The 57,671-nt window shown below is 33.7% G+C and carries 47 protein-coding genes and 1 tRNA gene (1 of these 48 running past the window's edge); 21 read left to right on the top strand and 27 right to left on the bottom strand.

Annotated features, from left to right (window positions below; genetic code table 11):
* Positions 1–1,798, top strand: partial view of an ABC-F family ATP-binding cassette domain-containing protein gene (locus CLV33_RS12105; protein ID WP_105474135.1) — the 3' portion only. It extends 65 nt beyond the left edge of the window; only the last 1,798 of its 1,863 coding nucleotides appear in the window; the start codon falls outside the window, past its left edge; it ends in the stop codon at positions 1,796–1,798.
* A 63-nt stretch (positions 1,799–1,861) separates the two neighbouring features.
* The gene (locus CLV33_RS12100) at positions 1,862–2,635 is read left to right on the top strand and encodes an O-methyltransferase (protein WP_042244271.1); all 774 of its coding nucleotides are present in this window, start codon (positions 1,862–1,864) and stop codon (positions 2,633–2,635) included.
* A gap of 37 nt (positions 2,636–2,672) precedes the next feature.
* Here CLV33_RS12100 and CLV33_RS12095 read toward each other — a convergent pair whose 3' ends face one another.
* Together CLV33_RS12095 and CLV33_RS12090 are read right to left on the bottom strand one after the other, a co-directional pair.
* On the bottom strand, positions 2,673–3,536 hold the full coding sequence (locus CLV33_RS12095; protein WP_105474134.1) for a CPBP family intramembrane glutamic endopeptidase: 864 nt from the start codon (positions 3,534–3,536) through the stop codon (positions 2,673–2,675).
* A gap of 28 nt (positions 3,537–3,564) precedes the next feature.
* The gene (locus CLV33_RS12090) at positions 3,565–5,532 is read right to left on the bottom strand and encodes a DUF5723 family protein (protein WP_105474133.1); all 1,968 of its coding nucleotides are present in this window, start codon (positions 5,530–5,532) and stop codon (positions 3,565–3,567) included.
* Positions 5,533–5,982: 450 nt separating this feature from the next.
* On the opposite strand from CLV33_RS12090, the gene CLV33_RS12085 reads away from it, so the two are divergent.
* The 4 genes from CLV33_RS12085 (at position 5,983) to CLV33_RS12070 (ending at position 12,447) form a co-directional block, all read left to right on the top strand.
* Positions 5,983–6,555 carry a cob(I)yrinic acid a,c-diamide adenosyltransferase gene (locus CLV33_RS12085; RefSeq protein WP_042244274.1) on the top strand — a complete coding sequence of 191 codons (573 nt, stop codon included), beginning with the start codon at positions 5,983–5,985 and terminating at the stop codon, positions 6,553–6,555.
* A gap of 534 nt (positions 6,556–7,089) precedes the next feature.
* Positions 7,090–7,311 carry a DUF2795 domain-containing protein gene (locus tag CLV33_RS12080; RefSeq protein WP_019387375.1) on the top strand — a complete coding sequence of 74 codons (222 nt, stop codon included), beginning with the start codon at positions 7,090–7,092 and terminating at the stop codon, positions 7,309–7,311.
* 226 nt (positions 7,312–7,537) lie between these two features.
* Positions 7,538–10,891 carry a preprotein translocase subunit SecA gene (gene secA / locus CLV33_RS12075; protein ID WP_105474132.1) on the top strand — a complete coding sequence of 1,118 codons (3,354 nt, stop codon included), beginning with the start codon at positions 7,538–7,540 and terminating at the stop codon, positions 10,889–10,891.
* A gap of 50 nt (positions 10,892–10,941) precedes the next feature.
* Complete coding sequence (locus tag CLV33_RS12070) at positions 10,942–12,447, top strand: phytoene desaturase family protein (protein ID WP_105474131.1); 1,506 nt, start codon at positions 10,942–10,944, stop codon at positions 12,445–12,447.
* Here CLV33_RS12070 and CLV33_RS12065 read toward each other — a convergent pair whose 3' ends face one another.
* Together CLV33_RS12065 and CLV33_RS12060 are read right to left on the bottom strand one after the other, a co-directional pair.
* Entirely contained in the window at positions 12,448–13,305 is an 858-nt protein-coding gene (locus CLV33_RS12065) for a prenyltransferase (RefSeq protein ID WP_105474130.1), read from the bottom strand. It abuts the gene before it with no gap.
* Between the two features lie 225 nt (positions 13,306–13,530).
* Positions 13,531–14,196 (bottom strand): M15 family metallopeptidase, encoded by a 666-nt coding sequence (locus tag CLV33_RS12060; protein WP_105474129.1) that lies wholly within the window; start codon positions 14,194–14,196, stop codon positions 13,531–13,533.
* A gap of 38 nt (positions 14,197–14,234) precedes the next feature.
* On the opposite strand from CLV33_RS12060, the gene CLV33_RS12055 reads away from it, so the two are divergent.
* Together CLV33_RS12055 and msrA are read left to right on the top strand one after the other, a co-directional pair.
* Positions 14,235–14,864 (top strand): alpha-ketoglutarate-dependent dioxygenase AlkB family protein, encoded by a 630-nt coding sequence (locus tag CLV33_RS12055; protein WP_105474128.1) that lies wholly within the window; start codon positions 14,235–14,237, stop codon positions 14,862–14,864.
* 392 nt (positions 14,865–15,256) lie between these two features.
* Positions 15,257–15,916 carry a peptide-methionine (S)-S-oxide reductase MsrA gene (msrA, locus tag CLV33_RS12050; RefSeq protein WP_105474127.1) on the top strand — a complete coding sequence of 220 codons (660 nt, stop codon included), beginning with the start codon at positions 15,257–15,259 and terminating at the stop codon, positions 15,914–15,916.
* A 49-nt stretch (positions 15,917–15,965) separates the two neighbouring features.
* Here msrA and CLV33_RS12045 read toward each other — a convergent pair whose 3' ends face one another.
* The 3 genes from CLV33_RS12045 to CLV33_RS12035 all read right to left on the bottom strand — a co-directional run bounded on the left by CLV33_RS12045 (position 15,966) and on the right by CLV33_RS12035 (position 17,478).
* Positions 15,966–16,478: a hypothetical protein gene (locus CLV33_RS12045; protein WP_105474126.1), complete on the bottom strand. Its 513-nt coding sequence runs from the start codon at positions 16,476–16,478 to the stop codon at positions 15,966–15,968.
* Positions 16,479–16,484: 6 nt separating this feature from the next.
* Positions 16,485–17,186, bottom strand: coding sequence for a lipoyl(octanoyl) transferase LipB (gene lipB, locus CLV33_RS12040; RefSeq protein ID WP_105474125.1), 702 nt, complete (start codon positions 17,184–17,186; stop codon positions 16,485–16,487).
* 133 nt (positions 17,187–17,319) lie between these two features.
* The gene (locus CLV33_RS12035; protein ID WP_105474124.1) at positions 17,320–17,478 is read right to left on the bottom strand and encodes a YqaE/Pmp3 family membrane protein; all 159 of its coding nucleotides are present in this window, start codon (positions 17,476–17,478) and stop codon (positions 17,320–17,322) included.
* A 117-nt stretch (positions 17,479–17,595) separates the two neighbouring features.
* Between CLV33_RS12035 and CLV33_RS17600 the strand changes: the two genes are divergently transcribed.
* The 7 genes from CLV33_RS17600 (at position 17,596) to CLV33_RS12000 (ending at position 26,649) form a co-directional block, all read left to right on the top strand.
* Positions 17,596–18,660, top strand: a complete 1,065-nt coding sequence (locus CLV33_RS17600) for a helix-turn-helix domain-containing protein (RefSeq protein ID WP_244906430.1) — start codon at positions 17,596–17,598, stop codon at positions 18,658–18,660.
* A gap of 104 nt (positions 18,661–18,764) precedes the next feature.
* Positions 18,765–19,208 carry a DUF1573 domain-containing protein gene (locus CLV33_RS12025; protein ID WP_105474286.1) on the top strand — a complete coding sequence of 148 codons (444 nt, stop codon included), beginning with the start codon at positions 18,765–18,767 and terminating at the stop codon, positions 19,206–19,208.
* A gap of 8 nt (positions 19,209–19,216) precedes the next feature.
* A complete protein-coding gene (locus tag CLV33_RS12020; RefSeq protein ID WP_105474123.1) occupies positions 19,217–20,110 on the top strand; it encodes a thioredoxin family protein in 894 nt (297 codons plus the stop codon).
* 97 nt (positions 20,111–20,207) lie between these two features.
* Positions 20,208–21,899: a lysine--tRNA ligase gene (gene lysS / locus CLV33_RS12015; protein WP_105474122.1), complete on the top strand. Its 1,692-nt coding sequence runs from the start codon at positions 20,208–20,210 to the stop codon at positions 21,897–21,899.
* 306 nt (positions 21,900–22,205) lie between these two features.
* Positions 22,206–23,426: a hypothetical protein gene (locus CLV33_RS12010; protein ID WP_105474121.1), complete on the top strand. Its 1,221-nt coding sequence runs from the start codon at positions 22,206–22,208 to the stop codon at positions 23,424–23,426.
* Positions 23,427–23,604: 178 nt separating this feature from the next.
* Complete coding sequence (locus CLV33_RS12005) at positions 23,605–26,064, top strand: zinc-dependent metalloprotease (protein WP_105474285.1); 2,460 nt, start codon at positions 23,605–23,607, stop codon at positions 26,062–26,064.
* Positions 26,065–26,202: 138 nt separating this feature from the next.
* The gene (locus CLV33_RS12000; protein WP_105474120.1) at positions 26,203–26,649 is read left to right on the top strand and encodes a DUF4890 domain-containing protein; all 447 of its coding nucleotides are present in this window, start codon (positions 26,203–26,205) and stop codon (positions 26,647–26,649) included.
* A gap of 77 nt (positions 26,650–26,726) precedes the next feature.
* Here CLV33_RS12000 and hemL read toward each other — a convergent pair whose 3' ends face one another.
* The 3 genes from hemL to CLV33_RS11985 are packed head-to-tail and all read right to left on the bottom strand — an operon-like array spanning position 26,727 to position 29,730.
* A complete protein-coding gene (gene hemL, locus CLV33_RS11995) occupies positions 26,727–28,013 on the bottom strand; it encodes a glutamate-1-semialdehyde 2,1-aminomutase (RefSeq protein ID WP_105474119.1) in 1,287 nt (428 codons plus the stop codon).
* 11 nt (positions 28,014–28,024) lie between these two features.
* Positions 28,025–28,816: a glucosaminidase domain-containing protein gene (locus CLV33_RS11990; protein WP_105474118.1), complete on the bottom strand. Its 792-nt coding sequence runs from the start codon at positions 28,814–28,816 to the stop codon at positions 28,025–28,027.
* A complete protein-coding gene (locus CLV33_RS11985; RefSeq protein WP_105474117.1) occupies positions 28,816–29,730 on the bottom strand; it encodes a 1-aminocyclopropane-1-carboxylate deaminase/D-cysteine desulfhydrase in 915 nt (304 codons plus the stop codon). The genes CLV33_RS11990 and CLV33_RS11985 overlap by 1 nt, the downstream gene beginning before the upstream one ends.
* A 396-nt stretch (positions 29,731–30,126) precedes the next feature.
* On the opposite strand from CLV33_RS11985, the gene CLV33_RS17550 reads away from it, so the two are divergent.
* The 3 genes from CLV33_RS17550 to CLV33_RS11970 all read left to right on the top strand — a co-directional run bounded on the left by CLV33_RS17550 (position 30,127) and on the right by CLV33_RS11970 (position 33,001).
* Entirely contained in the window at positions 30,127–30,291 is a 165-nt protein-coding gene (locus tag CLV33_RS17550) for a DUF5522 domain-containing protein (protein WP_161785303.1), read from the top strand.
* A 97-nt stretch (positions 30,292–30,388) separates the two neighbouring features.
* Positions 30,389–30,961, top strand: coding sequence for a DUF4136 domain-containing protein (locus CLV33_RS11975; protein WP_105474115.1), 573 nt, complete (start codon positions 30,389–30,391; stop codon positions 30,959–30,961).
* 279 nt (positions 30,962–31,240) lie between these two features.
* Complete coding sequence (locus CLV33_RS11970) at positions 31,241–33,001, top strand: aromatic amino acid hydroxylase (RefSeq protein WP_105474284.1); 1,761 nt, start codon at positions 31,241–31,243, stop codon at positions 32,999–33,001.
* Between the two features lie 64 nt (positions 33,002–33,065).
* On the opposite strand, the gene CLV33_RS11965 is transcribed toward CLV33_RS11970, so the two are convergent.
* The 8 genes from CLV33_RS11965 to porU form a co-directional block, all read right to left on the bottom strand.
* Entirely contained in the window at positions 33,066–33,701 is a 636-nt protein-coding gene (locus CLV33_RS11965) for an HAD family hydrolase (RefSeq protein ID WP_105474114.1), read from the bottom strand.
* Positions 33,702–33,704: 3 nt separating this feature from the next.
* Positions 33,705–34,388: an SDR family NAD(P)-dependent oxidoreductase gene (locus tag CLV33_RS11960; RefSeq protein WP_105474113.1), complete on the bottom strand. Its 684-nt coding sequence runs from the start codon at positions 34,386–34,388 to the stop codon at positions 33,705–33,707.
* The gene (locus CLV33_RS11955) at positions 34,381–35,328 is read right to left on the bottom strand and encodes a M20/M25/M40 family metallo-hydrolase (RefSeq protein WP_105474112.1); all 948 of its coding nucleotides are present in this window, start codon (positions 35,326–35,328) and stop codon (positions 34,381–34,383) included. The genes CLV33_RS11960 and CLV33_RS11955 overlap by 8 nt, the downstream gene beginning before the upstream one ends.
* Before the next feature lie 104 nt (positions 35,329–35,432).
* Entirely contained in the window at positions 35,433–37,088 is a 1,656-nt protein-coding gene (locus CLV33_RS11950) for a pyruvate dehydrogenase complex dihydrolipoamide acetyltransferase (protein WP_105474111.1), read from the bottom strand.
* A gap of 3 nt (positions 37,089–37,091) precedes the next feature.
* Complete coding sequence (pdhA, locus tag CLV33_RS11945) at positions 37,092–38,090, bottom strand: pyruvate dehydrogenase (acetyl-transferring) E1 component subunit alpha (RefSeq protein WP_105474110.1); 999 nt, start codon at positions 38,088–38,090, stop codon at positions 37,092–37,094.
* 175 nt (positions 38,091–38,265) lie between these two features.
* On the bottom strand, positions 38,266–38,748 hold the full coding sequence (cdd, locus tag CLV33_RS11940) for a cytidine deaminase (protein WP_042246687.1): 483 nt from the start codon (positions 38,746–38,748) through the stop codon (positions 38,266–38,268).
* Between the two features lie 100 nt (positions 38,749–38,848).
* Entirely contained in the window at positions 38,849–40,090 is a 1,242-nt protein-coding gene (gene porV / locus CLV33_RS11935; RefSeq protein WP_105474109.1) for a type IX secretion system outer membrane channel protein PorV, read from the bottom strand.
* 34 nt (positions 40,091–40,124) lie between these two features.
* Positions 40,125–44,012: a type IX secretion system sortase PorU gene (porU, locus tag CLV33_RS11930; RefSeq protein WP_105474108.1), complete on the bottom strand. Its 3,888-nt coding sequence runs from the start codon at positions 44,010–44,012 to the stop codon at positions 40,125–40,127.
* A gap of 266 nt (positions 44,013–44,278) precedes the next feature.
* Here porU and gldJ point away from each other — a divergent pair, with 266 nt between their 5' ends.
* Both gldJ and CLV33_RS11920 read left to right on the top strand, forming a co-directional pair.
* On the top strand, positions 44,279–45,955 hold the full coding sequence (gene gldJ, locus CLV33_RS11925) for a gliding motility lipoprotein GldJ (RefSeq protein WP_105474283.1): 1,677 nt from the start codon (positions 44,279–44,281) through the stop codon (positions 45,953–45,955).
* Positions 45,956–46,024: 69 nt separating this feature from the next.
* Positions 46,025–47,299, top strand: a complete 1,275-nt coding sequence (locus CLV33_RS11920) for a UDP-N-acetylmuramoyl-tripeptide--D-alanyl-D-alanine ligase (RefSeq protein ID WP_105474107.1) — start codon at positions 46,025–46,027, stop codon at positions 47,297–47,299.
* Between the two features lie 328 nt (positions 47,300–47,627).
* Here CLV33_RS11920 and CLV33_RS11915 read toward each other — a convergent pair whose 3' ends face one another.
* The 9 genes from CLV33_RS11915 to CLV33_RS11875 form a co-directional block, all read right to left on the bottom strand.
* The gene (locus CLV33_RS11915) at positions 47,628–48,398 is read right to left on the bottom strand and encodes a LuxR C-terminal-related transcriptional regulator (protein WP_105474106.1); all 771 of its coding nucleotides are present in this window, start codon (positions 48,396–48,398) and stop codon (positions 47,628–47,630) included.
* 268 nt (positions 48,399–48,666) lie between these two features.
* A tRNA-Val gene (locus tag CLV33_RS11910) sits at positions 48,667–48,741 on the bottom strand.
* A gap of 63 nt (positions 48,742–48,804) precedes the next feature.
* The gene (locus CLV33_RS11905; protein WP_105474105.1) at positions 48,805–50,022 is read right to left on the bottom strand and encodes a bifunctional folylpolyglutamate synthase/dihydrofolate synthase; all 1,218 of its coding nucleotides are present in this window, start codon (positions 50,020–50,022) and stop codon (positions 48,805–48,807) included.
* Between the two features lie 3 nt (positions 50,023–50,025).
* Entirely contained in the window at positions 50,026–50,874 is an 849-nt protein-coding gene (locus CLV33_RS11900) for an energy transducer TonB (RefSeq protein WP_105474104.1), read from the bottom strand.
* 38 nt (positions 50,875–50,912) lie between these two features.
* Positions 50,913–51,308, bottom strand: a complete 396-nt coding sequence (locus CLV33_RS11895; protein ID WP_042246667.1) for an ExbD/TolR family protein — start codon at positions 51,306–51,308, stop codon at positions 50,913–50,915.
* 1 nt (position 51,309) lies between these two features.
* Positions 51,310–52,008, bottom strand: a complete 699-nt coding sequence (locus tag CLV33_RS11890; protein WP_042246663.1) for a MotA/TolQ/ExbB proton channel family protein — start codon at positions 52,006–52,008, stop codon at positions 51,310–51,312.
* Positions 52,009–52,161: 153 nt separating this feature from the next.
* Positions 52,162–53,553, bottom strand: a complete 1,392-nt coding sequence (gene nhaD / locus CLV33_RS11885) for a sodium:proton antiporter NhaD (RefSeq protein ID WP_045371987.1) — start codon at positions 53,551–53,553, stop codon at positions 52,162–52,164.
* 10 nt (positions 53,554–53,563) lie between these two features.
* Positions 53,564–54,790, bottom strand: a complete 1,227-nt coding sequence (locus tag CLV33_RS11880) for a Glu/Leu/Phe/Val dehydrogenase dimerization domain-containing protein (RefSeq protein WP_105474282.1) — start codon at positions 54,788–54,790, stop codon at positions 53,564–53,566.
* Positions 54,791–54,944: 154 nt separating this feature from the next.
* Complete coding sequence (locus CLV33_RS11875; protein WP_105474103.1) at positions 54,945–56,012, bottom strand: anhydro-N-acetylmuramic acid kinase; 1,068 nt, start codon at positions 56,010–56,012, stop codon at positions 54,945–54,947.
* A 94-nt stretch (positions 56,013–56,106) separates the two neighbouring features.
* Between CLV33_RS11875 and CLV33_RS11870 the strand changes: the two genes are divergently transcribed.
* Positions 56,107–57,249, top strand: coding sequence for an acyl-CoA dehydrogenase (locus CLV33_RS11870; RefSeq protein ID WP_105474102.1), 1,143 nt, complete (start codon positions 56,107–56,109; stop codon positions 57,247–57,249).
* Positions 57,250–57,671: the final 422 nt, after the last annotated feature.

The following is a 57,671-nucleotide window of genomic DNA, read 5'->3' as shown; positions in this document are numbered from 1 at the left end:
TTCATTTAGTGTCCATAAAGATCAAAAAATAGCATTTATAGCTAAAAATGGAACGGGAAAAACCTCCATTTTAAATATTCTGTCTGGTAGTGATGTGGCCGATTCAGGAAACATTATTTATCGCAAAGACATTAAAGTGTCTTTTTTATCGCAAGATCCAAAATTTGATGCTACTTTAACCGTTGAAGACACCATACTTGCCAGCGACAACCCTATTCTTAAAGTAATTTCCAATTACGAAAAAGCACTACTAAACCCCGAGGACACCGATACCTACCAAGCTAGCTTTGAAGCTATGGAGCGTCATCAAGCTTGGGATTTTGAAACACTTTACAAACAAATTTTATTCAAATTAAAACTTGAGCATCTAGAACAAAAGGTAAGCACCCTTTCTGGCGGACAAAAAAAACGTTTGGCTCTAGCCAATGCATTAATTAACAAACCCGACTTACTAATTTTAGACGAGCCTACCAACCATCTAGATTTAGAAATGATTGAGTGGTTAGAAGATTTTTTCGCCAAAGAGAACATTACCCTATTTATGGTAACACACGACCGTTATTTCTTAGAGCGTGTTTGTAATGAAATTATAGAACTAGATGAAGGCGAACTATATAGCTACAAAGGCAACTACTCTTACTACCTAGAAAAACGCGAAGCAAGAATTGAGCAAGAAGCTGTAGAAACCGGAAAAGCAAAACAACTATTTAAAAAAGAACTGGATTGGATACGACGCCAACCCAAAGCCAGAACTACAAAATCTAAATCTAGAATAGACGATTTTGCCGATATAAAACACAGAGCAAACCAACGCAGAAAAGACCACCAAATACAATTGGAGTTAAACATGGAACGTCTAGGAAGTAAAATTTTAGAGTTCCATAAAGTTTCTAAAGCATTTAAGGATAAAACTATTTTAAACGGTTTTGATTACACGTTTAAAAAAGGAGAACGTGTTGGAATTATTGGAAAAAATGGCACAGGCAAAACTACATTTTTAAATATATTAACCCAATCTGCAGTGCCAGATTCTGGTAAAGTGGTAAAAGGCGAAACGGTAAAATTTGGATATTACACACAAAGTGGCATCACCATAAAACCAGAACAAAAAGTAATTGATGTTATTCGGGAATTTGGCGACTATATTCCACTAAAAAAAGGGCGACAAATTAGTGCGCAGCAATTACTAGAGCGCTTTCTCTTTAGCCGAAAAAAACAATACGATTTTGTTGAAAAATTAAGTGGTGGCGAACGTAAGCGCCTATATTTGTGTACTGTATTAATTCAGAACCCAAACTTTTTAATTTTAGATGAGCCCACTAACGATCTAGATATTGTTACGCTAAATGTACTAGAGAGTTTTTTATTAGATTTCCCAGGATGTATTATTGTAGTATCGCACGACCGCTATTTTATGGATAAAGTTGTAGATCATTTATTTGTATTTAAGGGCGATGGCGTAATTGAGGATTTCCCAGGAAATTACAGTGATTACAGAATATATGAAGACAGCCTGCCTATAGAAACAAAAACTACAGAAGACAAAAAAGATAAACAGTCTTGGAAACAAAATGAAGCTTCTAAACTATCCTTTAACGAAGAAAAAGAGCTACGAAATATTGAAAGCAAGTTAAATGCCTTAGCTTTTGATAAAAAAGATTTGGAAAGTAAATTTAACAACCCAGATTTAACCCAAGAACAGATAAATGATCTTTCTCAGCAATTACAGAGTATTATTCAAATAATAGAATCTAAAGAAGAGCGTTGGTTTGAATTATCGGCTAAACTGGAAGGTTAGATTGTCTCGCAAACCATCTCCTAAGTGGCTGGAACTAAAAAACATTGAACTCTGAACTCAAACATGTTTTACCAAATAAAACAATACATAAAATTTCTAATAACATCCTCTAACCAACACGGTGTACATTCGCCTTTTGTATATAATTTGGTAACAAAATGTTTCTACGACACCAATAAATATAGTGATTATAATAGCATTAACGATTTTAGAAAACGCTTAAAGCAGGCAAATGGCAACATTCAAGTTACCGATTTTGGGGTAGGAAGCAAGAAACTAAAATCTAAAAACAGAAAAATATCAGATATTGCTACCCATGTTTCCATTTCAAAAAAAAACGCTAAGCTTTTATTTAGAATCTCAAAATACTTTAATCCTAAATCGGTTCTAGAACTTGGCACATCTTTAGGTTTAGCAACACAGGCACTCGCCTTAGGAAATCCAAAATCGAAAATAACAACAATTGAGGGGTGTCCTGAAATTTCCAGATACACAAAAACGCAGTTTAATCTTCAGCAACTTCATAATATTGAAGTACTAACAGGTAATTTTTTAGAGGTTATCCCTAAAATTGAACACCGTGAATTTGACCTAATATTCTTTGATGGCAATCACCAAAAAGAAGCTACACTTAAATATTTTGAGCTGCTCTTACCAAAGTCGCACAACGATTCCATATTTATTTTTGATGATATTTACTGGTCTAAAAGCATGACCGAAGCTTGGGAAACCATAAAAAAACACCCACAAGTAACCGTAACTATTGATACATTTTATTGGGGAATTGTATTTTTTAGAAAAGCGCAAGCTAAGGAACATTTTACAATTAGAACTTAATATAAACTGGTTTAAGTAATATCCGAAAAAAATTAATTTATTTATTTTTTATAAACGGCAACATTAATTTCTTTTGGTAATAAAGTTCTATGGTTACAATTAAAACAACCGCAAATACAATAGCAAAAACAGAGCCTTCAAATCCAAAATCCCCACCGTTTATCATATTTTTCTCTGTCATAGAAAATTCCACAACCGAATATACATCTTGTCCGCTAACATTAAAACCTATTAGAGTTTGAAATAAATTCCAGCTCAAGTGCAAAGCTATAGGGAACCATAAGTTTTTTGTATGAATGTAGGAAACGCCAAGTGTTAATCCAGCTAAAAAAAGGTTAACCAACGCTATAGTATTTATATTAGGATTGGCACCATGCATGAACGAAAATAATATTGAAGAAACAAACAGCGCAATATATTTATTGAACGACAACATTAAATTTCTTAAAATATATCCCCTAAACAACGCCTCCTCTACAACAGCTACAATTACAAAAGTTATAATTGAGATAACCACTTCTTTAACATCTAAAATAATTTTTGAAAATTTAATTTCACCCAATACCAACAACAGCATATATGCAGTAGTCATTACCATCCCACCAATTAAAAACCCTACTACAATATCTTTGGTCCTATTTTTAATTTGAAAACCCAATTCCACAAATCTTTTCTTATCAAAAGCTTGCATAAACATCCAAATAACAAGAAAAGTGCCTAAAAGAGAAGCAAAAACCACAACCATATGCTGAACGGAATCTTTATACACATTCTCTTTACCTAAATCTTCGAATTTAATACCTGAAAGCAACCCTCCAATAAGCTGAAAAACTCCAACAATTATAAAATAAGGAATGATTAATAACAAAATTCTCTGCCATCCAGCATTTTTGTTCTTCATATCAAATTGAAAAAATCAGTTTTAAAGTTTAATCTATCAAATTAATCTCTACACGTCTATTTCTAGCCCTTCCATAGTTAGTTATATTGCTAAATATTGGCTTACTTTCTCCGTAACCAACGGTTAGCAACCTATTGGCATCTATACCGTTTTTAACTAAAAAGTCTTTCACCGAGTTTGCTCTAGCTTCCGATAGTTCCCTATTTAAATCCTCTCCTCCTGTACTATCCGTATGCCCCTCTATTGTAAATCCTGCACTTGGGTAAGTCTTTAAAATTTGTACAATTTCCATTAAAATAGTATTAGATTCTGGCTTAATCATTGCTGTACCAGAATCGAACAAAATGGTTCTTGCAAACGCATTTAAATTGTTTTGAATCTCTTCTGTAACTTCTCCCTCAGGGCAGCCATTGTTGGGTATAGTGCCTGCTTCTTCAACACAATTATCGTCTTTATCAAGAACACCATCGCCATCGGTATCTTTCCAAGGGCAACCTTTATTTTCAATTGGGCCTGCGTCTTCAGGACAAGCATCTTCATTATCTAATATACCATCTTCATCAATATCACCCCAAGGGCAACCGCCATTATCTTTTGGTCCAAATATTTCGGGGCAATTATCTAACTTATCAACTATACCGTCTTCGTCTTTATCTTTTGGTACATTTTTATAAATGGGAACTTTTACCCCTGCATAAACATCGGCCTGCTGGTTGTTATTGCTTGCAAAAGCAGAGATTAAAGATCCAGACCCTGCGTATATTGGGCCTGCCCTAAATCCAGCACCCATTCTAAACCCATTACGCTGTACAACACTTAATGGCAAATAAAAGCTAAACCATTTACTTTCGTATCTTGGTGTTAAAGATACTATATTAGCAATGCGATTTGCCGTAATTCTATCGGTAGATATTAATGGCATATCGACATTAAAATTTAAAAAAAGGTTTTTTCTAAAATTCCAATCTAAATTAAAATTAAGAGCAGAAGGCAAATCAATTTTATACCCTGTTCTGCCATCTAATCTAGTGTAAAAATTATTCAAAAATTCGTTAATACTTTCAGAGTTCTCGTAATCTTCTTCACTTACGTTGGTATTGGTAATATTGTATACCTCTCTTACTCCATTTTTATAGTTTATAAAACCTATATCTGTTACAGATAAGCCAAGTTTAAATTTATAAGTATTGGTATTTAAATCATCAGGATGCCATTGGTAACTAACACCAATATCTAGCGCAAAACCGCTTGCATTGTTGGGCGATTTATAATCATAATTATCGGCGTCAAACTCATCAAATCGTGCTAAATTTAAAGTTCCAGAAGAGGTAAAACTTCCTGTAGTTTGTCCGCCACCAAGATCTGTTCCATCTGCATCATAATTAAAGGTTACATCTTCCCCAAAAGCATAAGCACTGGCTAAACCTTTTAAATATTTCAACGAAATCCCACCTTTTAGCTTACGGTTGTTTTTGTTTAAAATGGTTGTAGCGTAAGCCACCCCAAATTCGGCCCAGGCGTGTCCTACGCCATTAAAATCATCTTCATCTACAGTAAAATCGTTCGTAGTATCGTCATCAATAGAGGCTATTGTTTCACCATTAATTTCATTTGCATTTATAAAAAACCTAGCTCTTGTAAACAATGCCAGCGTGCTGTTTTGGCTAAGGCTAAACATAAACGAAGGCCCTAACACATCCACATTACCTGTTGCTCTATTATCGTTTAATGGAGATCTGGTAGCTTCTAAATTAAAATCGTATCCGTCTTTTAGAGCTTTAAAGACATTAACACCAAAATAATCGTTACTTGCAAATGCACTTACACCGCCAAGATTAATATCTAACTTATAAGGAGAACTATTAATATTTGCAGGGTTGCTTATTACCGCATTAACGCCGCTGTAATTGTCTGAGAGAAAACCTATATAAGATTGCGATTGTAAATACCCAAAAATGCCCAACAACCAAAAGACGAGTAACGTATTTTTCTTCATAAGGTTTGTATTGTTACGATGACAAATGTAGATTTTTTCACTTAAAATACTTTAAAATTCTTAACTTTATATCAAACGTTTAACATACTGTTTGTATTAATTATGGGGTTTATAACCATAATTGTTTTTATAGACAACCCAATAAAACAAAGACGATGTTTTAAGGATGGCTTTATTAAAAAGAAACATAAAAACAAATTTCAATGATTGACATTCTCATCCTCTTAATCATTTTTATTTTGATTAAAATCATCTCTAATATGCTTAGTAAAAGAAGAGAAGCAAAACATAGAAATTCTATGTTCGAGAAAACCGTTCAAAGAAAAAACACTTCAAAAACAACAAAAAAATAGACCTCACACAAAAGCTTTATGCCAAATTAGTGCGTTATAAAGATTCTCCTTAAATTTGAAAAAAACTTAGCGCTTTGGCGCTTTTGCAAGAAAAAGAATGAAAATTTACACAAAAACAGGAGACAATGGTACTACCGCACTTTTTGGCGGTACACGCGTACCAAAACACCATATTAGAATTGAAAGTTACGGAACTGTAGACGAGCTAAACTCGCACTTGGGTTTAATTCGCGACCAAGAAATTAACGCGCATTACAAAGCATTGTTAATGAACGTACAAGACAAACTTTTTACAATAGGCGCCATTTTAGCTACAGATCCTGAAAAAGCTATCTTAAAAAATGGAAAAGAACGTTTGAATATAGAAAAAATTAAGGCTGAAGATATAGAACTACTAGAGCAAGAAATGGATGCAATGAATGAAGCTTTACCACCTATGACGCATTTTGTGCTTCCAGGCGGACATCAAACGGTGTCATTCTGTCATATTGCACGTTGTGTTTGCAGGCGAGCAGAACGATTAGCATCTGCTTTAAACGACCTTGAACCTTTTGAACCTAACGCGCTAATGTATCTAAACCGCCTTTCTGACTATCTTTTTGTATTGGCACGAAAGTTGTCTCAAGACTTACAAGCTAATGAAATTAAATGGATTCCTGAGAAACATTGATAGTATTTGGAATTTGCTTTTTTGCCACAAATGGTAATCTTAAGATAAAGTAATGAGATTACTGCAAAGCTAAAAAAGCGCATTGTAATAATAATTAACATATAGCATCTAAATGTTACAGCTAACTATGGTAATTTTCTTTTGCTTAAGGGATTAAATCCCTCATGCGTGAAGTTTGGAGCCCCTCTGTAGAGAGCGAATAGTAAAAGCCTACTACCAGAGACACCCAAACAAATTACTTGAAAAGCTGTTGAGATGCGACATAAGTGACAAAGCAAAAAAATTTCATAACGTTTAAAATACAAAAACACACGTTCTTTTAATTAATGTTAACATAGTTTAAAATAGCTTTTAAATATTTTGAGACCCATTTAAAATGTTATTTTAAACCAATGCAAAGCGGTTGATATTCAGTAAAATCATTTTATTATTACCATAAAAAAATTAAATGATTAATTGAATGTGAAATAATTCACTTTTTTCTTGCTTGTTTAAACTAAAAAATTATTTTTGCAAAAAATTAAATAGAAAGAAATGTATTGGACTTTAGAATTAGCATCGTATTTAAGTGATGCACCATGGCCAGCCACAAAAGACGAATTGATAGATTACGCTATTAGAACAGGAGCGCCTCTGGAAGTTGTAGAAAACTTACAGTCTATTGAAGACGAAGGAGACTCTTATGATTCGATTGAGGAAATATGGTCTGATTATCCAACCGACGAGGATTACCTCTGGAATGAAGATGAATATTAAATATAAAAGCATCTAACATAGATTAAAAAAGTCTCAATTTGAGGCTTTTTTTTTGTCCTTTTCGGCAAAAAAAAGTATTACAAAATGTATCTTTGAAGGCGTCTATTAAAGACGCATTACAAAGTAATTGAAATAGAATTTTGTCATTGCAAAAGCCATAAAGCATCTTTTTTAAGATATTTAACTGCGCTATACATGACAAACAAAACATATAAAACACACACATATGGGTTTATTAGATTCGGTCTTAAAAGTATTTGTTGGAGACAAATCCAAACAAGATGTAAAGGCCATAACACCGTTAGTTGATAAAATTAAAACATTTGAAAGTGCCTTAGAAGCCCTATCTCACGACGAGCTTAGAGGAAAAACTACAGAATTTAAAGCTAAAATTGCCGAGGCAAATGCTGCTATAAACGAGCAAATTACCAATCTTTTAGAGGACGCCGAAAACACAGAGGACATCGATGTTAGAGAAGACATTTACGAGCAAATAGATAAGCTTAAAGACGATGCCTATAAAGTTACCGAAGATGTTTTAAACGAAATTTTACCCGAAGCCTTTGCGGTTGTTAAAGAAACAGCAAAACGTTTTGTTAATAATACCGAAATTACCGTTACCGCAAATGAGTTTGACAGAACACTATCTGGTGAAAAAACATACGTAACACTTGATGGTGAAAGTGCTATTTGGGCAAATTCTTGGGATGCAGCAGGAAAACCTATTACCTGGGATATGGTACATTACGATGTACAACTTATAGGCGGTATTGCGTTACACCAAGGCAAAATTGCAGAAATGCAAACAGGTGAAGGTAAAACCCTAGTCGCAACCTTACCTGTGTATTTAAACGCACTAGCAGGAAAAGGTGTGCACTTAGTAACTGTTAACGATTATCTTGCAAAACGTGATAGCGCGTGGATGGCGCCTATCTTTGAGTTCCATGGTATGAGTGTAGACTGTATAGACTATCACCAACCTAACTCTGCAGCTCGAAAAAAAGCCTACAATGCCGATATTACTTACGGTACAAATAACGAGTTTGGTTTCGATTATTTACGCGATAATATGTCGCACTCACCAGACGATTTAGTGCAACGTCCGCACCACTACGCCATTGTAGATGAAGTAGATTCTGTGTTGGTAGATGATGCACGTACACCGTTAATTATCTCTGGCCCTATTCCTAAAGGAGATCGCCACGAGTTTAATGAGTTAAAACCCAAAGTTGACGATATCGTTGCGGTGCAACGCAAATATTTAACTGGTGTTTTAGCCGAAGCTAAAAAATTAATTAAAGAAGGCGACGATAAGGAAGGCGGTTTCCAATTATTGCGTGTTTATCGCGGTATGCCAAAAAACAAAGCCTTAATTAAATTTTTATCTGAAGAAGGTGTAAAACAATTATTGCAGAAAACCGAAAACTTTTACATGCAAGACAATAACCGCGAAATGCCTAAGGTAGATGCAGAATTGTATTATGTAATTGAAGAAAAAAATAATCAGATTGAGTTAACCGATAAGGGTATTGATTATATTTCAGGTAAAGATGATCCAGACTTTTTTGTACTTCCAGAAATAGGCATTGAAATTGCTAAAATCGAAAACCAGAATCTCGATAAAGAAAAAGAAGCAGAACTTAAGGAAGAACTTTTTAAGGAATTTGGTGTAAAATCTGAACGTATTCATACTTTAAACCAATTATTAAAAGCCTACGCTTTATTCGAAAAAGACACGCAATACGTGGTAATGGACAATAAAGTAATGATAGTTGATGAGCAAACGGGACGTATTATGGACGGTCGCCGTTATTCCGATGGATTACACCAAGCTATTGAAGCCAAGGAAAATGTAAAGATTGAAGATGCTACACAAACTTTTGCCACGGTTACACTTCAGAATTATTTTAGAATGTATAGAAAACTCTCTGGTATGACGGGTACTGCGGTAACTGAAGCTGGAGAATTTTGGGAAATCTACAAATTAGATGTGGTTGAAATTCCAACAAACCGTCCTATTGCCAGAGAAGATAAGGAAGATTTAGTATATAAAACCAAGCGAGAAAAGTACAATGCAGTTATAGACGAAGTTACCAAATTGTCGCTAGCTGGTCGCCCGGTATTAATTGGTACAACTTCGGTTGAAATTTCTGAATTATTAGGTAAAATGTTGAGTATTCGCAAAATACCACACAATGTACTTAACGCAAAACAACATAAAAAAGAGGCAGAAATTGTTGATGAAGCAGGTAGAAAAGGGCAAGTAACCATCGCAACAAACATGGCAGGCCGTGGTACCGATATTAAGTTGACCGATGAAGTAAAAGCTGCAGGAGGTTTAGCTATTGTTGGTACAGAACGCCATGATTCGCGTCGTGTAGACAGACAGTTACGTGGTAGAGCTGGTAGACAGGGAGACCCAGGAAGCTCTCAATTTTATGTGTCTTTAGAAGACAATTTAATGCGATTATTTGGCAGTGAACGAATTGCAAAAATGATGGACCGCATGGGATTAAAAGAAGGTGAAGTAATTCAACATTCCATGATTTCTAAATCTATAGAACGTGCACAGAAAAAAGTAGAAGAAAATAACTTTGGTGTTCGTAAACGTTTACTAGAGTACGATGATGTAATGAATGCGCAACGAGAAGTAGTTTACAAACGCAGAAAACATGCTTTACATGGTGAGCGCCTTCGTGTAGATTTAGCAAATATGATTTTTGATACTTCTGAAGGCATTGCCCAAACAAACAAAGATGCTAACGATTTCAAAAACTTTGAGTTTGAATTAATTCGTTATTTCTCAATGAGTTCACCAATTTCTAAAGAGGAATTTGGAAAACTATCTGCTCAGGAAATCACTTCTACCATATACAAAGCAGCGTTTGAAAGTTACAGAGCAAAAATGGAACGTAATGCAGAAATTGCTTTTCCTGTAATTAAAAATGTTTATGAAAATCAACGCGATAAATTCAAACGTATCGTAGTACCTTTTACTGATGGCGTGAAGAGCTTAAACGTTGTTACCGATTTAGAAAAAGCTTACGAAACTAATGGTAAACAACTTATTACCGATTTTGAAAAGAATATTACACTTGCCATTATTGATGATGCGTGGAAAACACATCTGCGTAAAATGGACGAGCTAAAACAATCGGTACAATTAGCAGTGCATGAGCAAAAAGACCCGCTACTGATATACAAGTTTGAAGCGTTTGAATTGTTTAAAGCAATGATTGACGATGTAAATAAAGATGTAATTTCATTCTTATTTAAAGGTGAATTACCCCAAGAAACACAAGACACTATACAAGAAGCCAGAACGCGCAAACAGGAAAAACTAAACACACAAAAAGAAGAAATTCCTAATTTAGATGAACGTTCTGCACAAAACAGAGCTGCTGGAAATACGCAACGCCAACAGCAAATTGTAGAAACCATTGTGAGAGATAAACCTAAAATTGGGCGTAACGATCGTGTAACGATTAAGCACGTTCTTAACGGTGAAAACAAAACCTTAAAATATAAACAAGCCGAACCTTTAATTGCTAAGGGCGATTGGGTATTAATTGAAGATTAATAGTACCTTAAATAGTTTAGAACCTAATAATTTTCATTATTTTTATAACAGTGAAAAAGAAAGTAATTATTATAGGTTCTGGCATAGGAGGTCTTGGTTCTGCAGCACTCTTATCCAAATCGGGTTACGATGTAACTGTCGTTGAAAAAAACACTAATATTGGAGGTCGTGCCAATATATTTGAAGCCGAAGGCTACACTTTTGATATGGGACCGTCGTGGTATCTCATGCCAGATGTTTTTGAGCACTACTTCCAACTATTAGGTGAAAATATTTCAGATTATCTAGATTTAGTAAAGCTCTCACCCTCTTACCGTGTTTTCTTTTCAAATGATAAAGAATTACCTATTGTTGATATTCACTCCGACCTTGAGAAAGATTTACCGCTATTTGAAAAGCTCGAACCCGGCGTAACACCAAAAATACGAGAATATCTGGAGCGTTCTGGTGAACAATATCAGATGGCAAAAGACACCTTTATGTACCGAAATTTGGGATTCTCGATAGATTTCCTAAAATGGAAAGTTATTAAAAAAGGTATTGAGCTCAACCCATTTCAAACCATGCAATCGTATCTCAACACATGGTTTAAAAGTGATCGCCTAAAGAAAATACTAGAATACACCTTAGTTTTCTTAGGGTCAGACCCTGCTAAAACACCAGCAATGTATAATATTATGAATGCCATAGACTTTAATATGGGTGTATATTACCCAAAAGGTGGCATTTATGAAATTGTTAAGGCCTTAGAAAAAATTAATACAAAACATGGCACTAAATTTATCACCGATGCCCCAGTATCTGAGATATGTATTGAAAATAAAAGAGCAGTTGGTGTTAAGCTAAAAAACAACGACATACTAACCGCAGATATCATAATCTCGAATGCAGATTTATGGTTTACGGAAACAAAATTACTGCAACCCAAATATCAAACCTATCCAGAACGATATTGGAAAAAATCTGTTTTAAGCCCTAGCGCATTTATTATGTATCTGGGTCTAAATAGAAAATTAGATATTTTAAGTCATCATAATTTGCGTTTTGGTGAAGACTGGAAGCAGAATTTTAAAGAGTTATTTGATACACCTCAACTTCCCGAAGACCCTAGCTATTACATTTGCAAACCAACAGAAACCGATCCTGATTTATCACCAGAAGGTACTGATAATTTATTTGTGTTAGTGCCAATTCCTCCAGGTTTACACCTTTCGCAAGAAGATATGAAAGGCTACAGACAAAAAATACTCAACCTTATAAAAACCGATTTAAACTTACCACATTTCGAAGATTATATTACCTATGAACGCGCTTATTGGAGCGACGATTTTAAAAGAGATTATAATGCTTACAAAGGAACTGCACTAGGTTTAGCACATACGTTAAAACAAACTTTAAAACGTCCTCTTAATTATAGTAAAAAGGTAAAAAACTTATATTATGTAGGCGCAGGAACAAGTCCAGGAATTGGCATGCCCATTTGCTTAATTTCTGCAGAACTGGTTTATAAGCGTATACAGAACATAAAAACACCTAAACCATTAAATGCTCTGTAATTACACACCAAATACTTCTTTAAAAAACATATAAAAAAAGAGTACAGCCCCTGTTGCAATATTAATTAAAGGAAAGTAAGTATAGTAGCTAAAAAGTTTAGATGTATTATTTATACTCAACACAACAATAGTACAATAAACTAAACCAAATAGTAAGGCTAAATAGCCTAAATAATAATAACCAATGGAAGCAGATATAAAATAACAAAGAAAGCAAAACCAAAGTGCTTTTTTTTCTCCAAGCATGGTCGCCAAAGTATCAACTCCTGCTTTTTTATCAGCCACAATATCTGGAACAGCAGAATACGTTTGCATTGCAAAAGCCCAAATAAGCGCTCCCAAAACCGCTAACCATTGAATATTTGTATTTCCTGTTAAAAAAAACCCTACCAGAGCTGGCGATACGTATATAATCGCAGAAAATAATATATCTAAGGGCGGTTTACTCTTGGCTCTAATAGGTGTTGCAGAATAAAAAATACCCGTAAAAACGAATACTAATAAAGCCAATTTAGATGGTGTATTAATAAAGAATAAAAGAGGCAAAAAAGGTAAAGTAAGACCAACAATTACACGCCATAATGCTTTATGCCTATCGGGAAACAACACTTTTTCGTAAGCTATTTTCTTAGTGTTGTGAATATCGGTTTGATAATCGTAAATATCATTCACCCCATATATTAGCACATTTGCTGGTATTAAAAAAAAGAATCCGAAAAGGACTAAAAGAAGTGTAGTTAAGCGTTCATGCAAAAACAAATTCCCAGAAGCTATAACACCCACAAGAAAAGTTCCTAATACATACATCCAAAATCTGGGTCTGGATAGTTTTATAATATCTATGAATTTCAACTCCATGGTGATACAAAAATACACTCCTGGAATGACTTAATCTAATAGATTCGACTTTTTGTTTAATTTATTTTGTTATTTATTAAACAAAATAGTTTTAATGCTATTTGGATTTTAAATCCAAAATTAAAATTGAGACTATCCTAAAAAATTAATTTAATTTGCTTAAAACAGCTAACAATTTAATGGCTATAAGCTAACATATGGGTTTTAAGCCCTTCTAGACCTATTTTATTCTACAGGAAAATCAAAATAAGTATTTGGAAATGGCTCGTTACGCAACGTAAAATGCCACCACTCTCTTTGGTAATTTCTAAAACCATGTTGCAACATTAATGTTTGTAAAATGTCTCTGTTATTTTTTTGCTTATCGGTTAGTCCTTGATAATTAATCCAAGATTGTATTCCAAAAAAATCATAAATGCTTCCCATATCTAACTCCTTCTTTGTTTTTAAATCTATTAAGGTAATATCTACGGTACTTCCTTTTGTGTGTCCAGATCTGGTAGCTATGTATTCTTCTTTAAATAAGTCTTTTTTATTTATGTCTGGATAAAAACGGGCTTTATAAATGGTATCGTTTAAATCTTTTGCCCAACGTATAAAATGGTTAACAGCACGCTGTGGCCTATAACCATCATAAACTTTTAACCCCAAACCTTTCTTTTTTAATGCTTTTTGTGCTTTTTTAAGCGCTAATACGGTTTCTTTTGTTAAGATTAAACAATTATTGTTGTAACCGTCAATGGGTTGCCCTACAAAATTATTGGTTCCAAAATAACGTAATTCAACTTCTAAATCAGATATAAAATTGTTGGCATATACAAAACCGTTAGGTAATTGGGCATGCCCAAAAAAAACACTAAAAAAAAATAAAAAAATAAGCTGATACTTCATTAAAAAAATGATTTATGCTAATTTAGAAAATAAAAACTATGCGCTTGTTAAATGTTGAAAATTTGAACCTGAAAGATGCTAATGTACTTTACTACCCTACTTTTTTTAGTGAAAACGAAGCAAACACTTATTTTAAAAATTTATACTCAAAACTTAAATGGCAACAAGACAAAATAAAGGTTTTTGGAAAAACCTATGACCAACCCCGATTAACTGCTTTTTTTGGTACAAATAACCAACCATATTCTTACAGTAACATTACCATGTTCCCCCAAGAGTTTAAAGGAGATATTTTGGAGATAAAAAATGCTATTGAAACAGAGCTAAATATCTATTTTACAAGTTGTTTAGCTAACTTATATCGTAATGGAAAAGATAGTAATGGTTGGCATGCTGATGACGAAAAAGAATTAGGCAAAAACCCGATAATTGCATCCTTAACTTTTGGGGAAGAACGTGTGTTTCATTTTAAACATAAGCATGATAAAACCTTAAAGAAAAAAATAGTGTTAAAACACGGAAGTCTACTGTTAATGCAGGGTTCTACACAAGAAAACTGGTTACACCAAATACCTAAAACAACAAGGAAAATAGGCCCAAGAATTAATTTAACATTTCGTATTATTCCACAAAAAAACCGAGTTCCCTCAAACTCGGTTCTTTCTTAATTTGCTTTTATATTATGTGCTAGATTTGGGGTCTCCACATCAACAACATAATGCAAATATTAATTAATTAATCCATTGAACTAAAAAGTATGTTATTTAGTACGTGTCAAATATAAAAACCGATTTGAAATACACCGTCTAAAAACATAAATAATCGATGAAATACATATTTTTTTAACACTATTCGTCGATACACTTAAAATAATCGATGAAATGCACATTTTTTAATGCTTACACAGTAAATTTTGCTTAGTAAAAAAGTTGTTTTTGTTGCCGTTTGGATGATAAATTAAATGAGCAGTATTGCTTATTAAATTTTAAAATAACTTTTACACATCTAACCTTAAGGTTTTGTATTTTTATACGTCTATAAGAAAAAGAAAAATACAAAAATGAAAAATATTATTACGCTTTTTGCTATTACAGTACTATTTAGTTGCAAAAACTCTGCACAAAACAACGAAAAACAACAAGAAGTTATAAACGCAAAACCTATAGAAGTACCTTTAAAAAATGGTAAAGCAAAAGCCTATTTTGCAAGTGGCTGTTTTTGGTGTGTAGAAGCTGTTTACGAAAGCATAAAAGGCGCAGACGAAGTTATTAATGGTTATTCTGGCGGACATACAAAGCACCCCACCTATGAATCTAGCAACACAGGACGTACAGGGCATGCAGAAGCTGTAGAGGTAATTTACGACCCCACGGTTGTGAGTTTCTCAACATTGGTCGACGCTTATTTTGCATCGCAAAACCCTACACAAGTTAACGGGCAAGGACCAGATAAAGGCTCTCAATACCGCTCTATTATTTTCTATCAAAATGATACACAAAAGAAAATTATTTTAGAAAAAAAAGAAGCGCTTTCTAAAAAATTAGATGCTAAAATTGCTGCGGAGGTATATCCTTTTCAAAAATTTTGGATAGCAGAAGATTATCATCAAGATTATGAACGTTTGCATCCTAACAACCCATACATAAGAAATGTGTCTATTCCTAGATTAAAACGATTTAAAGCTAAATTCCCAAAAGAATTATTAAAAGGCACGCATTAAAAAATCGGTTTTTTAAGAAGACTTATTTAGAGCACCTAAAACTCATTCATTAAAATTGATTAAAGTCTTCTTCTTGATGTCCTTTAATATCATCAATAGAATCAATATAGTCGCGCTCTTTTTGGTTAAGAATTCTTTTATAGAGCGTACTTGTTTCTAAAGCTAGAAAAACCCCAACAAGTAAAATTAAAATAGTAATGGCGAGCGTAATTAAAACACTATTTTGCATACCGGCCTCAAAATTAGCATAGCTTATGTAAATAAAGTAAATAAAATATAGGGAAAAGCAAAATAGAGATATAGAGAATACAAGGTTTCCTATCCAAAACAATTTTCCTTTTAGCTCTAGGTTTTTGGTTTTTAAGCTATAAAATTTCATGGTTTTAATTTGGTAAACCATACTTAACACGCCGCCTAAAATAATTGCCAGCAATAACAATATTTCGTACTCGAACTTAGTCTGTTCAATTACCAAAATACTGTAAGTAGCAGCACTTACTAAACATACTATTGCAAAACTTAATATTAACAATGCTATTTTTATTCCCCTTTTTACCTTCATTCTTTTCTAAATACTAAAATGTGCTTCAAAAAGATTAGAAAAGTGTTTCAGCAGTTTTTCCTTTACGTCGGCCTCATTTACTTTTTCAACCTCTAATTCTACATTTAAAGATGTAACTGCCTTACCTTTGATACCACACGGAATAATATTATCAAAATAGCCTAAATCTGCATTAACATTTAGTGCAAAACCATGCATGGTAACCCAGCGACTAGCGCGCACACCCATAGCACATATTTTGCGGGCAAATGGTGTACCTACACCCAACCAGACACCTGTTTCGCCTGGGCTTCTTTCTGCTTTTAAACCATATTCTGAAAGTGTAAGGATTATAATTTCCTCAAGAAATCGAAGATATTTGTGAATATCGGTAAAAAAATTTTCCAAGTCTAAAATAGGATAACCTACAATTTGCCCTGGCCCATGATATGTAATATCGCCGCCCCTATTTATTTTATAAAATGTTGCACCTTTTTCTTTTAGTTGCGTTTCGTTTAACAGTAAATTAGATAAATCGCCACTTTTACCTAAGGTATACACATGAGGATGTTCTACAAATAAAAAGTGGTTCTGAGTTTGCAGATTTGCGTTTTCTCGCCTATTCTTAACTTTTGTATCAACAATAGCTTTGAACAAGGCCTCTTGATAATCCCAAGTTTCTTTGTAATCTTTAAATCCTAAATCTTGTAGTGCAATGTTCTTATTCATATACAACAAAAATAAGTTATTTTTATCGCAAAGTTACCAAGGCATAAGGGTAGATATCTACATATTTAATCTAAAACTAAAGCCAAAAAAGAGTAAATATTTAAACTCATTGTAGCTAACTGTAACTAAAAAACTAACTTTTAGGGTTATTAAGTATTACCAAAGCAGCAATTACTCCAGGAACCCAGCCACAAAGCCATAGTAGAAAAACAATAATAATAGAACCACAGCCTTTGTCGATAACTGCTAATGGCGGACAAATAATAGAAAGTATAACTCTCCAAATACTCATAGTGATATAATTAATGATTGATGATTAAATATTTGACGCCAACTTAACATATTTGTTACAAATTACAAGCTATATATTTAAATTTTGGGTTATTAGAAAATATAGTAGTTTAGTGCTGTGAGAGATTTAGCTTATATATTTGTTTTTATTTGCTTTTGCCATTGTGGTTTTGCTCAGCACTATTTTAATGGCTATATAAATACTGAGCAATGGCAAGGTGATGTGTATTTATCGATTATAGAAGATTACCGTACCCTTAAAACTATAGATAACGAACAAATTATATCTAAAACCTCTGTAGATCACACTGGTTTTTTTAAATTTTCAGGAAATCAATTAGATACTGAACATCGTATTTACAAATTACATGTTGATAATTGCGATGTTTATAGTCAAGATAGCAATCATTTTAACGGTCACTGTTCTGATAGTAAGGATATACTGTTTATAGCTAAAAATACAGACTCCATAAGTTTCCCTTTGTCTTTTGATGCTGAAATGTTTTGTGATATTAAATCTACTAACCTAAAAACATCAACTTTCATAAGAATAGATTCCATTAAAGAGGAAATGAAATTTGCCTACTCTGAATACAGAAGTAAGGCCAATAGAGAACTTAACAACAAAAAATGGTTTAAAACACTACAAGATTTTGGCATTGGGTTAAATGAACCTCTTGCAGAATTATACATCTACACGTTTTTATCTGATAGAAGTAGTTCGTTTCATGATTACTATTTAAAGGATTTAGAGGTCAATACGTATTACGACAATCTATTAAAAAGATTAAAAAAAACTTACCCCAATAGCCCTTATACTAAACAATATGAAGCCGAAATTACCTCAGATAAATTTATTGCAACTCCAGATAGAGATACAACCACTGCTAATTGGATGCATATTTTATCAGGGGTATTGCTAGCTTCTTTAATATTAAACTTTTGGTTTATATATAGAGATAAAACAAAAAATAAAAAGAAGCATCTCCAAATTAAAGACCAACTTACCAAACAAGAACAAAAGGTATTGGATTTAATACTGCAAGCATATAGCAATAAAGAGATTGCAGGAGCACTTTTTGTGAGTGTTAGCACAGTAAAAACACACGTAAATAACATCTATAAAAAACTAAACGTGAATTCTAGAGACGAAATTAAATCTCTAACTAACAATAAGTTATAAAAATACACCTAGGTACTAGTACCAATTTCAACCCTTAAATAGGTATATTTTTCCCTTTACAATAATGATGTTTGTTGAAAATCAACAATAAAAAAACAAACATTATGACACATTTTAAATCTGCCCAAAACACAGTAGTTTTACATCTTAAAACACTACTGCTTTTTATCTTTGTTTCTAATTTTAGTTTTTCACAAGCACAAACTTTTAAGAAAGATGTTGGTATTTTTAATTTTGAAGAAGACATAATTGATTATGGTACTATTCAGCAAAACGATAATGGTTTAAAAACATTTAAATTTACAAATAGTGGTACTGCTCCTATTGTTATTTCAAACATAAAAACCACCTGTGGTTGTACAGTACCTTACTACTTTAAAACACCTATTTTACCTGGTAAATCGTCTACTATAAACATAAAATATGCTACAAATAGAGTTGGTAAATTTTCCAAATCTATTATGGTTATATCAAATGCAGACACGCCCCAAAAACGATTACAGATTAAAGGCAACATTATTTATAAAAATACTGTAACTCTTAAATAATATATGCCATGAAAAACATTATTATACTAATTGTTGCGTTTAGTTTAGTATTCATATCGCATACCCAAAATTTGAACAAGGAAATTGCTCTTGATGGCGAAACACCTTTTTTACTGGGAAAAATAGACAAAACAGGCTTAACTTCTATAAACTACAAATCGTGGTTTAATAAAAACTACAATACTTACCTACCACAAAAAGCAATTATTGAGGCTATAGGCACACAGTTAAACACTTACAACATTACGCTTTTTATGGGAACTTGGTGTGGTGATAGCAAGCTAGAAGTGCCACGATTCTATAAAATTATTACCGCTTTAGGTTACCCAGAACACAAACTCACCGTTATTGCTGTTAGTAGAAAACCTTACATGTATAAAAAAAGTCCAAATCATGAAGAAGCCGGCTTAAACATCCATCGCGTACCTACTTTTATTTTTTATAAAAACGGAAAAGAAATTAACCGCATCGTAGAGCATCCTGTAGAATCTTTAGAAAAGGATATTTTAAAAATCATAACTTCAAACAATTATCAGAGCAACTATCAAATAGTAAGTAAAATTGATAATATTCTAAAAAATGATGGCTTAAATGGTTTTAAAAAGCAGCAAAAAAAATTAGCTAAAATATTTAAGAACAAAGTTGACAATATGTTTGAACTAAACACCTACGGCAATGTACTTTATACCATTAACGAAACCGATGAAGCTATTGAGGTATTTAAACTAAACAATACACTATTTCCCAATAATCCTATAACACATATAAACTTATCCAATATTTTAGTTGCTAATAATAAAACGCACGAAGCTGTATTGGTGCTTAAAAAGGCTATGAGAATTTTTCCAGATAACAAAGATTTAGTTGAGAATCTGCAAGCCATACAATCTAAACAAAACTAAACATTGGCAAACTAAGCCGCTACGTTTGTAAAACCTAACGGTTTTTTTGCGCTTATTCTGTTAAATAATGTAATTTTGCAGCTTTAAATAAAATAGCATGCAGCTTTCAGAACAAGAATTGGTAAGACGCGAAAAACTCGCAAAATTAAGAGACTTAGGCATTAATCCTTATCCCGCAGATTTATATCCTGTAGCACAAACTTCAAAAGATATAAAACATAATTTTGAAGAAGGTAAAACCGTTGTTATTGCTGGTAGATTAATGTCGCGTAGAATTCAAGGAAGCGCTAGTTTTGCAGAACTACAAGATAGCGAAGGTAGAATTCAGGTATACTTTAACCGTGATGAAATTTGTACTGGAGCAGATAAAAGCAAGTATAACGAGGTTTATAAAAAGCTTCTAGATATTGGTGATTTTATTGGTATTGAAGGTGAACTTTTTAAAACCAAAGTAGGCGAAAAAACCGTAATGGTAAAAGATTTTACGTTGTTGAGTAAGGCATTGAAACCATTACCACAACCTCGCGTAGATGCAGAAGGAAAAGTTCATGATGCGTTTACCGACCCAGAACAGCGTTACCGGCAACGTTATGCAGATTTAGTAGTAAACCCACATGTTAAGGACGTGTTTGTTAAGCGTACCAAGCTATTCAATGCCATGCGCCAGTTTTTTAACGATGCAGGTTATTTTGAAGTAGAAACTCCTGTTTTACAACCTATTGCTGGTGGTGCTGCGGCTCGCCCATTTATTACACATCACAATTCCTTAGATATTCCTTTATACATGCGAATAGCGAACGAGCTGTACCTTAAACGCCTAATTGTTGGTGGTTTTGATGGTGTTTACGAATTTTCTAAGAACTTTAGAAACGAAGGAATGGACCGTACCCACAATCCAGAGTTTACAGCTATGGAAATTTATGTAGCTTATAAAGACTACAACTGGATGATGGATTTTTGCGAGCAACTTTTAGAGCATTGTGCTATTGCCGTAAACGGTACTACTAAAGCCACATTTGGCAAACACGAAATAGATTTTAAAGCACCATACCCAAGGGTAACAATGGCAGACTCTATTAAGCATTTTACTGGCTTTGATATTACAGGAAAAACAGAAGCTGAAATTCGTCAAGCTGCTAAAGATTTAGGTATTGAAGTAGACGATACCATGGGCAAAGGCAAGTTGATCGATGAGATTTTTGGCGAAAAATGCGAAGGCAACTATATACAGCCTACATTTATTACAGACTACCCAAAGGAAATGAGCCCTTTATGTAAAGAACACCGTGAAAACCCTGAATTAACAGAGCGTTTTGAATTAATGGTTTGTGGGAAAGAAATTGCTAACGCCTACAGTGAGCTAAACGATCCAATAGACCAGCGCGAACGTTTTGAACACCAATTAGAATTGGCTAAAAAAGGCGATGATGAAGCTACAGCAACTATAGATTACGATTTTTTACGTGCTTTGGAATATGGCATGCCTCCAACTTCAGGCATGGGAATTGGTATGGACCGATTAATTATGTTTTTAACCAATAACCAATCTATTCAAGAAGTGCTGTTCTTTCCGCAAATGAAACCAGAGAAAAAACCTCTAGCCATTAGCGATGATGCAAAAGCAATTCTAGAAATATTAAATAAAGCTGAAAAATTAGAATTAGCAGCATTAAAATCTCAATCTGGTTTATCAAACAAAAAGTGGGATAAATCAATTAAAGAACTCACTAAAAACAGTTTAGCTAAAGTTGAAAAAACAAATGATGGCCTTTTTGTAGAAAAAATTTAGCTAAAAGAAAACAAAAAATAAAGCCGATAGTTTTTAACTACCGGCTTTTCTTTTAACTAAACTAATCTAAACTAAACTTGTTTTAAACTAAACTTATACAAATAGACGACAAAATTTCCAATTCCTTACTTCTATTTAGAAATGTTTAACTAGTATAAACCCTTTTTTAAGACTTCTTTAAGGTTTTAGCATTACGTTTAGTTGCTTTTATGATGTATTTAAAACCTTATAGTTTAACCCACAAGGTTTTGGGCTAATTAAACAACCAGAAATAAAACAACCTTTTAAATATTTTATATTTGCGCAATGCTTAAAAAAATCCTTTTACTTTTTTACTTACTATTTAATCTTTCTTTTAATGCACAAGAAAAAGACAATTTAGTTTTTAAAAACGGTATAGAAAGGCCCAGTATTTTATCCACACATCATTTTGGGATTTTTAGCGCCCGTATAAATCAAAACTTTAAAATTAGCCCTCCCAAATCTTCAACATTTTCATTAAACTATACTAGTGGTAATACATTTCATCCTTATGTAGAAGCTTATTTCCCTAAAAACCCAGAAGTTAGAGCGCGTTTAAGCGAAATAAAATGGCACGATAGACCTTTTAATTTTATCAATCAAGAAACAACACCTGCAGATTATATAAATATTGTAATTGATGCAGTTATTAAAGAGTTTCGTGCTAACTATAACTTCGCAATTTCTAACCAGCACGAATTTGGGCTTACAATTCGCACGTATTTAATAACAAAAGGGAAACATCCTTTTTCCTTATTTACTAGCGATGAGACAATAGAGTGGTTTCATACCAACATTGCCGGTGGGGAAGATCCTTTTGGAAGGCGTTATTATGGACTAAACCAAGTAAACTTTTCATATCAAGATAGAAACGGAAGAACTCTTCAACTAAACGCTAACGACTTTTTTGTAGGTGGTTTAGAATTCAATCATTTCTATTATCCATCATTTCTTAAAGATGAAGAAAAACACATACATGTTAATTTTGGAAACCACATAGGAATAAATACTTCAAAATTCAACACATCAATAGATTATGGTATATCACTAAACAGTGTTAAAAGTCTTACACTTAAAAACAAAAACGAATTTAATTTTGGAGTTGGCGCAAGTGTGTTGTACAAAAATTTTATAAACTTAAAAAACAACAATATAGATTTAGGCAACAACTCCCTACTTGCTAGTCTTGAAGGACACATAGAATTTACAAAATATACTAAAAAAGGCAACTACAACGCCTTTGGAATAAACTACCATATACAGTCTCGCTTTAACAAAAAGGCCGAAGAAGGCTACTACAAACTTCTTGGGAAATGGAGAGAAATTAATGGAGGTTGGCAAAATGGCGTAGCTACGCTCTACAAAGCATTATCTAATTGGAGTATTGTGTATACCTACAGCAAACGCAACTACAAACTATCGCTATTTTTAAACCAAGATTTACTTGTTAATAATGCTCCAGATTTTCAAACAGGTATTGCTTTTAATATTCCAATTTTAAAGTAAGTTAAATCGCTGTACAACTTGTTTTTTCTACGCTAAACTTAGCCACTTTATTTCGTTAAAATATTGCCAATTTTACAGTATTAAAACCAATCATTATTGGTAATATAATTAGTTTAGTGGCCAAAATTAAAAAAAACTAATAGTGAAAAATTACATTAAAGTACTAGGTATTGCCGCAATGCTTTTACTAACTGCTTGTGGCACTTCAAAAAAAACTGCAAAAGCTCAGGCTGATAAAAAAGCAGCTACGACGGCAAATGCAGCACCAAAAAAATCCAAAAGCAACGAAATTCAACCTTACGACAAGGTTATAACCAAAGAAGCCAAAACAGATACAGGCCTGTTTAATGTGCACAAAATAGATGATGCATATTTCTATGAAATTCCAGATTCGCTATTAGGCAGAGAAATGCTGATGGTTACGCGCATTGCCAAAACAGCAAGTGGCCTTGGTTTTGGAGGCGGAAAAGAAAATACACAAGTATTACGCTGGGAAAAGAAAGATAAAAAAATACTCCTAAGAGTGGTGTCTCACAATGTGGTAGCTGATGAAGATTTACCAGTGCATGAAGCAGTTGTTAATTCTAACTTCGAACCAGTTTTATTTACTTTCCCTATAAAAGCTTTTAGCAAAGACTCAACAACTACTGTTATAGACGTTAGCGATTTATTTGAAAAAGACGTAAACGCCCTAGGTTTAGGTTCTAGATACAGAAAACGCTATAAGGTTTCAAGATTAGACGATAGTAAATCGTTTATTGAATCTGTAAAGAGCTATCCCTTAAACATCGAAGCGCGCCATGTAAAAACTTACAATGCCGCAGAACCACCATCTAACGCAAGTACAGGAACAATTTCAATTGAAATAAACAACTCTATGGTGTTACTGCCAAAGGAACCCATGAAGCGTCGTTATTTCGATGAGCGCGTTGGCTGGTTTACCAGTAGTCAAATAGATTATGGATCTGAAGCTCAAAAGAGTGAGACCGTTACATATTTAGACCGATGGAGACTTGAGGTAAAAGATGAAGATATAGAAAAATTTAAACGAGGTGAATTGGTTGAGCCCAAAAAACAAATAGTGTATTATATTGATAGGGCAACACCAAAAAAATGGCGTAAATATATTAAGTTAGGCATTGAAGATTGGCAAGTAGCTTTTGAAGCTGCAGGTTTTAAAAATGCAATAATTGCTAAAGACCCTCCTACGGTTGAAGAAGATCCTGAGTGGACTCCAGAAGACGTACGCTACTCGGTGGTTCGTTATTTAGCATCGCCAATACCAAACGCTAATGGCCCTCATGTAAGCGATCCAAGATCTGGTGAAATTTTAGAATCAGATATAAATTGGTACCATAACGTGATGAGTTTAGTTAATGGCTGGTTTTTCGTTCAAACTGCTGCCTCAAACCCAGATGCTAGAACTGCAGAGTTTAGCGATGAAGTTATGGGCGAACTAATTCGTTTTGTGTCCTCTCACGAAGTTGGTCACACCCTAGGCTTACCACACAATATGGGGAGTAGTGCCGCTTATAAAGTTGAAGATTTACGAAACCCAGAATTCACTAAAAAATACGGAACCGCACCTTCCATTATGGATTATGCACGTTTTAATTATATAGCACAGCCAGAAGATAAAGGCGTTGCCTTATTTCCAAACATAGGTATTTATGATAAATATGCTATTTCTTGGGGGTACAGACCTATTTTAGATAAAAGCGCCAAAGCTGAAAAAGACATTTTAAATAGTTGGATTTTAGAACATGCGGGCGACCCTATGTATAGGTTTGGACACCAACAAGTTGGAGATGTAGTAGACCCAAGTTCGCAAACCGAAGATTTAGGAGACGATGCCATATTAGCCAGTACTTATGGTATTAAAAACCTAAAAAGAATAGTACCCAAACTTATAGAATGGACCACCAAAGATGGCTACGATTATAAAGATTTAAAAAACATGTACGGTCATGTTATTTCTCAATTTAACCGTTATATGGGTCATGTTTCAAATAATATTGGTGGTGTTTACGAAGATTATAAAACTGCAGACCAAGAAGGTGCTGTTTACACCCACGTAGACAAAGCACATCAAAAAAATTGTTTAAGCTTCATCAACAAACAGTTGTTTAACACACCAGAATGGTTAATAGACACGAACATCTTTAACAAAATTGAATACTCTGGTTCGGTAGAACGTGTAAGATCTATGCAAGCTAGAACTTTAAGCAATATTTTAAGTTTAGGCAAAATGGCTAGAATGATTGAAAACGAATCATTAAACGGAAATAATGCTTACACACTTACAGAAATGATGCGTGATTTAAGAAACGGTATTTGGAGCGAATTAAACACAGGCAAAAACATAGACACCTACAGACGTAATTTACAACGCGCTTACATTGACAGATTGGAATATTTAATGACGGCAGAGACACCAAAATCGCCTAGCTCTAATTCGTCATACATTAAATTTACACCTGTAAATACAAGTCAGTCAGACATAAGAGCTGTAGTTAGAGCAGAATTAAACACTTTAAAACGATTAATTAATTCTCGTTTAGGAGGAAGAGATTCTATGAGCAGAATTCATCTAAAAGATGCAGTTGAAAGGATTAATATTATTCTCGACCCACAATAACCCCATCTTAATTCATCACAAAAAAAGGCTTCCAATTCGGAAGCCTTTTTTGTTAATACCTAGTTAAAATTAAACTTTCTTTTAAACCATTAATTGTTTTGGTAGTCCAAACACCAAATAAACATAAATTTTTATACCATGAAAAAATTAATAATGATAGCCCTTGCTGTTTGTACAATTCAAATTACAAATGCTCAAGGCCCCGAGAGAAACAGAAAAGCGATGATGGATTTAGAACCAGAGGAAATCGCTACGTTACAAACGAAAAAAATGACTTTAGCCTTAGATTTAAATGCATCACAACAAGATGATATTTATAAAATAAATTTAGAGAACGCCAAAATGCGAAAAACTCAAATGGCGGAAAGAAAAGCTAAAAGAGAAAGTGGTGATGCAGCTAAACCTACAAAAGAAGAACGTTTAGCTATGGCAAATAAAATGTTGGACCACAAAATTGAGGTTAAGGCTAAAATGAAAAAAATATTAAATGATGAACAATACGCCAAATGGGAAAAGTCTATGGCCAAAAGACAATCTAAAATGAAAGGTAAAGACAAGAAAAAGCGTGATCGTAAAAAAGCATAAATAGAGTTTGAGTTTTATTTAGTTTAGTGATTTTTTTGATTAAGAAGCATCGCGCCCTGGCGCGATGCTTCTTTTTTTTACAATGTCTTTGCTACTTTATGTACTGCATTAATAGTATAATCTAAATCCTCGTAGGTTAGCGCATCTGTGAGAAACCATGTTTCAAAAGCACTTGGCGCTATGTAGATACCATGGCTTAACATGCCATGAAAAAAAGCTTTAAAGGTATCGTTGTTGCCTTTTGCTGCAGTTGAAAAATCAAAAACTTCATCTTTAGCAAAATGTACTGAAATCATAGAACCCACTCTATTAATTGTGTGGGCAATACCGTTATCATTCAATACCTTAAACATCCCTTTATGCAAATATTCCGTTTTTTCGGCTAAACGTTTAAATACCTCACCATCAGCATTTAGCTCAGATAACATTGCTAAGCCTGCTGCCATTGCTAACGGATTACCACTTAAAGTCCCAGCCTGATACACTGGCCCCTCAGGTGCCAAATAATTCATAATTTCATTTCGAGCTGCAAAAGCCCCAACAGGAAGCCCCCCGCCAATTACCTTACCAAAACAAACAATATCGGCATGAATACCGTACAACTCTTGTGCCCCTCCTTTGGCTAACCTAAAACCTGTCATTACCTCATCAAAAACCAATAAAATATTATTTGCATCACATATTAACCGTAGTTCTTTAAGAAAATTTCCTTTTTGGGGAATACACCCCATATTTCCAGCAACAGGCTCTATAATAATGCAAGCTATTTCATTTTTATTGGCACCAACAAGTTCTGCCACACTATCAATATCATTATAATTTGCCAACAAGGTGTCTTTAGCTGTACCTTGGGTTACTCCAGGGCTATTGGGTGTACCAAACGTGCTAGCACCACTCCCTGCTTGAATTAAAAAAGAGTCTGAATGTCCATGATAACATCCTGCAAATTTTATAATTTTATCTTTTCCTGTAAAACCGCGTGCCAAACGAATGGCACTCATACACGCTTCGGTTCCCGAATTTACAAAGCGGATTTTATCAATATGAGGCACCATTGAAACTGCTAATTCTGCTATTTTTGTCTCAATTTCGGTTGGCATCCCAAATGATGTTCCTTTTTTTGCTTTTTCAACTACCGCGTTAACTACAGGTTCATGGGCATGCCCTAAAATCATAGGTCCCCAAGAATTTATGTAATCTATTAAACGGTTGCCATCTTCATCATACAAATAAGCACCTTTTGCTTCCTTAACAAAAATTGGGGTTCCACCAACACCTTTAAAAGCCCTAACTGGAGAATTTACGCCCCCTGGAATTACCTTTTCCGCTTCAGCAAATAATGCGCTACTGCGTTTATAAATCATATAGTATATTTTTATTTTATTTTTAACACTTGCCCAATAGCTATATTGGAACCAGTTATGTTATTTGCATTTTTAATAGCTTCAACACTAGTATTGTAGCGTTTAGAAATATTATATAACGTATCGCCTTTTGCAACAACATGCTCTAGGTATTCTTCTTCTGTATTAAACTTACGTCTAGATGGATTTAAACCTAAAACCTCATCATCGTACTTATATAATTCGTAACGTTCTATTAAACCTATTAATTTTTGAGGATATTTTTTATCTGTAGCATAACCTGCAGCTCTTAACCCTTTAGCCCAAGCCTTATAATTTGAAACATCTAAATCGAACAGGCCTTCATAACGTTTTCTTGATGTTAAAAACAGGGAATGATCTCTAAATGAATATTTTGCACTATTATATTTTCTAAAACATTCGCCTTTTTTATCATCATCATGATAAATTTTTGCTCCTGTCCAGGTGTGACATTTTATACCAAAATGATTATTTGCCTCTACAGAAAGGCGTCCCTTTCCTGAAGCAGATTCTAAAATACCTTGTGCCAAAGTAATACTTGCAGGAATGTTATACAGGGTCATTTCTTTTTGGGCAATCTCTTTATATGCTTCGATGTAAGCTTCAGTTGAAGTTAATGCAGAAGGCGCTGTTGTACTTTCCACCTCTTTCTCTGGTGTCTTTTTTTCAACAATAACGGCTTCTGTTTGTTCCCTCTTAGACTTTTTGGTAACTACAGTTTTTTTAGAACCGCAACTAAATACAAAAAAACTAAGCGATATGATAAAAAGTAATTGTTTCATTAAATTTGTATTAAGGGTAATTTTTTCTTCTTTAAAAAAGCATTCATTCCATTAATGCCCTGTAATCCTCCAGTATGAATCGCTAATATTCTAGAACCTCTTGGAAAATAATTTTTATTGATTAAATCGAAAATACCATACATCATTTTACCAGTGTAAATAGGGTCTAGAGGTATGCCATTATCAGACTTAAATGCATTTAAAAACCTTACTAATTCTGAATTTATTTTAGCATAGCCTCCAAAATGATAATCGGTTATTAAATTCCAATTGCTTTTAGCAACAAATTTACTAATATCTTCATGTAAAAACGAACCTTTTAGTGCTGGAAATCCTAAAATTTGTTGACTAGGTTTTGAAGAGTTAATAAGTCCAGAAATTGTTCCCCCTGTGCCAACAGCACAACATACAACATCAAAATTTTTATCGTCTTCACTAAGTATTTCTTCGCACCCTTTTACAGCCAACGAATTTGTACCTCCTTCGGGTATAAGATAAAAATCTTTAAATTCTTGCTTCAATTCATTTAAGAATCCTTCAGAAGTTTTTTCGCGATAAACATCACGAGGTACAAATTTAAATTGCATGCCATGGTCTCGTGCAAATCGCAATGTTGGATTGTGTTCTATTTCGCCATAAAGCTCTTCACCCCTAATAACACCTATTGTTTTAAAGCCTAAAATGTAACCTGCTGAAGCTACAGCAGCTATATGGTTAGAAAAAGCGCCACCAAAGGTTAGCAAGGTTTTAAAGCCTAATTGTTCTGCCTCCTTTAAGTTGTATTTTAACTTTCGGTATTTATTTCCAGACACAAACGCATGCAATTGGTCTTCACGCTTTATTAACAATTCCACACCACTTTTCTTAGGAAGTGCAATGTGTTGATTACTAGTTTTTTCAAAATCGAAATTCATTACTTGCAAATATACTTTATGAAACTCCAAAACTTGCGGTGTTTAAAATATTCAAAATCAAACTCTTTTGTATAAGCTTCTCTTTCAAAAGAAATATTTAGGTAAGCTTTATCCCAATTTTTGTAGTGCACAAGCCTTATTAAAAATTCTAAGACGTACCATAAATAAAACGGAACTACCAATAATTCTAGCTGTTGCCTTAAATGAATTTTCTCATGGTTTATAAGGGTTTTACTAGATAATATCGCCCTATTATTTAGGATAATAAACGGATATATTGAAATACCAGTGTAACCCTTTGGAACTAAATATTTAAAAACTACAATCATTTAATAATGAAACGTCAAAAAACCAAACCACAAAATAATTCTTTAAAATTAAATATCTTTGTTATATATGAAAAAGATTATCCCTATAGAAAAAGGCGATTATTACCTTACACCCGAAGGTTATCGCTGTTTTACGGAACAATACCACTTAAAACGCGGTTACTGCTGTGAAAGTGGTTGCAGACATTGCCCTTATGGCTACAACAAAAAAACAAATACAATACAACGCTAGCTTTTTAGCTTATGTGGTATGATTATTGATGATTATAATATTATAAAAAGTTGTAACATCTCTACTCTACTGAGATTAAAAATTAAATATATATGCCATGAAAAAATTATTTAAAACTTTACCACTTATAGCCCTTCTTATAGTGGCCACCTCATGCTCTTCTGTTAGAGTATCGACAGATTATGATAGAAAAGCCGATTTTAGTTCTTTTAAAACCTTTGCCTTTTTTAAGACGGGGATTGATAAGGCCGAAATTAACGATATAGATAAACGCCGAATTTTACGTGCTATTGAAGCAGAACTTTTAGCCAAAGGTTTTATAAAATCTGAAGATCCAGATATTCTTATTAGCATTTTCACCAAATCCAACCAACGCGTAGACGTTTACAACAATGCTTGGGGCATGGGCGCCTGGGGTTGGGGCGGATGGGGCTGGGGAGGCTGGGGAGGCTTTGGTCCTGGATGGGGCTGGGGTTGGAATCAGCCAGCAGTATCTACCCAAACCGAAGGTGTTCTTTTTGTAGACCTTATTAATGCTAAAAAGAAAGAGCTAATTTGGCAAGGTATGGGTACCGGTTTCTTAAGTAGAAATACTGAAAAGAAAGAAGAACGTATTAAAGAATTTGTTTCTAAAATACTGGAACAATACCCTCCTGAAGCAGAAAAATAAACATTTACAAGAGGCTATTTGCAAAGTGTTGTCCTGAATGAAGGACATTAAAAGTACTTTTTAGATAGCCTCTTTTGTTATATCTTAACCTATACTATTTTTTGTTTGGTTTTAGATAAATCCTTATTATTCTTCCCCATTATACTTATCCTTTTTTATTGTTCCATATTAGTAAAATAATTTTAACTTTTAAAACTACTATTGAAAGAAAAGTTAAAAATTAAGTCTTTTGATGAATTATTCGTATTTTTAGTTGCCTTTAACGTACAAACTTTAGAAATGTCGGATATATTTGAGTCAAACCTAATACTACAAAAGCTACCCAAGCATTTAAAGCAGTTTATAAAACCACAGAACTATAACGAGTATTCGGCAATAGACCAAGCTGTATGGCGTTATGTGATGCGCAAAAATGTAGATTTTTTAAGCAAAGTGGCACACGGTTCTTATTTAGATGGCTTAAAACAAACTGGTATTTCTATAAATAGCATCCCTAACATGTATGGCATGAACCGTATTTTAAAAGATATTGGTTGGGCTGCTGTAGCGGTAGATGGTTTTATTCCACCCAATGCTTTTATGGAATTTCAGGCTTATAATGTATTGGTTATTGCCAGCGACATCAGACAGCTAGAACATATTGAATATACACCTGCCCCTGATATTATTCATGAAGGCGCTGGACATGCACCCATAATTGCTAATCCAGAATATGCAGAATATTTAAGACGCTTTGGCGAAATTGGATGTAAAGCTATTTCTTCTGCAAAAGATTATGAATTATACGAAGCGGTACGCCACCTATCCATTATAAAAGAAGCACCAAACTCTACTGAAGAGGCTATAGTTTCAGCAGAAAAAAAAGTAGAGGAATTACAGCAAAATATGGGAGCACCAAGTGAAATGGCTTTAATAAGAAATTTACACTGGTGGACTGTTGAATATGGATTGATAGGCTCTATTGAAAATCCGAAAATTTATGGTGCTGGCTTGTTATCATCTATTGGCGAGAGTGCTTGGTGCATGACAGATAAAGTAAAAAAACTACCATACGATATTAATGCTACATTTAAAGATTTTGATATTACCAAGCCACAACCACAACTATATGTAACCCCAAATTTTGCGCACCTAAGTTTAATTCTTGAAGAATTTGCAAACACTATGGCACTAAGGCGAGGTGGTTTATCTGGAGTTAATAAATTAATAGCATCAAAAGCTCTGGGCACTATAGAATTAAGCACAGGGCTACAAATTTCTGGAATTTTCAGTAATGTAATCGCTTACGACGGCAAACCAATTTATGTACAAACTACAGGCAAAACCGCTTTGTCTTATAGAGAAAAAGAATTAGTTGGCCACGGTACAAATACGCATGCCAATGGTTTTGGTTCTCCTGTTGGAAAATTAAAGGGTATAAACATTGCTATTGAAGATATGAGCCCTCGCGATTTAGCGGCCTATAATATTTATGAAGGAAACGTTATTATTTTAGAATTTGAAGGTGGCATATCAGTCTCTGGTGAAATTATTACAGGAAAACGTAACTTGCAAGGAAAAATTATTTTAATAAGCTTTAAGAACTGTATAGTAAAGCATGAAGAAAATGTACTGTTTCAACCAGATTGGGGGGTTTACGATATGGCTGTTGGCAAGGATATTGTTTCTGCATTTTCTGGACCTGCCGATTATAGCAGTTTTGATTTGATAACGCATGTGCCTTCTACACAAACCATACACGTAAAAAAATCTAAACAACGTATTGCCCTAGAAACATTGTACCAACAAGTTAGAGATTATAGAGAAGGTAAGAATAACACAGTTTCTAGAACCAAAGTACTGGAAGAACTTATAGAAAACCACCCTAACGATTGGTTACTACCTGTAGAACTTTACGAATTGTCCCAAATTGATAATGAAACTGAATTATCTAAAAAAATAGTAAAACATTTAGAAAGCATTAAACGAAACAAACCTGAATTTGGGCACTTAATTGATGATGGGTTGGAAATAGTATCAAAATCAGTAAAGCTTTTCTAAATAATGAAAAATGAAATTTTGCAAAAACTTAATTTAAAGCATATATGTAAAAAATTAGCTAAACCTATATCATCTCTAAAAGTTTTTCCATGTTGTTAAATGTATTAGTTGCTATGCCGTCAAGCTCGTTATTATAATCGTGCTCCGTATAACCAAACACATCAAAACCACCTAATTTTGCAGCAGTAGCACCAGAAACACTATCTTCAATAACCAAACATTCACTGGGTTTAAACCCCATTGTTTTTGCAGCCCATAAAAAAATATCGGGTTCTGGTTTCCATTTTTTAATCGCATAACAACTAAAAATATTGCCTTCGAAATATGGTAACAAGCCTGTTACTTCTAGGTTTAATCTTATTTTATTTTCTGGTCCGCTAGAAGCTGTACAAAATGGAATGTCTAAATTTTCAACCACGCTCTTAACACCTTTTATGGGTTTTATTTTTTCTCTAAACGCTTCAAAAGTATTAATGCGATAATCAGATTCAAAGTTAACCGGCAGCGGTTTCCCAATACATTTTGAAATTAAATGCGTACAAGAGTTAAACGACTTTCCCTTTAACTCAATTAATGCTGTATTAAAGTCCATATTTGCTCCAAGATGATTGGCCATTTCAACCAAAACACCAATGGCAATAGGCTCACTATCAATCAACACACCATCACAATCAAAAATTACACATTTGTATTTACTCATATACTACGGCGTAGAATTAGAAACCTGCAACAGTTTACCATTATAATATGTATTTCCGTTTAACGAAAAATCAAAAATATATTTGGCCATTTCAAGAGCGGTTGTTGGTGCTTTATATCCTGGAAATGCCTCTTCCAACATTTCAGTTTGCACCGCTCCTAAAGCTAAAACATTAAACGATATTCCAGTTTCTTTATATTCTTCTGCTAACAACTCTGTAAGTGTTATTACTGCTGCTTTACTAGAACTGTATGCTGCTAAACCGGGGAATTTCATACTGCCCTGAACACCACCCATTGAACTAATAGTTACTACATGACTTCTACTCTTCATAAATGGAAGAACCACTCTTGTGAGTTCAGCTACACCGTAAACGTTGGTTTTGTAAACATTCTCAAAATCATCTATTGTAGTTTCAGCAAATGGCTTGTTTAATAGTGCTCCTGCATTGTTAATTAAAATATCAACGTTATGCCATTTAGTTTGTATAAAGGCCTCTACTTTTCTGTATGAGGCGCTATCATTTAAATCAAAAGAAAAACAGGTAACATTTTCTAACTTTAAATTCTGAATTGGTTTTTCATTTCGCGATAATGCCAAAACCTTATGGCCTGCTTTTGCAAACAATTGTACTAATTCGAAACCTATACCTCGGCTAGTGCCCGTTATTATAATATTTTTATTCATTTAGTTTAATTTCTTTTGAAGTTGTATTTACCATACCTTCTATAGCAGGAATCATTTTTTTTATAAAATTAGTCATATGCTGAAAATCCATTTTGTCTGCCTCATCATCCACATGATGATAGTAGTCAAAATTAGTAAAGTCAAAAGTAGAAATGGCATGTGCAGGTACTTTAAAGGCATTATAAAACGGATAATTATCAGAGCGCATAAATAGCTTATATTCTCTCGCCTTAGGTAAGAATCCTATAATTTCTGTACCAGAATATCCATTTAACTTATCTGCAATATTAGATTTTTCATAACCAGAAATATATGCCATAATTTCATCTTCGGCTCTAGGCACACCAATCATTTCAAAATTAATCATAGTGTACAAATCTATGTTTTGAGCTTTAAGGCGTTCGGCTAGATGCCCAGAACCTTTTAAACCTAACTCTTCTGCTGCGTATAGCGTAAATAAAATACTTCTTTTATTGTTTTTAGTTTTAGAAAAGTATTTAGCCCATTCTAAAACCGCAACAGTACCAGATGCATCATCGTTTGCGCCATTAGCAATAGTATCACCATTTACTGCCTTTCCCTTACCTATATGATCGTAATGCGCACCGAGTATCACAAATTCTTTTTTTAGGTTAGGGTCATTCCCCTCAATGTAACCAACAACATTATAGCCCACTATATCTTTTAAGTTAAAACTATCGCGGTAGGTCTTAAAATAAGGTTTTATTTTATGCGCTTTGAAGAAATCCTCAATATAAATTGCTGCTTTTTCTATGCCCTTACTACCTGTACTTCTTCCCTCTAATTCGTCTGAAGCTAAATACTCAAGGCTTTCTTTTACCTCTTCAAGCTTAATAGCGTTGGGAGTATTGATAATTTGCTTTTGGCCACCACAGCTTATCAATATTACAAAAACTAATAGAGTTAATATTTTTTTCATATTATAATTTTGATGTTAAAGATAAAAAAACCTGCTCCAATGTAATTGAAACAGGTTCTTAATATTTATAGATTCTTCGCTTTGCCCTGAATGACAAAACTATATTATACTAACATCGTAACAGGATTCTCAATATACCCTCTTAATGTTTGAAGGAACTCGGCTCCTGTTGCGCCATCTACCGTTCTGTGGTCGCAAGCCAATGTTAACTTCATGGTATTTCCAACAACAATTTCTCCATTTTTAACTACTGGTTTTTGCACAATTGCACCAACAGATAGAATAGCCGAATTTGGTTGATTGATAATAGATGTAAAATAATCTATACCAAACATACCTAAATTAGATACTGTAAATGTACTTCCAGACATTTCATCTGGCGTTAGTTTTTTATTTCTAGCTTTACCAGCTAATGCTTTAACTTCAGCCCCAATTTGTGGTAAACTTTGCTCGTTTGCAAAACGTACTACAGGTACCACTAAACCGTCTGGAACAGCCACGGCAACACCAATATGCACATGGTTGTTTAAACGCATTTTATCATCAAACCATTGCGAGTTAACTTGCGGATGTTGTTTTAAGGCTAAAGCACAAGCCTTAACAACTATATCGTTAAATGATATTTTAGTATCTGGAATAGAATTAAATTGAGCTCTGAATGCCATGGCATTATCCATATTAAACTCTACTGCTAAATAATAGTGTGGTGCAGAGAATTTACTTTTGGTTAACGACTTAGCTATGGCTTTACGCATTTGAGAATTTGGAATATCCTCAAAATCTTCCTGACCAGATGGTACAAATTTACCAACTGCCGCTGCTCCTACCGCTGGTTCATAATTTTCAATATCGCGTTTTATGATACGTCCGTTTTCACCAGAACCCTGCACTTTTGTTAAGTTGATGCCTTTTTCTTCTGCTAACTTTTTTGCTAAAGGCGACACATATAAACGTCCGTTTTCTGTAACAGGCGTTGGTGCAGGCGCTTTTGTTTTAGTTTCGGTTGAAGCAGGCGCCGTTTTTGGTGCTTCTTTTTTAGTTTCTTGTTTTGGAGCTTCTTCTTTTTTTGCAGCTGGTGCAGAACTTGAACTAAAATTAGCAGCAACTCCAGAAACATCAGTTCCTGCAGGACCTATTATAGCTAAGAGCTCGTCTACTTTAGCAGATTCTCCTTCTTTTAAACCAATTTCTAATAAAGTACCAGACTGGAATGATTCAAATTCCATAGTAGCCTTATCTGTTTCAATTTCAGCTAAAATATCTCCTTCTTCAACACTATCACCCACTTTCTTTAACCAAGTGGCTACCGTTCCTTCTTCCATAGTATCACTTAGCCTAGGCATGGTAACAACAATTACGCCTTCTGGTAAATCTGCTGAAGCGCTTGATACTTCTTCAGTTTCTGTGGTTTCGTCTTTGTTGGATTCAACCTCATCAGAAGCTTCAGCCTTTGTATCTTCAGCCTTTGAATCTTCGGCAGAAGCGTTACCACCACCGTTTAGCAAATCTGAAATATCCTCGCCTTCATCACCTATTATTGCCAAAAGCTCATCTACTTTTGTTGTCTCGCCTTCTTGAACTCCTATATGAAGTAATGTGCCTTCATTAAAAGACTCGAACTCCATAGTAGCCTTATCTGTTTCAATTTCAGCTAAAATATCGCCTTCTTCAATTTTGTCTCCTACTTTTTTTAACCAAGTAGCGACTGTTCCTTCTTCCATTGTGTCGCTTAATCGCGGCATGTTTACTACTATTGCCATATTCTATAATTTGTGTGGGATAAATGGATAATCTTCTTGCTCGTAAACTACATCGTATAGTTGCTGTATTTCTGGGAATGGAGATTCTTCAGCAAATTTCTCGCATTCTGCTACGCGTGCTTTAACACGCTTATCAATTACTTTAATCTCGTCTTCTGTAGCGTATTTCTTTTCAAGAATAACATTTTTTACTTGCGTAATAGGGTCTATCTTTTTGTATTCTTCAACTTCATCCTTAGTTCGGTAATGTTGTGCATCACTCATAGAATGTCCTCTGTAACGGTACGTTTTTAATTCTAAAAATGTAGGACCGCCACCTTTTCTTGCTCTTTGTATGGCTTCATCAAAAGCTTCAGCCACTTTTACAGGATTCATACCATCTACAGGACCACTAGGCATCTCGTAGCCTAAACCTAATTTCCAAATATCGTCATGGTTGGCGGTACGTTCTACTGAGGTACCCATGGCGTATCCGTTGTTTTCACAAACAAATACCACTGGTAAATTCCAAAGCATTGCTAAATTAAAAGTTTCATGAAGCGAACCTTGTCTTGCTGCTCCATCGCCAAAACAACATAAGGTTACAGCATCTAAACCGTGATATTTATCACCAAAAGCAATACCTGCTCCTAAAGGTATTTGTCCTCCTACAATACCATGGCCTCCATAAAAACGGTGCTCTTTAGAGAAAATATGCATAGAACCTCCCATACCTTTGGATGTTCCGGTTGCTTTTCCAAATAATTCTGCCATAACACGCTTGGGATCTACGCCCATTCCTATAGGTTGAACGTGATTACGATATGCAGTAATCATTTTATCTTTAGTTAGGTCCATAGCATGTAAAGCACCAGCTAATACAGCTTCTTGACCGTTGTATAAATGAAGAAATCCTCTTACTTTCTGTTGGATATAAACTGCAGCTAGTTTGTCTTCAAACTTTCTCCAGAATAACATGTCTTCGTACCATTTGAGGTAAACCTCTTTTGTGATTTTTTGCATCGACGTTTTTTATATGGTTATTAAGCGAAATACAAAAGTAATACTTTGATTGGTATTGAGAAAACCCTTTAGGAATGAAAGTGTAAAAAATGTGAAAAAATTAGAAATATTATCTTTTTTTAAATGATTTATGCCCTATTGGGAATATGATATTAATTATTTAAAATAAGATATATTATAATTGGGATTTATCAAAAATTAACGGCAATAGGTTCTCTAAAGAGTTAGATTTTAAAATATTACCCGAAGTACCCATAAAATAAATTTCAATATTGGTTTTCTGATTTACCTCATATTCGGCAATAGCTTGCCTACATGCGCCACATGGAGGTATGGGTTGAGATGTTTCAAATTTTAACGATCCTGCTACAATTGCAATTTTTAAAATTTTAGCATCTGGATATTTTGCACCCGCATAATAAATTGCTGTACGTTCTGCACATAAGCCAGAAGGATACGATGCGTTTTCTTGATTACTGCCAGTAACTACCTCGTTATTGTCTAATAAAATTGCCGCACCAACTGCAAAGTTTGAGTATGGCGCATAGGCCTTTAATCTTGCTTTTTTGGCTAAATCTATTAATTTACTTACATCCTCCGGTAGTTCATTTTCATTTTCGAAAACAAATAAAGTTGTTTCAATTTTTAGTGCTTTCATAAGTAAATTGTAAGGATTTAAAAATACGATTCTATTCTAAACAAAAAAACTATTGTGTTTAGAACAATAGTTTTTTTAGCTATAATTTGAAACTTTCTGCTTAATATTCAAAATACTCGCCGTCTCCTATATTGAATGTTAGAGAGAACCTTAATGTATTCTCTAAAGGACTTTGCACTCTTGATGCTGAAAATAAATAAGACAAGTCTATATTTATAACATTGTATTTAAAACCAGCACCTATAGCCAAAAATTTACGAGCCCCTTTATCTTCTGCTTCATTAAAATATCCTGCCCTAAAAGCAAATGAGTCTTGATAAGTATACTCTGCACCTAACGACCAAGTAAATTCTCTTAATTCTTCACTAAATCCGCCTGGTGCATCACCAAAGGACTGAAACATACCCGATAAGAAACTTACATCTTGGGATTGTCCTTGAAAAATTACATTTTCTCTAATAGGATTAGCATCTAAATCGTCTACATCCTCTTCATAAGTACCATTACCGTTGTTATCGGTAAATCCGTATTCATCACCTAAAATTGGAGGCGTAGGCACCAATAGTTTAGCTACCTCTGCTGTTACCGCTACTTTATTGTAATCGTCAAATATAAAATCGAATCCTGCGCCTAGTCTTAATGTTGTAGGTTGAAAATTCTCTACACCACCATCATCATACTTAAATTTAGGTCCTATGTTTTGAATTGCGAAACCAGCTCTCCAGCGCCCATTAAAATCGTTATATGCTTCTTCTTCACTTTGGTAGTAACCTGAAATATCAACGCCAAAAGTATTGGCAGATGATGCATCGTTATTACCAACGTTCAATCGTAAATCAGATCTTAGATAACGCATAGCTACAGACATTGCAAATTGATCTGAAAGCCGTAATGCATAAGAGGCATCGATAGTTAACTCGTTTGGTCTTTGAATTAATGCTTCTGAAAACTCATCGGCACGAAACTCTATATCTCCTAAAGAAAAATATTTAAAACTCGCAGCAAATGAACTACGCTCATCTAATCTATTAAAATAAGTAACGTTTCCTAAAAAAATATCATTTACCAGTTTGCTTAGATATGGTGTATAACTGATTCCTACACCAGATTTAGTTTCAGAGAAGACGTACTTAGATGAATTCCATTGTTGCGAAAATGCATCAACTGATGTGGCAACTCCCATATCTCCCATTGCAGCAGCCCTTGCATCTGGGGCGATTAATATAAATGGTACTCCTGTTGTAATTACACGAGAATCGTTTTCGTTAGGAATAATTACTGTTTGAGCGGTTAAATTAAGCGTAAATACCAAAGCAAGTAACGCTATTAGTGTATTCTTCATAGTTGAGTTTTATAGTTGCAAATATAATTTTTTATTACAGTATCACAAGTTTCTCTATTTTCTCTACCTTCTTGTTAAGCAGATTAGATTTAACTGTTAGTTTGTAAATATAAACACCTTTTCCAATTTTATCACCAAAATCGTCCCTTCCGTCCCAAACAATATCTTTAGAAAGTGAGCTTGCTGCTTTTATACCTCCTGATGTTTGTCCATTTAGAGTTCTTACTAGTTTACCGGAAACAGTGAATATTTGTATTGAAACGTCTAAAGGTTCTGAACTATTGTGGTTAAACCAAAATTCTGTATAATTTACAAATGGATTAGGGTAATTTAAAACGTTGTTTACAACCAATTCTTGATCTTGATCGAAAACTATAAACTGAATTTCGGCTACAGATGAATTATTGTAAACATCCCAGGCCTTAAAAGTTAAGGTATGCAAACCAGGTTCTAAATCTCTAAACGGAAAACTTACAGTACCTTTTTGGTAATCGTCCACCTCTGTTTCATAATAATCGTTTAAGATAAAAGGATTGGTTTCATCACCATCAATTATTGCTACAATATCATGCCCTATACCACTTGCTGTATTTATACCATTTACATCTTCAAGTTTTGCCAGAAGTGTTGGAGATTCGTTGGTTATACCACCTGAAACAAAGTTTTCATCATTCATAAACAGGGAAATTACAGGCCCTATATTATCTACCTCAGCATTTTCATTTACACCACCAATTCTAATATTTGTAATATCGGCACCTGCTTGGTTTTCTGATAATTGCTCATTTTTGGCATAAAAGCTTGCCCTACCTAAACCAACAGGCACACCAATATCCTTAGGCACTACAAAATCGAACTCAAATTGGCCATTTGTAACCGAAGCTTGTCCTCTAAAAACAATAGCACCCAGTGTTTTAAAATCTAGTTTAATTAAGGTTCCTGCGTTTGTTATATTATCGTTTGCAAGGGTTTGCCTATCAATAAATTTATCATAAATTGTTGTAGAAACTACACCATTGTAGTTGGTTAAAAGGTTGCCATTAATATCTGTAACTTCTCCTGATAGTTTCACCTTACTTAGTGCTTTAAGCGTATCGTTAGATTGAGCGATAGGTACATCGTTTATTTGGGTTAACCTTATATTTGGTTTTGGGAAGGCTAATTTCATGGCTGGGTCTCCAATAAAAAACACTAAGCGCCTTTGTGAGGCAAAACCAATATTTTGATCGTTTTTTGTAAGCCTTAAAGCTTCTGCTGTTGATGGGTATTCGTGGTCTTCAAAAGTATCGTTATCACTAAATGAAAATAGATATTGCCCTAAGGTGTTATTAAAATTTATACCAAAATTCACAAACACCTGCCTAGTAGTTGTAATAAGGCTAATAGCTCCTGCATCTTTATTCCAATAGGTATATTCTCCAGCAGTTTTTCTAAAGGGATTATCAAATTTTGTGAATTCGCAGGTAACGGTAACAAAGCAATTAAGCTTACAGAAGTTTTTTAAATTATCTATGGTTGGTATATCTAAAATACGCTCTTGAGACAGCCCTTCTTCCCCGCCATGTCCAAAATAATTTACTACCAAAGCCCCATTGTCTATAGCATTTGAAAATGCCTCTACCACATCGGGATATCTTTCGCCACCAGCTGAAGATTCCTGCTGAAAAGCATCGGTATGTATTTTTACGACATTAACAAAGGGTTTGTTTGCTGTAACTTGGTTACCAATATTATCTGTGGTTTGTTGTATAATGCCTTCCCAATCATCATCAACATCATCAGACACTACTACGTAATTATTTCTCCACCTTCCAAAGGATTCTTTTGTATAATAAGATTCTATTTTATCTACTAGATCTTTGGCGCGTTGTGGCGTGTCTGCCAGAATACGACCAACGGCAATATCTAAACGGTCGCTATTTGCCATAGACCCTTCATTTTCATCCATCATGCCATAAAAATCATCTGAAACGAATGAGTTTGTTAAATTTAAACTATTGTAAGAATGCCATGAGGGAACTACATTAGTATTATTGGGAATTCTATCTTTATAATCATAAGAGCCATCACCAAATAAACAGAGGTACTTAATTCTGTTCTCGGGACTACTTGCATTATCATAAATATATTTTACAAGATTGCGAATTGCTGCAATATCTTGGTTTCCAGTACTAAACTCAGCATAAATTTCATTTAAACCAACCACTTTTACATTTAAATCGTATTGATTTCTGTTAATTTCAGCTAGTCTTTCAGCTTGGTTTAACATATTATCTGGGGCCACTATAAGGTAATCTATATCTTGGAAGCTGCCTTCTGCATTATTGAAAATAGTACCTTTTATATTTTGATTTCTTACCGTTTTGTTACTATCTGATCTGGGTTCAAAATAATCTGATGGTGTTAATGCTACATAAACCCTTTCTTCTCCCATGTTTGAGGTAAAACTAAAACTAGTTTCGCCCTCACTATTTTCAATATTAAAAACATTGTAAACATCGGTAACATCCCATACCTCTGAAAGTCGTGAAGCATTAGCAATAGTATATTCTGCAATTCCCGCATTATTAACTACTTCTTTATTTTTAAATTGAAACTGTTTACCTTCAAATTTCAATAATCTTGTAGCTTCAATAGAAATATAATCTAAGTAGCCTTGGGCACTGGGATTACCTTGATTGTTGTAGCTTAAAGTAACCGCGATGTCTCCAGAGTTTACATTTATATTACCTATGTAAAACCCCTCTGAACCAACTACCGTACTGCTTATAGAACCGAAAGACAAATTTTGTATTACGCTACCGTTAACATTTATTTCCATTGAGGTATCGTTAGAAGAAATGGCCGCTGCATATACTTTTAAATTTATTGGCTGTGTTGTAACTATATCTGGAAAACTAAAAGTAAATTCCTGTTCACTTTCTAAATTAAAACGTTCTCCAAACCAACGTCTACCCACCGTTCCTATGTTGTAAATATCTCTTTCATGAAATTGATACTGTTGGTATGTATTTATACTTAAATTTACTGGTCCTGAAGGCGCGTTAATAGGCTGTATTCGTTTTCCAGTGCTACCTCCTACTGTTATGTAATAATATGTTTTATCCGTATAACAGTTTATATTAGTATTACTTTCCAGATTGTACTCCTTTGGTCCTTGCCCGTAGAAAAGTATATAATCTTCGTTATTAAAAACACCATCTTGTTCGCCTACTACTTTTATTGTGTTTTCTGTTACATCGTACGGGTAAGGCTCAGCATTACTATAGGGTATCATTCGTCCGCCATTACCATAAATCTTTATAGTCCTGGGGTCTACACTATTTACATTAACACCTAAACTTTGTAAAAACCCTTTCGATAATTTAAAAACACCTGTGGTATCAATGTAAAACTTATACCAATCGCCAGAACTTAATACTGAATTAGTTATTATTTTAGAGGCATTGTTTTTTCTTAACCTATTTGTCTGGGTAGAAGCAAATGCTAAATTATTGTAATTTAACTGAAAAGACATCACTTTTTTATAGACACCATTTTCATCCCTTATTATTGGAGATAATTCAAAAAAAGCATAACGTTTGCCTCTAGATACGGAGTTTTTTAAGCTATAGGTTAATTGGGTAGGTATTGTTGCTTTATCAATTTCAAACAATTCCTTTTCAGAAATAGACTGATAGTTAATACCACTTAAAACTACCGAAGATTCGTTAATGGCACTGGCAACCTCCCACTGGGCAATAAATTGTAGGCCTTCATTGAAATCGTAACTATAATTTTCTTTATTAAAAACAGGTAATTTTATAGAATTAGCCCCAAAAGTTAATTTTGTAGAGCCATTCCAATCAATTGAAAAACTTTTTTTTTGACTAAAAGCGTAGCTTGACACCAATAATAATACAAGTAAAATTTTCTCTTTCATGAGCTAAAATAACGTCGGTATATGGTAGATATTATTAAATAAATCGACAATTTTTTTATATCCATCAAAAATACAATAATAATTTATGAAAAATAACGTTATTTCTATGCGATTGTTTGGAGAAAAGTGTCAAAATCATCGATGTAATACATCAAAAACAGGATGAAATACATATTTTTTTCGTCAAAATGCAAAAAATAGCTTGTTCTGTAAGGTTTAATTCTTATATTGCAGCACCAAAACAAAAATTTAGCTTACTTAAACGTATGAATATGAAAAATGTAGCGATATTAAAATTATTCTTAATCGCAGTTCTTTCGGTTACGGCATTTGGTTGTAAAAAATCATCTAGTTCTAAAAACAGTTCTAGAGCAACAGGATGGCAAATAAACGGTCGAAATGGCGGTTTTCAATACAATACAAACTTCAAAGAACAAGAAACAGCCCCAGGCTTAGTTTTTATTGAAGGAGGTACATTTACAAAAGGTCGTGTACAGGACGATGTTATGCACGACTGGAACAACACGCCTACACAACAGCACGTACAATCATTCTACATGGATGAAACCGAGGTAACAAACTTAATGTATGTTGAATATCTTGACTACATGAAAAAACTCTACCCGCCAGACGATGAACTTTATAAAAATATTTATAATGGTATTTTACCAGACACACTTGTTTGGAGAAACCGTCTTGGATATAACGAAGTTATGACCGAAAATTATTTAAGACACCCTGCCTATGCAGAGTATCCTGTAGTTGGAGTAAGCTGGATTCAAGCAGTAGAATATTCTAACTGGCGTACAGATCGTGTTAACGAACTAAATTTACAAAAAAGCGGTTATCGTGATATCGCCTTATCTGAAATGGATCCTGATAATTATTTTAGTACAGACAGATACCAAGTAGATCCTAGCGCTTACGACAACGGTGATCCTGACGGAAGAAGAAACAGAAATGTTAGGGTTGATGCCGATGGCAATGAAACTGGAGTTTATGCTTCTATGGAAACAGGTGTAATTGGCCCTAAATATAGACTTCCAACCGAAACAGAATGGGAATATGCTGCCTTAGGTTTAAGTGAGTTAAGAAGCTATAATTTGTACCGAGGACGTAAAAAATATCCATGGGATGGACAATACACGCGTTCTGGAAAACGTAAGTACCGTGGCGACCAATTAGCTAACTTTAAGCAAGGTAAAGGAGATTATGGTGGTATTGCTGGATGGAGCGATGATGGTGCTGATATCACAAACGCTGTAAAATCTTATGAACCTAACGATTTTGGATTATACGACATGGCAGGTAATGTAGCAGAATGGGTTGCAGATGTTTACAGACCTATTGTTGATGATGAGTTTAACGACTTTAATTACTACCGAGGAAATGTTTATACCAAAAATGCAATAACCGAAGAAGGCACAGTTAAAGTTGTTACTTCTGATGAAATTGTGTACGACACACTGTCTAACGGCAAAATTGTAGCTAGAAACCTTCCAGGAGAAATTGTTAAGGTTCCTGTTGATGAAAACGAAACCTATTTAAGACCAAACTTTGATAGAGCAGACAATATTAACTTTAGAGACGGAGATCGTCGCTCTTCTCGAAACTACCAGAGTTTTGGTGAAGAAACCGATGAAGAAGGTAACGTAAAGGACTCTAATACAAGAAAAATGTACAACTCGCCTAAACATACAATAACTAGAGATTCTTTAGGCAATATAGTAAGGGAATATGATAAATCTAATACTAGAACCTCCCTTATAAATGATGAAGTAAGAGTGTACAAAGGCGGCTCCTGGAAAGATAGAGAGTATTGGTTAGACCCAGCTCAAAGACGCTACTTCCCACAAGATATGGCTACCGATTACATTGGCTTTAGATGTGCTATGTCTCGTGTTGGTTCCAAGTCTAAGATGAATAGTAAAAAGAAAAGTTAACCAGTATTACTTCTCAAATAAAATTAAAAGTCCTGATGATAAATCAGGACTTTTTTTTACATTTATTTTATGAATTTAAAAACACTACACAACCTTTTTTTAGAGTGCAATGCGGTAAGTACAGATACTCGAAAAATTGAAAAAGGAGACCTGTTCTTTGCTTTAAAAGGTGATAACTTTAATGGAAACACGTACGCGAAACAAGCCATAGATAAGGGGGCAAAATATGCTGTAATTGATGAAAAAGAATTTCAATCGAAACATACTATTTTGGTAGAAAATGTTCTAGAGACACTACAAAACTTAGCAACTTATCATAGAAATTATCTTAAAACCCCAATTGTAGCCTTAACAGGAAGCAATGGAAAAACTACAACCAAAGAACTTATAAATGCCGTTTTATCTAAAAAGTATAAAACCACACCAACAAAAGGAAACTTAAATAACCACATAGGTGTACCGTTAACCTTACTATCCCTAACTAAAGAAACAGAAATTGGCATAGTTGAAATGGGAGCAAATCACCAAAAAGAAATAAACTTTTTATGCAATATAGCATTTCCAGACTATGGTTTAATAACTAATTATGGTAAGGCACATCTAGAAGGTTTTGGTGGCGTAGAAGGTGTAATTAAAGGCAAGAGCGAAATGTTTACACATTTAATTAAAAATAATAAAACCATTTTTGTTAACGCTAACGATCCTATTCAAGTTGAAAAGACTAAAAGTGCCAATATTATTACTTTTGGCAATAAACATAACAATCCAGATACAATAATAGATTTTTTAGATGCGCAACCATTTGTAGTATCTAAATACAATAATTTAACTATAAACAGCCAATTAATAGGCGACTACAATTTTAACAATATCTCAATAGCTATTGCGATAGGTAATTATTTTAAAGTAGAAGATAGCGCTATTAAATCTGCAATAGAAAGCTATGTGCCATCAAACAATCGATCGCAAATCATAGAAAAAAATACTAATAAAATAATATTAGATGCCTATAACGCTAACCCTACAAGTATGCAAGCTGCCCTTCTTAATTTTGAAAAACAAGAAGGATATAAAATTGCAATTTTGGGCGATATGTTCGAATTAGGTGATGACGCCGAAGTTGAACATCAAAATATAACAGATTTAGCCATTTCTTTAAATATTGATAAGGTATATCTTGTAGGTAAGAATTTCTTCAACTCAAAGATTAAGTCAAAAAAAGTGAAACAATTTGAAACATTTAATCACTTAAATAATGCACTTAGTTTAAAAAACATAAATAACGCTTTAGTTTTAATTAAAGGCTCTAGAGGTATGGCTTTAGAGCGTTTTTTAGAAGCATAAACTACGCTTATGCTTCAAATATTTTTTATGTTTTTACTCATATAGTTTACAATAAAAAAGTGCCTGTGCTCTCATTGTAACACAAACACTCTTTAAATTCTCCCTAAGAACTGATTAATAGCAACGTAAATTTGCAAATTATTTACAGTTGGTGCAATACTCAATTTGAGTATTTCTAAAACACCAACTGAATTTTTCGATGAATAATAAGTTTATTAAGGTGTGATGTGGCAAAACGTAATCTTTAATATACATAAAGCCAAATAATTTCATTCTAAACATAATAAAAAAAATGTACTATTAGTAAGTTTATGTTTTCACAATATGCTTAAACAATTTTTTTTTTCATTTTAAGCATACCTATTAACTCTCCCGTAGAAGAGATATTAAGCTTTTTAAGGATATTACGTCTATGTGTATCAACTGTATTTGGGCTTATATTTAACTTGTCCCCTATCTGCTTACTAGAATAATTTAAAGCCAAAAGCCTAATAATATCGCGTTCTCTATTACTAACATCATCTGGCAACAGTTTTTGAGAATAATTATTGTAATACACAGTTTCATACTCCAACCTATCATTTAATAATTTCGCAGATGCACATACAGGCATTTTTAATTCTCCAGACAGAACAGTGTAGTGCGCAAGTCCAATTATTGGTTTTTCGTCTACATCAAACTGTAAAGGTGTTGTATTTTGAATGATATTAACATAGTTATTTTTAGAGTTTTTAAACCTGTAGTTCCAAGTATAGCTCATTTTACTTCTATCAATTAGCTTAATCTTATCTAGAGTGAATTTCATTAAATCATTTAAAGCTTTTAGCCATTGTTCTAAATCTTCAGGATGTATTCTACTCCAAAAATAGTGCATCCCTTTTTCCTTTAACACACTCCTTTCAAGCCCCAAACAAGCAGTAAAGTTTTTGCTCACATATTCAAAAGATAATTCTTGAGTGTTCGTAATACAAAAAAATGTTGAGCTATAGGGCAGAAAAGTATCGAGTTCTATTATTTTTTCTACGTGTTTTTCTAAAGATGGATTTTCATAAGACTGAAATATTTCCTTGTACGCATTTTTAATACTAGCATTATCCATATGATATAGATTGAGAGATTTTCTTAAAAATACTAAAAATGAAAAGAAAACCAGAAAAAGCAAGTATGAAGAAGAAAACCTATACTTTTTAGAAACTTATTCAGCAAGCCTAAAAACATTAAAATATACTGTAGGCACTAGATGAAGGCCACATAAATATGACAAACAAAACACTTGTTTTTACAAAACCTAAGAATACAAAATGTAAGTAAAATAACTCATCACAATTATCAGACATAAAAAAAGCTTCTATTTCTAGAAGCTTGTGTGGGCGCGAAGGGATTCGAACCCCTGACCCCTTGGGTGTAAACCAAGTGCTCTGAACCAACTGAGCTACGCGCCCTTTAATTAGGTGTGCAAATATAATCTAGTTTTTAATACTGCAAAAACTTTTTTAAGAAAAAATTTAAATTATTTCTGCTACTACAAATGTACTTCCGCCCACAAAAATAAAATCGTCTTTAGAAGCATTGTTTAATGCTGATTTATATGCTTCACTTACAGAATTATAGGCAACTCCTAGTAAATTATGGTCTTTCAATTCGTATTGTAATACTGTAGCGTCTTTTCCTCGAGGAATATCTGGTTTACAAAAATAATAAGTAGCATTTTTAGGCAACAAATTTATTATAGAGCTTAAATCTTTATCGTTTACAACTCCAAACACTATATGAAGCGCATCAAATTTCTCCATAGCTAACTGAGACATCACATAACTTAACCCTTCTCTATTATGCCCTGTATCGCATACAACTTTGGGGTTATCATTCAAAATTTGCCAACGCCCCAACAAACCTGTGTTTTTAACTACATTTAAAAAGCCCTGTGTTATATTTTCATCTGAAATAGTATACCCTTTTGTTTGTAGCATTTTTATAGTTTGGTAGGCAGTTTTAATATTTTTTATTTGGTACGAACCTATCATATCAGATTTATAGATTTTATTCACCAATTTATCTGCATATACAATTTTACTCGCATTAGTTTTAGCTGTAACATCAAATACTGGTTTGGTTTCTAGTTGCGTTTCACCTATAACCACAGGTACTTTAGGCTTAATAATGCCAGCTTTTTCTCCAGCAATTAGCGCTAATGTATCCCCAAGAAATTGGGTGTGATCTAAACCAATGTTTGTAATAACCGAAACTTCAGGTGTTAAAATATTTGTAGAATCTAAACGCCCTCCCATACCAACTTCTACAACGGCAATATCTACTTTCTGTTTTGAAAAATAATCGAAAGCCATACCAACCGTCATTTCAAAAAATGACAGTTTATTTTTCTCAAAAAAAGGCATGTTCCTATTAATAAAGCCAATAACAAATTGCTTACTTACAGCCTTACCGTTTATCTTAATACGTTCGCGAAAATCTTTTAAGTGTGGTGATGTATATAACCCAACATTGTAACCTGCCTCTTGGAGAATTGAAGCTATCATGTGGCTTGTAGAACCTTTCCCATTAGTTCCAGCAACATGAACAGATTTAAAGTTTTTTTCTGGGCTATTTAAATGTTCTGCTAATTTTAAAGTATTAGTTAAATCTTTTTTAAATGCAGTTTTACCCTGTCTTTGATACATTGGGAGTTGCGAAAACATCCAATCTAAAACATCTTGATAAGTCATAAACTACTGACTTAGTTTGAAATTAACACTAACAAAACCTATTTGTCGAGATGGTGCCTTGGGATCTGCTGGCCATTTGTGCGATAAAGCTATTTTCTTAGCAGGTTCTAGTAAACATTGAGCCGTATTTGTAGTTCCTTTTACTCCAGGTGTTGCTTCTATAACATTACCACTTTTATTTACAACTATCTTAACTATTACCATTCCAGATTCGTTACAATTTTGTTTTAATCTATCGAAAGAGGCGCTACCACGACCATTTAATCCGTAACCTACACCACCACTGCCAGAACCTTTTCCGCCAAAATAACTTGGAGCATAAGGGTTACCATCTAACTGTCCTTTATCTCCTGCTCTATTGTCGTTACCTTCACTACCCGTTTCAGAACCATCAGATTTACTTACACCGCCAATTAAAGCGTCTAGCTTTTTTTTCTTCTCCTCTTGTTCTCGCTTTTCTTTAGCTATACGTTCCGCTTCTGCTTTTGCTTTTGCATCTGCTATGGCTTTTGCTTTTGCCTCTGCCGCTTTTTGCTTTTTTATAGCTATTTCCTCGGCATTATCTTGAGTTAAAACTTCTTCTTTAGCTTCGGCAGATTTTGTTGGTTCTACCTTAGAAGACTCAGGTTGCGGCGGTTCTTCAATTATCTTAGGCTCAGATTTAACAGGTTTTTTAGGCTGAATATTGCCTTTACCAAAATCGGTAGTTCCAAAATTTACTGCAACACCATATTCTTCTGGAGGATCCATATAAGGTGGCCCCACAACAAATAGCAACAACAAAATAATAATAGCAATTAATGCTGTTATTTTTGCTGAATTACGCTCATGTTTTGTTTCTAAGTACTTCATATAGCTATTTTACAATAGTTGTTTAGAAGAATTTTTTTTTAGTTATTAGGTTTTACGGCTAAAATCACTTTAAATTTATTTCTATTTGCAATATCCATAACCTTAACTACGTTTTCTACAGGGACTGATTTTTCGGCACGCAATACAATAGTTGGTTTTGCTTCGTTTGAAAGCGCCGCAAGTAATTCGTTTTCTAAAACACTTACACCAACTCGTTTTTGGTCTATATAATAAGTTAAGTCTTTTTTTATGCTAACTGCAACAGATTTTTTGTTTTCTGTTTTCCCACTTGCTTTTGGTAGCAAAATATCAATAGCATTGGTGGTTACCAATGTAGAAGCTATCATAAAAAATATTAATAATAGAAATACAATATCTGTCATAGAAGACATATTGAATTCTGGTGTTACTTTATTTCTACCTCTAATATTCATATTATGTGGGCTCGTTTAAATGATCTAAAAATTCTAAAGAATTAGCTTCCATTTGATATACCACTTTGTTAGTTCTTACTACCAAATGATTGTAAGCAATATATCCCACAATTCCTACTATTAAACCAGCTACAGTAGTGGTCATAGCTGTGTAAAGCCCACTTGCTAGTGTATCCATTTGAATAGTTCCTCCTGCATTGGCAAGTTCAAAAATAGCCAAAATCATTCCTATAACTGTACCTAAAAACCCAATCATTGGTGCAGCTCCAGAAATGGTAGCCAAAACACTTACGTTTTTTTCTAGCTTATAAATTTCTAGTCTTCCTGCATTTTCTATAGCTGTGTTAATATCGGCTAGTGGCTTTCCTATTCTTGTAATACCTTTACTTATTAATCGTGATACAGGTGAATTTATTTGTGCACACAACATTTGGGCAGAATCTATTTTCCCATTACTAACATGGTCTTTTATTTGATTCATAAAGTTTGCTTCTATTTTAGAAGCTGCTTTTATGGCAAACAAGCGCTCAAAATATATATAAGAAGCCACAATAAGCAGTAAAAATAAAATAGCAATAATAAGTTGTCCTGCAGCACCTCCGCTGCTAATTAATTCTATAATAGAAAGTGTTTTTTCAACAGATTCTACTTCGGTTAGTTCTGTCCCTTCTTGGACGTTTTGTAATAATATGTTTAGCATATAATTTTAGGTTAATTGCAAATGTATAACGTATGTTTTGTTGCTAAAGTATAATAAAATATGGTTTTCAATTCTATTTATGTTTGTAAAAAACAGAAAGATTAGCAGTAACTACTAATCTTTCAAATTTTATACCAATTTAAATACTTTTTTCTAAAAAAGTGTTCTTGTAACCATAAATGCCGCAGCACCTACTAAAAAGCCTACTAGAGCCAACCATGAAATTTTTCTTAAGTACCAGAAAAAATCAATTTTTTCCATTCCCATAGCAACAACACCAGCCGCAGAACCAATAATAAGCATACTGCCTCCAGTACCTGCAGAATAAGCTATAAAATGCCATAATTCGTGATCTATCGGCTCAGAGAACATACCTAAACTTGCTGCTACTAATGGCACATTATCAATTACTGCCGAACCAACTCCTAGAAGTAAAACTACTAAATCTGATACACCACCTTCATGTATTTCTGTTCCTAATTGTGGCATGGTTTCTCTTAGAGAGTCGGCAAAACCAAATAATATACCTAAAGATTCTAATGCTGCAACGGCCATTAAAATTCCTAAGAAAAACAGGATACTTGGTAACTCAATTTTAGATAAGGATTGATGAACCGGACTGTGATGTGAGTGTATTTCACTTTCTTCGTCGTCAAACTCAGTCATGCTAAATTTAGAACTACTATATATTTCTGCAAAGGTTGCTACAACACCTAAAGATAACATCATTCCTACGTAAGGTGGCAAATGGGTAATCATTTTAAAAATAGGTACAAAAACAATAGCGCCAAGACCTAAATATAGCATTGTACCACTAAATCTAGATTTAGTTTTTTCTTTTTCTTCTACTATTTCTAATTCTCCTTTAAATACTGGTAAAAACGATGCGATTAAAGATGGCACTACCATACATAATAATGATGGCACAAATAAATACCCTATTAAATGTCCTGTAGTTACCTTTTTACCAATCCATAACATTGTTGTTGTTACATCTCCAATAGGCGACCAAGCACCACCTGCATTGGCCGCTATTATAATTAAACCAGCGTACCAAATACGAATGTCTCTATCCTTAACTATTTTTTGAAGTATAGATATTAATACTATAGTAGCCGTTAAATTATCTATAATTGCTGATAATATAAAAGCTAAGATTGAAAATATCCAGAGTATTTTAGTTTTCTTTTTAGTTTTAATAAAACTTTTAATAGTGGCAAAGCCATCAAAATAATCTATAATTTCAACAATGGTCATAGCTCCTAAAAGGAATACTAATATTTCTGCGGTTTTCCCTAAATGATGCAATAATGTTTCTTCCATTAAATGCATTTTCTCTTCATGCCCAAATGCACCAAAGTTCTCTAGTAATGCATGATTGCCAGAATCAAACCATTGTGGGAAGCTTTCTAACCCCAAAGCAATTAATGCCCAACAAATGGCCATCATAACCAAAGCTGGAATTAATTTATCAATTTTTATACTGTGCTCTAAGGTTATGGCTAAATAGCCCATAACAAATACCAAAATAATTGCTGCTTCCATAAATTATTGTTTAAATAAGTTCGTTTAGTGCTATCTCGAATGCCGTTGCACTAATTTCTGTTTTTGATTTATTTTTATTATATACTTTTTTTAAAGCCCTTTTTATAGTTTGTGAGGTATCATTAAATATTGCCTCATCGGTCATTAATACTTTTCGTTCCATGAAATAAGCAAAAACACGAGCCATTCCGCAATTTGAAATAAAATCGGGGATAAGACTCACCTTATAATCTGTATGCTCCATTATTGGTCCAAAAAATATTTCTTTATCTGCAAAAGGTACATTTGCCCCACAGGATATCACTTCTAGACCACTATCTATCATTTCGTCAATTTGATGAATAGTGATTAATCTAGATGCAGCACAGGGCGCAAAAATTTCAGTTTGCAAACTCCAAATCCTTTTATTTATTTCTTCAAAAGGTATTAAATTATCGGCCACTAAGGTATTACCCTTTTTAGCAAGAAAAAAATGACTTATGTCATTAAAAGTAAAACCTTCTTCATTAATTAATCCACCAACGATATCTATTATGCCTACTATCTTAGCTCCCATTTGAGAAAGATAAAAAGCTGCTGCCGCTCCTACGTTTCCAAACCCTTGAACCACAGCTCGTTTGCCTTTAACAGAACCACCGTAAATATCGTAGTAATGCCTAACGGCTTCAGCCACACCAAAGCCAGTAATCATATCTGCAACTTTGTATTTTTTGGATACATCTGGTGAAAATTCAGTATTCTCGATAACCTTAATAACACCTTGTCGTAATTGGCCAATTCTATTAATTTTATCTGCTTCAGTAGGTTTAAAAAACCCATTAAAAACGCCTTCTTGAGGATGCCAAACACCACTTTCTTCTGTTATTGGTATTACCTCATGGGTTTCGTCTACATTCAAATCTCCTCCAGTGCCGTAATAGCTTTTTAATAAAGGGGAAACTACTTTATACCACCGTTCTAAAACTTCTTTTTTACGTGGGTCTTTAGGGTCGAAATTTATTCCAGATTTTGCCCCTCCTATTGGAGGACCAGAAACTGTGAACTTTATTTCCATGGTTTTAGCTAGAGACAAAACCTCATTCATATCTAGTCCCTTTCGCATTCTGGTACCTCCTCCAGCTGCACCACCTCTTAAGGAGTTTATAACTACCCAACCTTCGGCTTCTGTTTCAGAATCCTTCCAGTTAAAAACAATTTCTGGATCCTTGTTTTCAAATTTATTTAATAATTCTTTCATCTTTATTTTAAATTGATTCATTTTAAACCATCACACATCAAAATTCTTATAAAAAAATGCGTAGCTAAAGTTGAGTCATGATAAAGTGATTTAAATTATTATTGAAACAAATATAAAAAACAAAAAGCCCTTAAAAGATTAATTTAATATTAATTTAAGGCAGATAAATTAATCCTGCAGAATGGTTTTTTAAGGCACCTGTAACACTCTTTAAGCAATTAATTTCATCGCGAAGTTTTAAAACGCCTAAAAAAGCAAATATTAGTGCTTCCTTAAATTCTATTACCGTGTTACTTGGAATTATTATGTCGTTATATGAATAAAATTTTACACGATTTAAGAGGTAAGAATTGTAGGCTCCTCCACCTGTTGCTAAAACTACTACATCTTCTTTTTTATTAATTTCTTTTGCAATTTGAATTGAAACATGTTCGCAAAATGTGCAAATTTTATCTTTTAATTGTAATTGAAAACTATCAACTAATGGAAATATATTAGACTTAACCCATTCTAAACCGAGTGATTTTGGATACGTTTGCTTATAAAAATCTAGTTGATTTAGTTGATTTAGTAAATTTTGATCTACTTTCCCAGATTTTGCGATATGCCCCTTATCGTCATAGTCAAAACCTAACTGTTTCGTATAATGATTAAGAACAATATTTACAGGGCAAATATCATAAGCTATACGTTCTCCTTTACTATCATCCAAAGATATATTGGCAAATCCTCCTAGGTTTAAACAAAAATCGTATTCAGAAAACAATAATTTATCTCCAATAGGCACTAGTGGAGCGCCCTGTCCCCCATAACCTACATCTTGAACTCTAAAATCACAAACAACTTTATACCCTAGTAATTTAGAAATTACAGACTTATTTCCTATTTGATAAGTAAGGTTTTGTTCTGGTTTATGTAGTGCTGTATGGCCATGAGAGCATACAGCATCTATATTATCAATAGCATTCTTCTTTATAAAAAATTTAATAGTATCAGCTAAGTATTCTGTGTAAGCTTCATCAATTAAATCTAATTCGTGAGGAGCTTTAGTTACTAAATGTCTTAATTCTTCAACCCAAAAATTTGTATAACTTATTGTTTCTGTGCAAAGTATTTTAAAAGTCCAACTGCCATTAAAATAAAACTTGGTGTATACTAAGTCTATTCCGTCCAAAGATGTTCCAGACATTACACCAATAATATTATATACGTCTTTTTTCATATACTGTAAATTTAATAATCATTATTGAAAAATTCACACTAAAACGCTATATTTGTAAACATTTTTTACCAAAATAACATTTTAATTACGAATTATGAATTTTAACCTTTCAGAAGAACATAAAATGATTCGTGACGCTGCTCGCGATTTTGCACAAGCCGAACTACTTCCAGGAGTCATAGAACGAGATAATAAGCAGCAATTCCCAGACGAGCTCGTAAAAAAAATGGGCGATCTCGGTTTTATGGGTATTATGGTAGATCCTAAATATGGAGGAAGTGGCCTTGATACCATATCTTATGTTCTTATTATGGAAGAACTATCAAAAATAGATGCATCTGCGTCGGTTATCGTGTCGGTTAATAATTCTTTAGTTTGCTATGGCTTAGAAGCATATGGCTCTGAAGAACAAAAACAAAAATACCTAACCAAACTTGCTACAGGCGAATATGTTGGCGCATTTTGCTTAAGTGAACCAGAAGCCGGTAGCGATGCCACATCCCAAAAAACTACAGCCATAGATAAAGGCGACCATTATTTAATAAATGGTACAAAAAACTGGATAACTAGTGGAGGAAGAGCCGATGTATATTTGGTAATAGCGCAAACCGATAGAGATAAAGGGTCTCATGGTATAAATGCATTTATCATAGAGAAAGGGACACCTGGCTTTGATATCGGACCTAAAGAAGATAAATTAGGAATTCGTGGTAGCGACACACATACGCTTCAATTCAACGATGTAAAAGTACCCAAAGAAAATCGTATTGGCGTAAATGGCTCTGGTTTTAGGTTTGCTATGAAAACTCTATCTGGCGGTCGCATAGGAATAGCCGCTCAGGCTCTAGGAATTGCCCAAGGCGCTTACGAATTGGCTATTAAATATTCTAAACAGCGTAAAGCATTTGGTACAGAAATATGTAACCATCAAGCAATTGCTTTTAAATTAGCTGATATGTATACTGAAATAGAAGCTGCTAGAATGCTTGTTATGAAAGCAGCTGCCGACAAAGATGCAGGTGAAAATTATGACAAGTCTAGTGCCATGGCAAAATTATATGCTTCAAAAGTAGCTATGGAACAAACAATTGAAGCTGTTCAAATTCACGGCGGTAATGGTTTTGTAAAAGAATATCACGTAGAACGTTTAATGCGAGACGCAAAAATTACCCAAATTTATGAAGGTACTTCTGAAATTCAAAAAATTGTAATTTCTCGTAGTATTTTAAGGGATTAAAATATTTTCATTTAGCTTTAAGCGAAACTACGATATTAATTATTGTTACCAATATTGCTCAACGACTCATGTTCTATAGCAAAAGGTATGCAACATCATGAATATTATGGAAAAAAGACCTCCAAACTATAAAAAGCCATAAATCCAAAAAAAATGAAAGCCTGTTAAATAGCATCTATTGTAAAAAGCAGCAAGAATTTGCAACAATCACGGAAATAATTCTCCATGAATTCAATTCTTGCCCAACTCTTTATTCTCTGCCATTAATACGCCAAAAATTTAAAAGATGAAGATACTGAATAGAATAATTTTTTGGGCAAGTTTTAAAAAAAAAGAGCCTAACTACATATGTAATTAGACTCTTCCAAAAAAGGCGGCGACCTACTCTTCCACAAGTGCAGTACCATCGGCGCTAACGGGCT

The sequence above is a fragment of the Jejuia pallidilutea genome (assembly GCF_002973595.1).
Classification (GTDB): Bacteria; Bacteroidota; Bacteroidia; order Flavobacteriales; family Flavobacteriaceae; genus Jejuia; species Jejuia pallidilutea.
The sequence above is the reverse complement of the archived record's forward strand: the minus strand, read 5'-3'. Positions and strand labels throughout refer to the sequence as shown.

Bases quoted from the DNA above. Each gene is read 5' to 3' on its own strand.
- CLV33_RS12100 (WP_042244271.1), top strand. From the start codon at position 1,862: ATGTTTTACCAAATAAAACAATACATAAAATTTCTAATAACATCCTCT.
- CLV33_RS12095 (WP_105474134.1), bottom strand. From the start codon at position 3,536: ATGAAGAACAAAAATGCTGGATGGCAGAGAATTTTGTTATTAATCATT.
- CLV33_RS12090 (WP_105474133.1), bottom strand. From the start codon at position 5,532: ATGAAGAAAAATACGTTACTCGTCTTTTGGTTGTTGGGCATTTTTGGG.
- CLV33_RS12085 (WP_042244274.1), top strand. From the start codon at position 5,983: ATGAAAATTTACACAAAAACAGGAGACAATGGTACTACCGCACTTTTT.
- CLV33_RS12080 (WP_019387375.1), top strand. From the start codon at position 7,090: ATGTATTGGACTTTAGAATTAGCATCGTATTTAAGTGATGCACCATGG.
- secA (WP_105474132.1), top strand. From the start codon at position 7,538: ATGGGTTTATTAGATTCGGTCTTAAAAGTATTTGTTGGAGACAAATCC.
- CLV33_RS12065 (WP_105474130.1), bottom strand. From the start codon at position 13,305: ATGGAGTTGAAATTCATAGATATTATAAAACTATCCAGACCCAGATTT.
- CLV33_RS12060 (WP_105474129.1), bottom strand. From the start codon at position 14,196: ATGAAGTATCAGCTTATTTTTTTATTTTTTTTTAGTGTTTTTTTTGGG.
- CLV33_RS12055 (WP_105474128.1), top strand. From the start codon at position 14,235: ATGCGCTTGTTAAATGTTGAAAATTTGAACCTGAAAGATGCTAATGTA.
- msrA (WP_105474127.1), top strand. From the start codon at position 15,257: ATGAAAAATATTATTACGCTTTTTGCTATTACAGTACTATTTAGTTGC.
- CLV33_RS12045 (WP_105474126.1), bottom strand. From the start codon at position 16,478: ATGAAGGTAAAAAGGGGAATAAAAATAGCATTGTTAATATTAAGTTTT.
- lipB (WP_105474125.1), bottom strand. From the start codon at position 17,186: ATGAATAAGAACATTGCACTACAAGATTTAGGATTTAAAGATTACAAA.
- CLV33_RS12035 (WP_105474124.1), bottom strand. From the start codon at position 17,478: ATGAGTATTTGGAGAGTTATACTTTCTATTATTTGTCCGCCATTAGCA.
- CLV33_RS12025 (WP_105474286.1), top strand. From the start codon at position 18,765: ATGACACATTTTAAATCTGCCCAAAACACAGTAGTTTTACATCTTAAA.
- CLV33_RS12020 (WP_105474123.1), top strand. From the start codon at position 19,217: ATGAAAAACATTATTATACTAATTGTTGCGTTTAGTTTAGTATTCATA.
- lysS (WP_105474122.1), top strand. From the start codon at position 20,208: ATGCAGCTTTCAGAACAAGAATTGGTAAGACGCGAAAAACTCGCAAAA.
- CLV33_RS12010 (WP_105474121.1), top strand. From the start codon at position 22,206: ATGCTTAAAAAAATCCTTTTACTTTTTTACTTACTATTTAATCTTTCT.
- CLV33_RS12005 (WP_105474285.1), top strand. From the start codon at position 23,605: ATGCTTTTACTAACTGCTTGTGGCACTTCAAAAAAAACTGCAAAAGCT.
- CLV33_RS12000 (WP_105474120.1), top strand. From the start codon at position 26,203: ATGAAAAAATTAATAATGATAGCCCTTGCTGTTTGTACAATTCAAATT.
- hemL (WP_105474119.1), bottom strand. From the start codon at position 28,013: ATGATTTATAAACGCAGTAGCGCATTATTTGCTGAAGCGGAAAAGGTA.
- CLV33_RS11990 (WP_105474118.1), bottom strand. From the start codon at position 28,816: ATGAAACAATTACTTTTTATCATATCGCTTAGTTTTTTTGTATTTAGT.
- CLV33_RS11985 (WP_105474117.1), bottom strand. From the start codon at position 29,730: ATGAATTTCGATTTTGAAAAAACTAGTAATCAACACATTGCACTTCCT.
- CLV33_RS17550 (WP_161785303.1), top strand. From the start codon at position 30,127: ATGAAAAAGATTATCCCTATAGAAAAAGGCGATTATTACCTTACACCC.
- CLV33_RS11975 (WP_105474115.1), top strand. From the start codon at position 30,389: ATGAAAAAATTATTTAAAACTTTACCACTTATAGCCCTTCTTATAGTG.
- CLV33_RS11970 (WP_105474284.1), top strand. From the start codon at position 31,241: ATGTCGGATATATTTGAGTCAAACCTAATACTACAAAAGCTACCCAAG.
- CLV33_RS11965 (WP_105474114.1), bottom strand. From the start codon at position 33,701: ATGAGTAAATACAAATGTGTAATTTTTGATTGTGATGGTGTGTTGATT.
- CLV33_RS11960 (WP_105474113.1), bottom strand. From the start codon at position 34,388: ATGAATAAAAATATTATAATAACGGGCACTAGCCGAGGTATAGGTTTC.
- CLV33_RS11955 (WP_105474112.1), bottom strand. From the start codon at position 35,328: ATGAAAAAAATATTAACTCTATTAGTTTTTGTAATATTGATAAGCTGT.
- CLV33_RS11950 (WP_105474111.1), bottom strand. From the start codon at position 37,088: ATGGCAATAGTAGTAAACATGCCGCGATTAAGCGACACAATGGAAGAA.
- pdhA (WP_105474110.1), bottom strand. From the start codon at position 38,090: ATGCAAAAAATCACAAAAGAGGTTTACCTCAAATGGTACGAAGACATG.
- cdd (WP_042246687.1), bottom strand. From the start codon at position 38,748: ATGAAAGCACTAAAAATTGAAACAACTTTATTTGTTTTCGAAAATGAA.
- porV (WP_105474109.1), bottom strand. From the start codon at position 40,090: ATGAAGAATACACTAATAGCGTTACTTGCTTTGGTATTTACGCTTAAT.
- porU (WP_105474108.1), bottom strand. From the start codon at position 44,012: ATGAAAGAGAAAATTTTACTTGTATTATTATTGGTGTCAAGCTACGCT.
- gldJ (WP_105474283.1), top strand. From the start codon at position 44,279: ATGAATATGAAAAATGTAGCGATATTAAAATTATTCTTAATCGCAGTT.
- CLV33_RS11920 (WP_105474107.1), top strand. From the start codon at position 46,025: ATGAATTTAAAAACACTACACAACCTTTTTTTAGAGTGCAATGCGGTA.
- CLV33_RS11915 (WP_105474106.1), bottom strand. From the start codon at position 48,398: ATGGATAATGCTAGTATTAAAAATGCGTACAAGGAAATATTTCAGTCT.
- CLV33_RS11905 (WP_105474105.1), bottom strand. From the start codon at position 50,022: ATGACTTATCAAGATGTTTTAGATTGGATGTTTTCGCAACTCCCAATG.
- CLV33_RS11900 (WP_105474104.1), bottom strand. From the start codon at position 50,874: ATGAAGTACTTAGAAACAAAACATGAGCGTAATTCAGCAAAAATAACA.
- CLV33_RS11895 (WP_042246667.1), bottom strand. From the start codon at position 51,308: ATGAATATTAGAGGTAGAAATAAAGTAACACCAGAATTCAATATGTCT.
- CLV33_RS11890 (WP_042246663.1), bottom strand. From the start codon at position 52,008: ATGCTAAACATATTATTACAAAACGTCCAAGAAGGGACAGAACTAACC.
- nhaD (WP_045371987.1), bottom strand. From the start codon at position 53,553: ATGGAAGCAGCAATTATTTTGGTATTTGTTATGGGCTATTTAGCCATA.
- CLV33_RS11880 (WP_105474282.1), bottom strand. From the start codon at position 54,790: ATGAAAGAATTATTAAATAAATTTGAAAACAAGGATCCAGAAATTGTT.
- CLV33_RS11875 (WP_105474103.1), bottom strand. From the start codon at position 56,012: ATGAAAAAAGACGTATATAATATTATTGGTGTAATGTCTGGAACATCT.
- CLV33_RS11870 (WP_105474102.1), top strand. From the start codon at position 56,107: ATGAATTTTAACCTTTCAGAAGAACATAAAATGATTCGTGACGCTGCT.